The sequence below is a fragment of the Sunxiuqinia sp. A32 genome, assembly GCF_052690465.1.
Map to the genome: position 1 here is coordinate 1 of NZ_JBQYLI010000007.1, position 46,199 is coordinate 46,199.

Annotated in this window: 40 protein-coding genes; 15 read left to right on the forward strand and 25 right to left on the reverse strand. The window is 35.8% G+C overall.

Annotated features, from left to right (window positions below; all coding sequences use genetic code 11):
• Positions 1-121: 121 nt before the first annotated feature.
• A complete protein-coding gene (locus ACUNWD_RS08730; RefSeq protein ID WP_445587412.1) occupies positions 122-721 on the reverse strand; it encodes an FMN-dependent NADH-azoreductase in 600 nt (199 codons plus the stop codon).
• Between the two features lie 260 nt (positions 722-981).
• Between ACUNWD_RS08730 and ACUNWD_RS08735 the strand changes: the two genes are divergently transcribed.
• Positions 982-1,299: a winged helix-turn-helix transcriptional regulator gene (locus ACUNWD_RS08735; RefSeq protein ID WP_445587413.1), complete on the forward strand. Its 318-nt coding sequence runs from the start codon at positions 982-984 to the stop codon at positions 1,297-1,299.
• A gap of 92 nt (positions 1,300-1,391) precedes the next feature.
• Here the strand turns inward: ACUNWD_RS08735 and ACUNWD_RS08740 are convergent, their stop codons facing one another.
• On the reverse strand, positions 1,392-1,931 hold the full coding sequence (locus ACUNWD_RS08740; protein ID WP_445587414.1) for a discoidin domain-containing protein: 540 nt from the start codon (positions 1,929-1,931) through the stop codon (positions 1,392-1,394).
• A 401-nt stretch (positions 1,932-2,332) separates the two neighbouring features.
• A complete protein-coding gene (locus tag ACUNWD_RS08745; protein ID WP_445587415.1) occupies positions 2,333-3,190 on the reverse strand; it encodes an SDR family oxidoreductase in 858 nt (285 codons plus the stop codon).
• Positions 3,191-3,341: 151 nt separating this feature from the next.
• On the opposite strand from ACUNWD_RS08745, the gene ACUNWD_RS08750 reads away from it, so the two are divergent.
• Positions 3,342-3,716: a winged helix-turn-helix transcriptional regulator gene (locus ACUNWD_RS08750; RefSeq protein WP_445587416.1), complete on the forward strand. Its 375-nt coding sequence runs from the start codon at positions 3,342-3,344 to the stop codon at positions 3,714-3,716.
• Between the two features lie 79 nt (positions 3,717-3,795).
• Here ACUNWD_RS08750 and ygiD read toward each other — a convergent pair whose 3' ends face one another.
• The 21 genes from ygiD to ACUNWD_RS08855 all read right to left on the reverse strand — a co-directional run bounded on the left by ygiD (position 3,796) and on the right by ACUNWD_RS08855 (position 28,068).
• Positions 3,796-4,680, reverse strand: a complete 885-nt coding sequence (gene ygiD, locus ACUNWD_RS08755; protein WP_445587417.1) for a 4,5-DOPA-extradiol-dioxygenase — start codon at positions 4,678-4,680, stop codon at positions 3,796-3,798.
• 49 nt (positions 4,681-4,729) lie between these two features.
• Positions 4,730-5,296 (reverse strand): YceI family protein, encoded by a 567-nt coding sequence (locus tag ACUNWD_RS08760; RefSeq protein WP_445587418.1) that lies wholly within the window; start codon positions 5,294-5,296, stop codon positions 4,730-4,732.
• Between the two features lie 149 nt (positions 5,297-5,445).
• Entirely contained in the window at positions 5,446-6,048 is a 603-nt protein-coding gene (locus ACUNWD_RS08765; protein ID WP_445587419.1) for a Crp/Fnr family transcriptional regulator, read from the reverse strand.
• A 9-nt stretch (positions 6,049-6,057) separates the two neighbouring features.
• Positions 6,058-6,585 carry a flavodoxin family protein gene (locus ACUNWD_RS08770; RefSeq protein ID WP_445587420.1) on the reverse strand — a complete coding sequence of 176 codons (528 nt, stop codon included), beginning with the start codon at positions 6,583-6,585 and terminating at the stop codon, positions 6,058-6,060.
• Between the two features lie 92 nt (positions 6,586-6,677).
• Positions 6,678-9,791 (reverse strand): PAS domain S-box protein, encoded by a 3,114-nt coding sequence (locus ACUNWD_RS08775; protein ID WP_445587421.1) that lies wholly within the window; start codon positions 9,789-9,791, stop codon positions 6,678-6,680.
• A 280-nt stretch (positions 9,792-10,071) separates the two neighbouring features.
• Complete coding sequence (locus tag ACUNWD_RS08780; protein ID WP_445587422.1) at positions 10,072-10,614, reverse strand: hypothetical protein; 543 nt, start codon at positions 10,612-10,614, stop codon at positions 10,072-10,074.
• Positions 10,615-10,626: 12 nt separating this feature from the next.
• Positions 10,627-11,109, reverse strand: a complete 483-nt coding sequence (locus tag ACUNWD_RS08785) for a hypothetical protein (protein ID WP_445587423.1) — start codon at positions 11,107-11,109, stop codon at positions 10,627-10,629.
• 30 nt (positions 11,110-11,139) lie between these two features.
• Positions 11,140-11,976, reverse strand: coding sequence for an SMP-30/gluconolactonase/LRE family protein (locus tag ACUNWD_RS08790; protein ID WP_445587424.1), 837 nt, complete (start codon positions 11,974-11,976; stop codon positions 11,140-11,142).
• A 119-nt stretch (positions 11,977-12,095) separates the two neighbouring features.
• The gene (locus tag ACUNWD_RS08795; protein WP_445587425.1) at positions 12,096-12,821 is read right to left on the reverse strand and encodes an NAD(P)H-binding protein; all 726 of its coding nucleotides are present in this window, start codon (positions 12,819-12,821) and stop codon (positions 12,096-12,098) included.
• 175 nt (positions 12,822-12,996) lie between these two features.
• Complete coding sequence (locus ACUNWD_RS08800; protein WP_445587426.1) at positions 12,997-13,878, reverse strand: class I SAM-dependent methyltransferase; 882 nt, start codon at positions 13,876-13,878, stop codon at positions 12,997-12,999.
• A gap of 161 nt (positions 13,879-14,039) precedes the next feature.
• Entirely contained in the window at positions 14,040-14,837 is a 798-nt protein-coding gene (locus ACUNWD_RS08805; RefSeq protein WP_445587427.1) for a hypothetical protein, read from the reverse strand.
• 190 nt (positions 14,838-15,027) lie between these two features.
• Entirely contained in the window at positions 15,028-16,119 is a 1,092-nt protein-coding gene (locus ACUNWD_RS08810; RefSeq protein ID WP_445587428.1) for a serine hydrolase domain-containing protein, read from the reverse strand.
• A 287-nt stretch (positions 16,120-16,406) separates the two neighbouring features.
• Positions 16,407-16,982, reverse strand: a complete 576-nt coding sequence (locus ACUNWD_RS08815) for a hypothetical protein (RefSeq protein ID WP_445587429.1) — start codon at positions 16,980-16,982, stop codon at positions 16,407-16,409.
• A 271-nt stretch (positions 16,983-17,253) separates the two neighbouring features.
• Positions 17,254-17,484 (reverse strand): hypothetical protein, encoded by a 231-nt coding sequence (locus ACUNWD_RS08820; RefSeq protein ID WP_445587430.1) that lies wholly within the window; start codon positions 17,482-17,484, stop codon positions 17,254-17,256.
• The gene (locus ACUNWD_RS08825) at positions 17,477-17,767 is read right to left on the reverse strand and encodes a hypothetical protein (protein WP_445587431.1); all 291 of its coding nucleotides are present in this window, start codon (positions 17,765-17,767) and stop codon (positions 17,477-17,479) included. Before ACUNWD_RS08825 ends, ACUNWD_RS08820 begins: the two co-directional genes overlap by 8 nt.
• A complete protein-coding gene (locus ACUNWD_RS08830) occupies positions 17,754-19,895 on the reverse strand; it encodes a hypothetical protein (protein ID WP_445587432.1) in 2,142 nt (713 codons plus the stop codon). The genes ACUNWD_RS08825 and ACUNWD_RS08830 overlap by 14 nt, the downstream gene beginning before the upstream one ends.
• A 183-nt stretch (positions 19,896-20,078) precedes the next feature.
• Complete coding sequence (locus ACUNWD_RS08835) at positions 20,079-20,570, reverse strand: hypothetical protein (protein ID WP_445587433.1); 492 nt, start codon at positions 20,568-20,570, stop codon at positions 20,079-20,081.
• A 140-nt stretch (positions 20,571-20,710) separates the two neighbouring features.
• Positions 20,711-21,139, reverse strand: a complete 429-nt coding sequence (locus ACUNWD_RS08840) for a hypothetical protein (protein WP_445587434.1) — start codon at positions 21,137-21,139, stop codon at positions 20,711-20,713.
• A 162-nt stretch (positions 21,140-21,301) separates the two neighbouring features.
• On the reverse strand, positions 21,302-22,051 hold the full coding sequence (locus ACUNWD_RS08845) for an HNH endonuclease (protein WP_445587435.1): 750 nt from the start codon (positions 22,049-22,051) through the stop codon (positions 21,302-21,304).
• Between the two features lie 1,012 nt (positions 22,052-23,063).
• Positions 23,064-25,343 (reverse strand): glycoside hydrolase family 2 protein, encoded by a 2,280-nt coding sequence (locus ACUNWD_RS08850; protein ID WP_445587436.1) that lies wholly within the window; start codon positions 25,341-25,343, stop codon positions 23,064-23,066.
• 331 nt (positions 25,344-25,674) lie between these two features.
• Positions 25,675-28,068: a LysM peptidoglycan-binding domain-containing protein gene (locus ACUNWD_RS08855; protein WP_445587437.1), complete on the reverse strand. Its 2,394-nt coding sequence runs from the start codon at positions 28,066-28,068 to the stop codon at positions 25,675-25,677.
• Between the two features lie 363 nt (positions 28,069-28,431).
• Here ACUNWD_RS08855 and ACUNWD_RS08860 point away from each other — a divergent pair, with 363 nt between their 5' ends.
• From ACUNWD_RS08860 to ACUNWD_RS08905, 10 genes are all read left to right on the forward strand, one after another.
• Positions 28,432-28,968, forward strand: coding sequence for a cytochrome c3 family protein (locus ACUNWD_RS08860; protein ID WP_445587438.1), 537 nt, complete (start codon positions 28,432-28,434; stop codon positions 28,966-28,968).
• The gene (locus ACUNWD_RS08865; RefSeq protein WP_445587439.1) at positions 28,965-29,717 is read left to right on the forward strand and encodes a 4Fe-4S dicluster domain-containing protein; all 753 of its coding nucleotides are present in this window, start codon (positions 28,965-28,967) and stop codon (positions 29,715-29,717) included. Before ACUNWD_RS08860 ends, ACUNWD_RS08865 begins: the two co-directional genes overlap by 4 nt.
• A gap of 1 nt (position 29,718) precedes the next feature.
• Positions 29,719-30,909, forward strand: a complete 1,191-nt coding sequence (nrfD, locus tag ACUNWD_RS08870) for an NrfD/PsrC family molybdoenzyme membrane anchor subunit (RefSeq protein ID WP_445587440.1) — start codon at positions 29,719-29,721, stop codon at positions 30,907-30,909.
• Between the two features lie 44 nt (positions 30,910-30,953).
• Positions 30,954-32,603: a hypothetical protein gene (locus tag ACUNWD_RS08875; RefSeq protein ID WP_445587441.1), complete on the forward strand. Its 1,650-nt coding sequence runs from the start codon at positions 30,954-30,956 to the stop codon at positions 32,601-32,603.
• A 23-nt stretch (positions 32,604-32,626) separates the two neighbouring features.
• A complete protein-coding gene (locus ACUNWD_RS08880) occupies positions 32,627-33,199 on the forward strand; it encodes a hypothetical protein (RefSeq protein ID WP_445587442.1) in 573 nt (190 codons plus the stop codon).
• Between the two features lie 21 nt (positions 33,200-33,220).
• Entirely contained in the window at positions 33,221-34,111 is an 891-nt protein-coding gene (locus tag ACUNWD_RS08885) for a 4Fe-4S dicluster domain-containing protein (protein ID WP_445587443.1), read from the forward strand.
• A gap of 53 nt (positions 34,112-34,164) precedes the next feature.
• Positions 34,165-35,412, forward strand: coding sequence for a sulfate reduction electron transfer complex DsrMKJOP subunit DsrP (gene dsrP / locus ACUNWD_RS08890; RefSeq protein ID WP_445587444.1), 1,248 nt, complete (start codon positions 34,165-34,167; stop codon positions 35,410-35,412).
• Positions 35,413-35,636: 224 nt separating this feature from the next.
• Positions 35,637-38,561 carry a DEAD/DEAH box helicase gene (locus ACUNWD_RS08895; protein WP_445587445.1) on the forward strand — a complete coding sequence of 975 codons (2,925 nt, stop codon included), beginning with the start codon at positions 35,637-35,639 and terminating at the stop codon, positions 38,559-38,561.
• Positions 38,562-38,641: 80 nt separating this feature from the next.
• A complete protein-coding gene (locus ACUNWD_RS08900) occupies positions 38,642-39,730 on the forward strand; it encodes a glycoside hydrolase family 43 protein (protein ID WP_445587446.1) in 1,089 nt (362 codons plus the stop codon).
• Between the two features lie 106 nt (positions 39,731-39,836).
• Complete coding sequence (locus ACUNWD_RS08905) at positions 39,837-41,969, forward strand: S9 family peptidase (protein ID WP_445587447.1); 2,133 nt, start codon at positions 39,837-39,839, stop codon at positions 41,967-41,969.
• Between the two features lie 40 nt (positions 41,970-42,009).
• On the opposite strand, the gene ACUNWD_RS08910 is transcribed toward ACUNWD_RS08905, so the two are convergent.
• On the reverse strand, positions 42,010-43,848 hold the full coding sequence (locus tag ACUNWD_RS08910; RefSeq protein ID WP_445587448.1) for a hypothetical protein: 1,839 nt from the start codon (positions 43,846-43,848) through the stop codon (positions 42,010-42,012).
• A gap of 215 nt (positions 43,849-44,063) precedes the next feature.
• Between ACUNWD_RS08910 and ACUNWD_RS08915 the strand changes: the two genes are divergently transcribed.
• From ACUNWD_RS08915 to ACUNWD_RS08925, 3 genes are all read left to right on the forward strand, one after another.
• Positions 44,064-44,792: a hypothetical protein gene (locus ACUNWD_RS08915; RefSeq protein WP_445587449.1), complete on the forward strand. Its 729-nt coding sequence runs from the start codon at positions 44,064-44,066 to the stop codon at positions 44,790-44,792.
• A 581-nt stretch (positions 44,793-45,373) separates the two neighbouring features.
• Positions 45,374-45,958, forward strand: coding sequence for an RNA polymerase sigma factor (locus ACUNWD_RS08920; protein WP_445587635.1), 585 nt, complete (start codon positions 45,374-45,376; stop codon positions 45,956-45,958).
• On the forward strand, positions 45,948-46,199 hold a 252-nt coding region (locus ACUNWD_RS08925), incomplete at its 3' end, for a hypothetical protein (protein WP_445587450.1). The genes ACUNWD_RS08920 and ACUNWD_RS08925, both read left to right, overlap by 11 nt.

Consider the following 46,199-nt stretch of genomic DNA (forward strand, 5'->3'; position numbering starts at 1 on the left):
GATTGATAACTTTCAATCTTTTTCCCACTCTTCGCTGAAAATAAAAAGAGGCCATCTCTTTTGAGACAGCCTCTTTTCATTCTTTAAAAACAAACAATTCATCCCCTTCTTGTTGTCATTTTTAAACAGACACAACATCTAACGCTTTTTTCACAGCTTGTTCCTTTGTATCATTAATCGAGGTTCCTTCGGCAAGTACCACCTCAACATCTGTCATCCCTAGAAATCCCAAAACTGTTTTGAGGTAGGGCGAAACAAAATCATACGATTGCATCTCACCCTGCGAATAAAATCCACCTGTTGCCATGGCGATATAAACCTTCTTGTCTTTCACCATTCCTTCAGGGCCATTTTCAGTATATCGAAAAGTGACTCCTACCCTTGCTATATGATCAATCCATGCTTTTAGAGCTGAGGAAATTCCGAAATTATACATGGGTGCACCTATTACAATGATGTCCGCATCAAGCAACTGCTGAATTGCTTCTTCCGACTTATTCACCGCTTCGAACTGTTCTTTCGTTTGATTATCCGTTGGAGTAGAAAATGCAATCAGGTTCTCCTTCTGCAAATGTGGCAATTGCTCCTTAGCAAGATTTCTAACTATTACCTCGCTTCCTGGGTATGTTTCCTTAAGCTTTTCAATAAGGGCATTTCCCAGTTTCACACTAAATGAGCTATCCTCATTCAATCCTGAAATAATATGTAATATATTTTTCATACTTGCATACTTTTAAGAGTTAATAAATTACGATATGAGTATGCTGAAAGTACCATCATCACTCCAATAATGGCATTAGATACCCGTTGCATTGCTTTGATTGTTTTTATGCTTTACTTCTTTAATTGTTTTCACAACAAATTTAAACTATATTACTATACTATTGTTAGTACTTTACAAAAGGTAAGTAGTTACCTATATGTTAGTCATCTTTAATTCAAACAATTATGGAAGGGGTCGAAAAAATCAAAACCTGTAAAATGAAGCTGCAAGCCGTGGATGATGCGTTATATGCCATTGGCGGAAAATGGAAATTGAAAATAATTATTGCTTTACGCGAAGGGTATAAGCGCTTTAATGATATACAAAGAGCCATCGGAATATCTGCAAAAATGTTGTCGAGAGAATTAAAAGAATTAGAGATGACTGGCTTTGTAGAACGTAAAGTCTATACCGACTCTCCTGTTGTTGTGGAATATGTTGCCACCGAATACAGCAAATCCATTCAGGAAATTTTAAATGCCCTCAGCGATTGGGGAGAAAACCACCGCGACAAACTCAAACGGGAGTGGTCATAAATGAACGCATCCTGTCATACTATTTCAAACCGTCCCCATTTTATAAAGCCTTGCTATATTAGTTAGACTTTTATCAAGCTTAGATGCAAAATTTATTTGTACCCCCAAACTTCGACTTCAGTAAAGGAACACCATCCCAGAGGAGGTGTTTCCTCCAAATTTGATATTGTTATGGAACTGGTAGTTTGTGGAGAGAATTTAAATTCTTGTTTTTTAGCAGATTTTGTGATTTTTATAGGAATAATTTCGCCATTTGAAAAAACTAAGTTTGCTGAATTCCAATAGTCATCGTGAGGGAAGTCTGCACGAATATAGATAACAACTTTATTTACTTCATACTCGTGCCCAAAATCAACATTCCACCAAAGTTCAGCAACTTTATCTGGTCCCCAGGAAGGAAAATCAGGGCCGTGTCCATTGTTAATTGTATCACCATTAATAGCATTGAGTGCAAAAAAACATGACTGCATTTCATATTCACTACTTGAACTAGCATGAGGATAGCCAACTTCCGGTTCCCAAACCGATTCATGAACATCAGATTTATTCAGTGCAATATTTTCATATGTTTTTTTACTATTACATGACAAAGTTATGAGAACGATCAACCCAATAAATAGTGAATATTTCATACTTTAAATGTTATTTTCAAAAAAAAGGAGTGAAATTGTATGATAAAATGTGAATATATATTTTTCTACTCATTTACTCGCTATATTTTAGACCGATTAAATAGTTCAATAACGAATAGTTTAAAATCATAGTACCCCGAGGCCAAGTGGGAAAATTGAATGACCAACTGATCCCACTTTGAAATTTGTCACCCAGATATTGTGAGCGTATGTATTCTAACTATTAATGAATAACGTCATCCGGCCAAATGGATAAATACTTCACGTTTACAATTCACTGAACCACGCCTTGCAAAGCCTATTCTTATCTTATTCATACTTTCATAAGGATATAATAATACAAATCTGCTTACTTACACCCGTTTTAGGCGTATTGTAAGCAGATTTGAACCCATTCTACTTTAGACATGATGCTTATTTACAGCATCTTTCACAGATGCTGCCATGGATGTAGTTGGCCTTCCTATCAACATTGAAAGCTGTTGACCATCATCAAACAAATCTCCTTTTGAAGCGCTAACATCCCAGCTGGCTATTGCATTTGAAAATCCCTCAGGTATTCCAAAACTTGAAAGTATTTTGGCATATTCAGATTCCGGCAAATTTTTAAACGGAATATTTTTTCCAGTCTGCTTTGAGATTTCGCCAGCTAACTCTGCCAATGTGTAAAACTTGTCACCAGCCAATTCATAAACCTTCCCTTTGTGAGTTTCTTCGGTGACGACAACCGCTGCTGCTTCTGCAAAATCAATGCGTGCTGCTGAAGAAATTTTACCATCGCCAGCGCTGCCAATAAACGCACCACCTGCCAATGCTCCTTCTATAGAACCAGTGTAATTTTCTGTATACCACCCATTCCTGAGGATTGTGTATTCAATACCTGATTCTTTCAAGGCCTCTTCCGTTGCTAAATGCTCTCCAGCGAGGTTCAATGTTGTATTGTCTGCATGCAGCAAACTTGTATAAACAATCCACTTTACACCAACTTTTTTTGCAGCTTCAATCACATTTGAATGTTGGCTGGCTCGCTGTCCAATTTCGCTACTTGAAATTAATACCAGATTATCAATGCCTACAAGTGCCTCTGCTAATTGTTCCTGCTTCGAATAATCAAACGCTCGCACTTCCACTCCTAAATCTGCTGCTTTTTCGGTATTACGGGCTAAAGCTACAATGTTCTCATCTGAAATTCTTTTCTTTAGTTCTGTTACGACTAAACGGCCTAATTGGCCCGTTGCTCCTGTTACTGCTATTTTCATTTTTTATAATTTTTAATTATCACTTGATTACTTTTGGTATATTAATTACTTTTGGTAAGTCAAAGGTAAATAGTAAGTATAATTCTTACAAGAACTTACAAAAAGGTGTGACACTTACACAAAAGTTAGATTTATTAATTATCAGGCATTTATGAAAGAAAATATTATAGAAAAATTTAGTAATCTTCAAGACTGCCCAATAAGAAACGTATTGGACCGATTTGGTGATAAATGGTCAATGCTTGTTCTTTTGCTTTTAAATGAAGAACCTGTTTTGCGTTTTAATGAAATTCATAAATACATCGAATCTATCTCTCAAAAAATGCTTACGGTAACACTCAAGTCCCTCGAAGGAGATGGTCTGATTAAACGGACCGTTTACCCACAAATACCTCCAAAGGTTGAGTATAACTTAACGACACGTGGAAAAACGCTGATACCTCACCTGAATGAATTAGTAAAATGGGCAAAAACAAATATGAATGACATAGAAGTTTCTCGACGTAATTTTGCGATAAATAAATAACTATTGATTTCATCTTAACGATTCAAACGGCCACTAATAACTAGACTGAATATCCTTCAAAACTTCTAAAATTATTATTTCACCCAATTTTAACAGATGTCATTGACAACGAACCACCAACAGGCAGATTATTAAATAATTTCACCTCATCTCTTTTATCTTGTAGCGCAAGCGTATAAAGTAAAGGTAAATAGTGTTCAGGCGTTGGGATCGACAACTGAAATTCTCGTCCCTGCCTGGAATAGTTGATCAAGTTCTCGTGGTCACTATTTAATATATATGTATTCATCTTGCTAGTTGCTTCCAACGCCCAGTCATAAGCATAGTTGTCATTCAATCTTCGCCAATCTACCATTCGTAGATTATGAACCAAATTTCCACTTCCAACAATAAGAATTCCTTTTTCACGTAAACGGCTTAGTTCTTTTGCCGATTCGTAATGTTCCGCGGGACTCTTTTTATGATCCAGGCTGAGTTGAATTACCGGTACATTGGCATTCGGATACATGTGCCGAATAACCGACCACGCTCCATGATCAAGTCCCCAACTATCATCCAGATGAACATGGGTACTTTTTATCATATCTTGGGTTTCTTTGGCAAGTGCTGGATTTCCAGGTGCTGGATATTCCACCTCATAAAGTTCCTGTGGAAACCCTCCAAAATCATGAATTGTTGGAGGATTTGCCATAGCAGTTACTTTGGTACCATGAGTTTCCCAATGTGCTGACACAACAATAATAGCTTTTGGTGTTTCAATTTCCGAAGAAACTTTTCTGAAGCCCTGCACAAATTCATTTTCTTCAATGGCATTCATAGGACTACCATGTCCCAGAAAAAGTACCGGCATTTTCGGTGTACTCACCAATGAGTCTGCTAATTTATTCAATGCATTTACTTTCATCCCTGTAAAAATTACTGGCATCGCAGCCATAATTGTTTTTAAAAATGTTTTTCGCTCCATTTAATCAGAAATACACAATACCTAAAATGTTTCCACACAGCCTAAATAATTAATTTAATGATAGTGTTACATCAAGGATGAAGATATCATCAATTGCCTTATCTCCAAGGTTATCAAAGAATGACCCTGAACCATATCGTACATCAAACTTAGATCGGTCAACCTTTAACTGGGCAGTATAATCGCTGCCATTCTTGAAAATGTTGAATGATGTTTTTTCTGTCTTCCCCTTGATCGTGATAGTTCCCGATACTGTTGCTTTACCATCCTTGAATTGACTGGCCTCAGTAACCACGAAAGTTGAGGTTGGATAACTCTCTACACCAAAGAAATCGTCAGATTTAAGGTGTCCTACCAACTTCTCGTTGTAGCCTGCATCTTGAAGATCAGTGTTTGTAATTGTATTCATATCAATCACCACTTTCCCTCTAATAATTTCATCATTATTGAACTCTAAATACCCATTTTCAAGTTGAATCTCTCCTGTATGTGATCCACCAATTTTATTTCCAGTCCACTTAACAACCGACTTTTCAACTTCAACCTCTTTTTTCTGTGCAAATGTTGTTACACTAACTGCTAATAATAGCGCAAATACCAATTTAATTGTTTTCATAATTCACTTTTTTATTTCTTTATCATTTCAATTATTTGATACAAAGGTATGTTGAGCAAAGGGCGTTTACACTTGACCTATGTTAAGAAATAAAATTGATCTATGATAAGTTGGGAGAAACCAGAACCTTTTGGAAACCTGATAAAATGCTATATTTTTTTCCGTATCCGGCTCAGACTTTCCGGAGTGATCCCCAAATAAGATGCGATGTAAACCAGAGGGACACGCTGAAACATATCCGGCTGCTCTTTCAGCATATCGTTATACCGATCCACTGCAGATTCCCACATTGTTGCATTTAACCGCTTTAAAGAATTGATATAGGCTTTTTGAAACAAGATACGAAAATACCGCTCCAGCTTAGGAAGATCTAAATATAACTGCTCTATTCGTTCATGTGAAATACGAAGCATTTGAGAGTCTTCCAATGATTCAATGTAGTATTTGGAAGGACGCTGTGTAAAAAAGCTTTCCAGATCACTAATCCAATTATTGTCCATTCTAATTTGGTAGATATGTTCAACTCCCTTTAAGTCGACATAATAAGATCGCAAACAACCTTTTGTTATAAAATACAAGTATTTACACACATTGCCAGGAACCAGAAGGTCTTTTTTCTTTCGAATAGAGGTTGTTTCAAAAGCAGATAAAATGACGGCCTCATCTTCTTGAGAAATATCAACCCATTTTTTTATGTAGTAAATTATTTTATTATCACCTGGCACCATCACAAAAGTTTTATTTGCATGCAAAATTAAAAGTTAATTGCTTAAAGCTTCTCGCAATTCACTTACGATCTTCTCCGACAATTTTTTGATCTCCTCTGGGTTTAATTGATGTGCATCTATTTCCTTTGGCGTAGGCTCTGCATCTTTCGGAAAAAGATCTTTTAGGTAGAGGTTAATTAAAGCTTTGGGTGATTTACCCATTCTTTTCTGCAGGTCCGCGGAGAGTTGAGGGTTGGGACCAGTTGCTCCTCCGCTTATTGAAACATAAGCATAATTCTGGATCTTGTCTTTTACCACTTTGAAACAGGTTCGGAAAGGGAAAGCAGCCATTCCCATCCAAACCGGCCCGATAAATACAACCAGTTCAAAATCTTCAACAGGATATTCAGCTGGCTGTAGTTTTGGATACCGGTTAAAAATCAAATCCAATGAAATACGAAAATTATTCCTTGGTTTCTTTTCCTTAAGTTGAATATGCTTTACAGATAATTCGCTTGCAAGTGCAATTGCGATTTTTTCGTTGTTCCCCGTGTAGGAATAGGAAATCAGCAGTGTTTTCATAACAGACTTATTTTGCAAATAATATTTTTTTAGCTCCTACTATCCTGTCAACCCTTAGGGCTTAAAAATCCGTTGCAATTTCCACTCAACAGCTAAGAGTTTATTTTAAAAGGTATTGTAAAATAAAATGTACTTCCCTTATTTGGTTCTGACTCTAGCCATATTTCACCACCAAGTAAATTCAATAGTCCCTTTACAATAGATAACCCGAGGCCGGTTCCACCGTAGATTTTCGATCTATCAACCGTCACTTGCTTAAATCGGTCGAAGATTTCGGACTGCTTTTCTTTAGGAATGCCAATGCCTGTATCGCGTACATAAAAGGATAATTGACTATTATCTTCAACGCTGCAGCCAAGCTCGACCATACCAGAAATGGTGAATTTAAAAGCATTGATAATGAGATTCATCAGAATTTGTTTCAATTTTCCAGAGTCAACAAACACGATAACATCCCTGTTAGAGCATTGCACATTCATACTGAATCCAACATTGCTTTTATTCATCCTCGCCCGATATTCTGAAAAGAACGTTTCAATATCTGAAAAGAAATATCTCAGATTGCATTCTTTTTCGTTCAATGTCATTTGTCCCGACTCAATCTTTGCAATATCCAAGATATCGTTGATTATTTCAAGAAGATCATTCCCCCGTTGATTAATAATTGTTGTGAAGTAATTCAACGTTTTTTTATCATCAAATGAATCTGGAAGTAGCTCTGAAAATCCCATGATGGCATTTAATGGAGTTCGAATTTCGTGACTCATATTTTGAAGAAATGCTGTCTTAAGACGATCACTCTCCTCTGCCTTCATTTTCGCAATCGACAATTCGGAATTGATCTTTTGAATTCGCCCAAGGCTTTCAGTTAACTCTTCATTGATAACTGCATATTCCGTGTTTCTTTTGATAATTTCTTGTTCCGATTTCTTGCGAATTGTTATATCACGAATGATCCCAATTACATAATCGCCATCATGAAGATGAATCGTTTCACCTGAAACCAAGCCGATTTTAACATCACCCGATTTCATTTTGAATTCTGCTTCAAAGTTTGTTACACGGTTATACTTCTGTAATAGAGTGGCATATTGAATCAGTTCCTTTTCATTTTTCCAAAACTTCAGACTTAATATGGGTTGGCCAATGAGTTCCTCGCGGGAATATCCGGTTATATCGCAGGCACTTTGATTAACGTCAGCAATCAATCGGTCTGATTTTTTAGTGAGTGTAATTGCATCAGGACTAGATTGAAATAACTTTGAAAACTTTTCTTCCGATGATTCAATTTCCAGAATTGATTTCTTAATCTCTGTAATATCCCTAATAATTCCAAGGATGTAAGTTTCATTCTGTATTTGAATAATCTCTCCCGATATCATTCCAACCTTAATCTCTCCCGATTTCATTCGAAAGGAAGCTTCAAAATTGTTTATTCTTTGCTTCTTTTGTAAATGTTCAGCATAAATATCCCGCTGTTTGGGGTCTAGCCACAAATTAAGGGTAATTGATGAATGCCCGATGAGTTCTTCTTTTGTGTAGCCTGTTAGTTTCACTACACTTTCATTAATTTCAGTAATCACACCATCCGACAGACGCGTCAACATGATTGCATCAGGACTGGATTGAAATAGTTTTGAAAATTTTTCTTCCGATATTTTTAGTTCTTCAGTTGCTTTTTTCTTTTCAGTAACATTATCACCAATACTCGCAGCACCAATAACTTCATTATTAAAATCTTTAAGCAATGTATTCGTCCACGAAATACTAATTTTCTTTCCTTCTTTCGTTTGAATTTCATTCTCGTAATTTGCTGTAAGATTATCATTTTTAACAGCTTCAGCAAAAATAGCCTTGACTTCAGTATTTATTTCGGATGGAATAAATAACTCAAACCAGTTTTTGCCAATTACTTCCTCATATTTATAGCCAGTTAAATCAAGAAAATATTGATTGCAGAACGTAATATTTGCCTTCGTATCGAGTATAATCGAAACGAGGTTAACACTTTTCATGATATTGGAAAATCTACGTTCCCATTCCAACAGGCGGTCTTTTATTTTTTTGGTTTCAGTTAGATCCATTACGACAACCTGTACTGCCGGCTTTCCCTTGTAAACAATGGAAGAAGCATACACATTCACATCGATTACAGAGCCATCCTTGCAAATGTATTTATCTACAGCTGGGGACAATCCTTTTTCCCCCTTCATTATTCGATTTATCAGCTCCATTGTAGAGCTGAGCGTGGATGGATGGATTATATCAGTGATCGTTTTACCGATCAGATCTTCAGGTGCATCAGCCTTAAACATTTTCAAAGCTGCCTGATTGGTAAAAACAACTTTTCCTTCACAGTGCACAGCAATTCCAACGGGTGCAGAATCCAGCAGTATCCGGTAACGGGATTCGCTTTCCGTCAATGCTTGTTCTATTTGCTTTAGATAGGTGATATCGGTAGCAATATGAATAATGTTTTTAAGCTCTCCTTTTTCATCATACATTGGAGTGCATGAAACAAGGAAAGTACCATTAAAGGCTTTCATTTCCATTTCAAAGGTTTCAGCCTTACCCGATTTTAACAAGGTTTGCATGGGGCATCCATTCGATGGACAATCCGCTTTGTCGCCATGAAATATTTTATAACATGACGAACCAATTATTTCTTCCCTTGCTTTTCCACTACTCTTAACGATTGCATCATTTATATCAACAATTGTATGGTTTTTATCTAGAAGGGCAGTCGGATGATTAATAGCTTGAAAAATATTCTTCCAATCTTGCTTTGTTTGCTCAAGTTCCAGTTCTGTTTCCTTTCGCAAACTAATATCTTCAATGGTACCAAAAAACAGGTGAGGCTTATCATTCTTATCCCGAACAAGAGAAACAGAAAGATTGACCCAAACGTCGGAATTATCTTTGCGCTTATATCTTTTTTCAAGTTTGTAGTTATCAATTTCTCCATCAAGTAACTGCTGAACCAGCGCTAAATCGGATGCTAAATCATCAGGATGTGTAATGTCTGCGAATGACATTGTCAACAATTCAGCTCTGGTGTAACCCATTAATTTACAAAAGGGTTCGTTCACATTCAGAAACTCACCTTTCGTATTGCAAATTGTCAAACCAATAGCAATGTGCTCAAATAAATCCCGAAATCGCTGGTTCGAGTCATTATCGCTTAACTGAGTTATTGCTTTATCCATTAATTCTTTAAAAGTTATACTTCCGACAGTTATGTAAGTTAATTAAATTTTTTCACAATGTCTTTTCCAAGCTTGCTCTTAGCTATTGAAAAAATTAGTTGACTTGCTTCCAATTCGTATCAACTTTGCTTCAATTATTTTGATGCCCATCAACCAAGTGTTTATTCAAATAAAGTGAGGCAACCTGAATTACCTCACTTCAAATATAATATTGATTACACACTCCCCCACTACAAAACACTGCAAATTCAATGGGCAGTGAAATTTGAAAAGTCCAGCTTTAATTCTTATCGGTAAGTGTTAACTTCTTTTTAATGGCATTTCTAATCTGATTTTGAATACTATTCGAAATCATTTGTTGAATTTTTTGTTTTGCTTTTTTGGTTGAACACAATCCAAATATGTTTAGCTCAGCATCCAGTTCAAAATTTTCACATTCCTGCACATCTTCCAAATGACCCAATACCTTTAATGGATTCTTCCATTTATAGTTTCCCTTTGAGCTATAGCTAACGGGCTTATAAAAAGGCATGTAAACTAAATACCCGATGGAAGTTTCTTCTTCCACATAAACATCAATAATGTAATCCGTTATATTATTCGCACTATTACCCACACCCTCAAGTCCATGAAAAACAATGGCGTACGGTTTATCGAAAAGTTCAGTAGGTTGAAATTCATCCACCCCCTTGACCGAAGCGGGCGAATAGCTCACCATTTTTGAACTTGAATTGGATATTTCAACGGATACATTTGTAAAACTTAGTAACACCACGACAACAATGGCTAGTAGTAATAAATTCTTCTTGGTAGTCTTTTTCATAAGTGTTTGTTTTCAATTCTGGGTTGTTTGTTTTCTGAGGTTATAAAGGTAATCATTGGGGTCAATCTCCATTTGATTTTCATTGATTTTAAAATCTAACCATTCAAAATAGGTGCAGCAATCGTTTGTTCTTTCCTCGATATCCAGTTGCAAAGTATCCGTGTCGCTATTTCCTAAATACAGGTAAAAATCTTTAATACCATTGGGACTCATCCAACTTATTTCCCAGCAGACTATTATTGCTCGCGAATTGGTTGAATCCAGATGGGTTTCATGTTCCAAAGTTACCTTGCTATTATTTTGGTAATAGTAAAACTCTATGGAATCTGGAGAAATCGAATGATTAAAAATCAAATCTGCACCGGTTGAATAATCGGTTATTTTCAAGTTTAGTTCCTGAGGAGGAGTAAAACACAAGGCACAATCTTTCGTTTTACCACATGAAAATAAGTATAAGCTGACCAAGCTTAAAAAAATCAATCGTATTACATTCATTGTTCGCAATTCAGTTTAAATAACTCTTTTTCATTCTACCAATCTATATCCAATTACTGTACTATTTAAAGTTGGTACGATCAACAACTTTTCATTAGCAATATATTCAATATCTGCTGTAATGATTTTTTCTTCACCTACATCAATGACTAGCTTTTTGTTACCAGCTGAATCGACATGAAATATCTGCCCCTGCCAAGCTCCGGATACGAAAAATCCGTTTCTGCCATCACTAACAATACCATCCAAATTATCAATTCCACTAAAAATTTGACGATACTGCTTAGTCAATTTATTTATAGCATAGGCGGTTTTATCTTTCATATTAAGCAATAAGACATTATCTCTTGTACACAACAATCCATTTGGTTCTGAAAGAAAATCAGCATCAAGCCATACGTGTATTTTTCCATCGGATATTTTGTAAATCTTATTCCCAAAACAATCCGAAATGTAAATATCACCGTTTGAATCAGTTGCGATATCATTAAAAAATTTTGCACTATCAACTACAAATTCATTTTCAATTTTGGCCGTAACCGTATTAATTTGAACCACCCGGTTAATATCTGCCACATACAATTTTTTGCCAACTAAACCCAAGCCTTGTGGATTATCCAGTCCGTCTACCCATTTTAAGGAAGCTATTTCTCCATTTGTTTTGATTCTGGAAATAAATCCATTTCCGTCCTTTGCGAGATATTCACCGTTAATGTTTGAGATATAAACAATTTGTTGTGAAGGGTCAAAAAGTGCGGATTCCGGTTTGCGAAATAGAGAATCTGTTACCCATTCTCTTGAAAAGCTTTGACAAAAACAAATTGTCGAACTTAACACAAGCAAAATTAATAAGCCTATTTTTTTCATTTCTTTCACATTATATGATTAGTCAACTATTATTCGAATATCCAAACTGTCTTTTGCTCTGATGCTAACGTTTAGGTATATGTTTAACGGCAATCTTGTAGACCATTGATTTCGTGCAACTATGTTTCTTTATTATATATTACTGGCATCTGCCCTTTCCATTTATTCCACAAGTCAGTTTCTACGATTAGCCTGGACATAAAATTTCCAACATTAATTCGGCTGGTTTTACCAGGATCAGAAAGTGCACTCCTTATTGGTGAAGCGTATAACTCGTATTCGGTTACATTACCTTCATCAATTAATGTATCTGGCCGAACAGCTACCCATTCAATCAATTTATTATTTTGCCCAATGTTAACTCTTAAAAAGTCTGCTGCCTTTTCATTATCTGACTGTGGTGGTACAAAAAAGCGAATCAGCCCCATTACCAGTTTTTCTCCAATTGAAATGGGCTCATTTAAATCTCTGTTTCTGTTCGCAGTTGTGTTCATCAATGCAAACCTGACTGGTTTATCGGGTGAATTCTTCTGAATTGCAATACAAAGCAATTTAACGGCATCAGTTACTAATTTTCTCGGCTTTCCAAATATACCCTTCAACGTAATATTATGACCAAGACAAGAAGCGACTGACTGGCAATCAATCAAATAATTCATCATTTCATTTACACTTATCTCTGATATATTGGCTTTGATTATTGATATCTTGTCGTTATTCTTCCACGTGTCAGGTATTTTTCCAGAAGGACGTACTATCACCTTGACTTTTTGTCCCATACTCAATAATTGTTCAACCAATTGTTTTCCGGTAGCACCAGTTGCACCTACTATTAATGTTGCCATATTTCAATTTTTTTAGTCAGGTATAGAATTTTTCAGTTTCCTACGGCGAGAATATCCTAAGTAGACGATTGCGGGCTTCAAATTTATCAAACCGTGAAAATTTAAAGCGGACTACACCCCCTGAAATTACTGCTATCACGCCTATTTTGTATATATAGTGTTGTAACGTCGTGCTTTATTTCAATCTTGTTATTATTGTCGTTCTAAATTCTATCTCTTCTAATTCATGTTTCTCAATTGAAAACTGACTATCATTAAGGTATTTCTCAATAAATGGTAAGTCAGGAGCATAATGAAATTTTCCTCCGATTTTCAAGGAATGAAGAATATTCATAAAAGTCTTTGCATACTCAATATATTTCCCATCTTCTCTCAAATTATGATGATTAAAGTGGTTTGTAAATCCTAAATTACTGATTATCGTCCCCCACTTTTTTGTTTCGTACTTGTATTCCAACCAATCTGCTGTTACAAAATTTGGATTAGAAAATGAAAATCTATCAATCCCACGAACATCAATTCCTTGATTTGCTAAATACTTAACCAAGTATCCATTTTTTCCACAACCTATATCTAAAACAGGCTGCGTTAAATTCGTAGTGTCAATTTTCAACAAATCAATTTGTAAACCTTGACTATATTCTGAACAGGCTACAGGATTTATCTTTTTACCAGCGGTTGCATAAACTTTTTCAGCAAATGGATTATTATTTAGCAGCCATTTCTTCAGCTTATTGTAATGTTTTTTTGAAACAGTCTCAACAGAAACTGTCAAATTGCTACAACTATCAAGTAATTCTAAATAGATTTTCTTCAAATCACTCTTAGCTTTTGAGTTGAAAGAATAATATTGATTTACTCTGCAAAATTCCTCAATAGCTTTATCAGTTGCATAATCAATCAGGAGTGTTTTCGAATCAGGACTTAATTTATTAATGCCAGATATAGAATCAATAGTTTCCTCCGAGAATTGAAACAAATCAATATTGTTCAGAACAATATTTTTATCCTGATTAAATAATATTTGCTTATCAATATTTTTTATCAATCTATCCATTAGTTAGGTCTTTATAGCGCGGCATAACGGTTTGATGTCTGGAGCGTACCAGTCTTCGTGTTGCGTCATTGTGGGTACGACAAGCACGGTAGAAGCGAGCTGCAATGATGCCGGTTCGCACCAGCCCTGCCATGTTTTATTCACATTGTTATGTGCCGAATTTATGGTGTTTTTTCAATTATTTTAAATCCATTCAGTATTTCATCTGAGGTATTAAATTGTTTTTTGTCATCAATCTTAAAATTAAACTTTAAATCAAAATATAGTTGGTCAATAAAGAATCTCTCTTTGGGATTGTCTATTTTATAGTCTTCCATTCTCACTCTAATTGGATAATAATCTGATTTATCAATATTTAGTAAAATGACAGATCCATTATTTTCTACGTCTATGAGCTTATACTTGAAGCCAGGAAGATAAGATCCTTTATTCTCAGAATTGATGATAATTTGATAGCAGTCTGTATTATTGAGAATAGTATCATTTAATCTCTGAATCTTATATGAGTCCATATTTTGCAATATCTGTTTATATACATATTGCATCGCATAGGGCGTATTGTGCCCCCAAAAATGTGTTTGTTTAAACTCAGGGTATTTAATTAAATCATATCTAACTGCTGTACTATCTTGATTATTTTTACGTATCAGCTTGTCACTATCATAAACATCCTCAAAAGTTATTTTGGTTTTATCGTCATTGTAAAAGTACCAGTGTCCTTTTACTCCTACTACAGAGTCAGAACTTAATCGTTGAAAATACATTTCCCGGTATGTATAAATAGTATCATTTAATTTCCGAGGATTAGTTCTTACCACATTTTGTTTATAAAAAACAGTTTCAATCGTATCGATTGAATTTATTGATTTTTGCAAAATGGATAGAGCGGTGTTTTTCTCTTTGCAAGAATTAAATACAATTGAAGTTGCTATAATACAAATAATACCAATTACTTTCATCCATTCTATTAATTAAGGTTTATCTGTCTGGTTGCTCCTTTTATTTGGCACATAACGGTTGGCAATAATAAACGTAGGGCATTTCGAAGCACCTACCTGTCAAGTTACCAAGCTGTTTGTTAACTGTTATATCCTTCTAATATATCCCCTTATGCCCTATGTTTTTTATTGCGTGCTACCAGTAGTTGTTTTAGTCTTCTAATAAAAATTTATTCATTGCAATATCAAAGGCATTTTTGTTTCCACTATTCGTTAAGAAAACATATCCTATTTTTTTCTCTTTGTTAAATCTAAATCCGGATGTATAACCCAAATTATTACCTCCATGGGAGTATGTTGTCCCATTGTTTGTATTCGATATGGCAAACCCAAGCCCCCAACCAGACTCACTGATCTTATTTCTCATTTCATCAGGAATTTTAACTTGTTCCTTAAGCATGTCATCATAGCTTTCCTTTTTTAAACCCACATTATTCATAACGGCTATAATGAATTTGGAATAGTTAATTGCTTCCGTATGTAATCCGCCAGCTGCAGAAAATTGGGTTCTGTCATAGTAATCTGCATAAACAATACTATCTCCTACGTGAGCTTTTGCCAAATGCTTTTCAATATAATCGTTCATCACAAAGTCCGCATGTTCCATTTCTAAAGGAATTGCCACTTCCTGTTGGAACAAACTATCAAGATTTGAAAGGTTTAAGCCGTTCAGATTAGCTATAACTTTTGATAAGTATAAGTAGCCTTCACCTGAATAGGAAAATCGTTCACCTGGTTGAAATTTGATGTCAAGTTTTTGATCAGGATTAAACCACCGCCAGTTTGGAAATCCTGATGTATGACTTAACACCATTCTCGCTGTAATTAGTTTATATCTGTCATCGTAATCAATGTCTTCGTAAGGCATATATTCAAATAATGGCGTGTCAAGATCAATTAATCCTTTCTCAACTTGTTTCATTACGAACCATGCAAATACTGGCTTTGAAATAGAAGCTGCTTCAAAAAGAGTTTGATCATTAACCTTTTCCATTGTCTTGCTATTAGCTATACCGATGGCGGTATTATAAACAACGTACCCATCATTTATTATTGCTATTGAAATTCCTTTAATATCCAGTGAATCCTGTTGTTTCTTAATGAAAGTGTCTACTTCAGACTTAGTAATGATCTTGCCTGATATTGTTCTAATTTTTTCCTTGGCAGGTACCTGGCAAGAAATAATAAAAAAGGTTATAAATAAATTTAGGATGGTTAGATTAATTATTGTTGTTTTTTTCATTGTTAATGTATATAAATTACTGGTAACGGCAGTCTGTCTAATAACTATTTTTAACGGTATGACGTTTCAATATCTGTTTCAAATTACAAATTACAGTCTGAATAAATTCCTCTTGCAAAAAGGTTTTTAGACAGTCTGACGGTCACTTGCAAGTTGTCGTTGCGGATTTCGAAGAGCGTCAGCGTCCGGTAGGACGAAGACGGTCAAGAAAGGAGCAGAGACAACGCACACCACTGCACCCGCAATGCAATTTGCAATTTGTTACCACTAGTTGTTTTTTTTATCTGTCATGAAACCCAGGACGATAAATATTTTGTTATTTCCCAAACTCCACTCTTTTTCTTAATTTTTATCAAGTCTCCCCAACCACAATCTTCTCCACAATAAACACTGTAATAAAAATATCCTACTGTCATTTCTTTATTAAAGCTAACCCTTGAAATGTTAAGAGTTCCAATTACTTTGTCCGATAAATATTTACTTTTATTAAAATCTGGTTCGCTCTCAAAAAGGATTTTAATTCCTTGTAAACTTTTAATTTGAACTGTGTCTATTACTCTTTTCGCTAGTCTGTTGTCTTCTAATTTTTTGATTAATTCATTTGTTTTATAATCTCTGTCAAATAGTGGATTTTTCTCAAGACGACTTTGTAGTGTTGGGTTGAAATAAATAATTAAAGTATCATTGGCATTTTTATTCAGTTTTCGAAATCTCTCTCCGTCAATCAATCGGTCCAAAAACTGATAAACTACTGAAATTTCTTCCTTATCATATTTGTCATTTGTCTGTGCAAATATTGATAAGGGAAAGATTATCAGAGATAGTATTAATCCAATTGTATAAGTCCTCATTTTTCTTTTCACAATTAGTGGTAACGGCAGTCTGTCTAATAACTATTTTTAACGGTCTGACGTTTCAATATCTGTTTCAAATTACAAATTACAGTCTGAATAAATTCCTCTTGCAAAAAGGTTTTTAGACAGTCTGACGGTCACTTGTAAGTTGTCGTTGCGGATTTCGAAGAGCGTTCCTGTCCGAAGGACACGGAACTGCGAAACGAGAATCCAGCGTACGACACACCACAAACCCCGCAATGCAATTTACAATTTGTTATGCCCAGTGTTTTATTCATTTTTAGTCAAATTTTCCAAGAAGTAATAAAATCCCAAAAACAAGTTCTGCTGTTCCCCATAATAAATTCCAAAAAATATTACTCCCTTTTTTACCAAGTAATTTTCGACTTAAATAAGTATCTCCTGGAGCCATTACTCCTTTTAATGATTTTCCTCTAATCCCACTAAAGATGGAGTATAGACCATATGCAAGTAATAAAATCCCTATGATTATTTTAAGTGTACTACTCATTTAGTAACTCATAGTCCTTTAATTCATTATAAACGTTCGATAACTCAGAATTTAACTGGGTTATATATTCCTTGCTAATATGAAAATATAAGTCCTCAGTTGAGTCTTCCAATTCGAAATTAAAAACTCCATTTTTCAACTGTTGCAACAATCTGTTGAAAACAGTTTTTACACCATTGGGATTATCCTCTGTAAGAATAATATCATATCTATTATCTCCTACATTTAGTGCCAATATTGTATTTTGGTCACCTCTAATTATTGAAGCTTTAAATGTTTCCATATATTTTTCCTCTTTCTCCGAAGGCATCTCTTCCGCCCTCTAATGTTTTCATACTTATGTTTTTCCAATCTAAATCTGCTTTATCTTTTGTATTACAAATAAGATTATTTGTAAAAGGATTGCCAGTGAAAGTGTAGTAATTGTTCAAATCGTGTTGCCTATAGATTGAGCTATAAGGTAAAGTTCGCACTGCAATATTTGCATCATGAGTCGCAATCACCACTTTCTTGCCCTGTTGTGCTCTTTCTTTCAATAAAGGAACTATGACATCATTTATGTAGTCGTTTCCAAGGCTTTTCTCAGGTTCGTCTATTAGATAAATATCCTTATTCTTTTTAAGCTCATTATGCAAAAGAATCATTGACGATTCTCCGTTTGATGGTTGATATATTTGTCCATTCACAACAAAATGACGATTAAATAGGAGTAAATCCTTTATGCTCTCAATGGTTTCAGAGCTTTCAATGGCATTTAAATCAGCTATTTTAACAAATAACTCATTTGAATAAATATGTTTAGAAATTAAATCAAAATGTCTTGCGACCTCCTTTTGTGGTGTTTTATTTACTCTTTCAATAGGTGAAAAATTTCGATTTATAATACTTCCATCTTGGATAAGAATATTTGTTTGACAATATAACTCTCCTTTGTCTCCTAGGTTGCCTACATAATCCAATTGAGGTGTTAATACTTTTCTAATATTGCTTAGAATTTTATTAACTGTCCTTTCTATTTTAATCCTGTTACTTGCATATTTGAAGAATCCAGTTTCTACTGGCTTTTCTGGTTGACCTGTTTTCTTGGATATTTCGGAAACAAAAATTCTTATCAGCGAATTAAACATCATTATAATTTTAGAGTCAAGCAACCTTTTCTCCGATTCAGTTCTGAGCTTGCCCAGTATTCTCTCTAAGACATCGAGTAATTCACTTAATAAATCCGAGCCAATTATTTCTTCAATATTCTCATTTTCCCCAACATCATCATTGAATCTTCTAAAATCAATCAATATTTCTTTTATTTCTTCAAATTTTCGAGTCGATTGAGAGTCATCAAGACTAGTGAAATCTTTAACTTTTATCTTTCTTGATATTTTGTTTGTTTCTTGATTTGAATAATGAAGTAAATATTTTTTAATACTTGTTATTTCTTGCTCTGTTGCTCCTTTTATTAACTTAAACTCAGTTGTACAGTCTTCAATATCAAAATCAGTCAGGTTAATTGTAAATTCTGAACCTTTGAGATTATAGACATCATTCAGATGTTTTGAGTTTGACTCATAAACACTGGTTTTGTAACCTTTGTCATTATAATGTTTTGATAATGCTTTAAGAATTTCAGTTTTACCTGTTCCTTTTGACCCAAAAATAATGTTGATATCGTTGTAAATGTCAAGTTTTATCTGTTCAGCCAACGTGAATGGCGTAAGTTCTATATTCTCTTTAGTTTTTTTGTCTAGTAATGTTTGAATTGTGGCATCATCCTTTTCTAAAAGAAGACAGAATTGTTCAAAGCTTTCTACTGGTAACCTAAGGTCTGGTAAATCCTGAGAAATATTAATATAGTCATTCCAATTGTGAACGTCAGAACCATAAATAGAGTCATGCCCATGGCTTATATAAATTCCCGCAGAGATTGAGTTGGTGGCTTCTTTTAAAACTCTTTTTTTATTCGAAACTAAACTCAACAATATCTCGACTTCGTCGTTACCTAAGCTAGGTTTTTTGACAAAATAATGAGGAATGTATATTGCGTCTAATGAGTCAAAATTATCAACTGTTTCACTCAGAGAAATCGTAAAATTATCGGCTGTTTTTCCTTCAAGTAATTTTTGCACACGATTATTAAATTCATTTGAATTAGACGGATTAACAATTACTATAAGATGGGCTCTTTTCCCATTCTCAATTATGTCCAATTCAATCCCTGCCCATATCTGACAAGCTCCATCAACTTCTTCCTTAAATTGTTCGTATTGATTTAAGTCAAAATGATTGTGGTTAGTTATTGCTAATATTTTCACTTCGGTAGACCGAATAATATCTCCAAATCTCTCGACATCAATATTTCTTAATTCTGAGTCACCTGATTTGGTTTTTTTTGTATGTACATGAATATCAATTTTCATTTAATATCGTGTTTATTGGTATGCAGTTTAACATTGGGCATAACGGCAGTCTGTCTAATAACTATTTTTAACGGTCTGACGTTTCAATATCTGTTTCAAATTACAAATTACAGTCTGAATAAATTCCTCTTGCAAAAAGGTTTTTAGACAGTCTGACGGTTGGTACATGTTGTAGGCAGTTTTTCATTTTATATTTTCTGCACTGTTTATACTATAGTTTTCATGTAAATGTCTCTGAACTTCGTTTAACCAACCCTCAGGCATTTCCTGCATCTTAAATTCATTAAAATAAAAGTTGCCAAACGCATTTCTCGTTGCTGCCCTCAAATCTGAGTGGTCTAATTTCTTTTTAATCTCTTGAATGTCAGAATATCTTGAAAATACGAATCGTAAATACTCATCAATCCTTTCGGGATTAATACTATAACTATATTTTATTTTTCTGCTTAGCTGCTTTCCATCCTTAGTCAAAAAATTCAAATCAACAGTATCAATTTTTGATTTGTCCATTGTTTTTAAAATAGCATCCCTTGGGACAAGTACTGATTTTGGACCATTAATGGTTCTTTTTACTTCTGTTGTTTTAGAGTCAAGAATTACTCCCACTTCATTTTCTCTTACTGTAGAGCATGAGATAAGCAAGGTTAGTATAAATATTCCTATAGTATGTCTCATTTTTTTTAATTGCCTATAACGGTTGGTACATCTTGTCGGGGCAGGATTTCGAAGAGAAATCCTGTCAGACCCGCAGGAAAGTGGGCAAAAGGTCTGACTTGTCAGACCGCTGAAACCCCCGCCTGCCATATTACAAATTGTTAGCGGTTGCTATTTTTCATTAATTCCTCATAATTAATAATTTTCAAACGACTATTTGTTACGTTTAGAAATGAATCAATTTGAACATTCCATGCTATTCCTAATTTTTGTGAACCCAGATAAACCCCACCTAGTGCGACACTAGCACTGTCAAATTCATAATGACACTGAAGTTGAAGAGGATTGTTAGTATCATAGTTTATTTTACTCAAATCGTTCAGTGTCTCGAGAAGCAGTTTTGCTGAAGTATTTATCTCGTTCGTATCCTTACTCGTCAAATAGGTAGTATAATGTTGAAAAATTTGTTGTGTTAACATTAATGTCTGCTCAAGCTGATTCTCTGACACAGTACTTTTCTTTTCCGTTGTCATACACGATACTAAAAACAGAATAGTGCCAAATAATGATATGTAAATAATTTTTTTCATCGTCAGATTTTCATAATTACCGCTAACGGTTTGAATATGGTGCGTTTGGTATTTCATCGCACCAAACTATCAATTTGCTTCTATGTTTATTTATAACTAGCATCCTCATTGTAACCACCATCTACCAAATGCACTATATTTTTTGTTAGGTGCTTTTTTTATTTACCACCAAGTATAGTATTTGTCAGATGTATCTGGCTCTTTATTACTTTTTGATTTATTGCATTTTTCACAACTTAATTGAATATTACAAGGGTCATTTGCACCATACAAATCTAGTGGAACAATATGATCGAAATTTTTAACAGTTAAAGTGTTTACTAAATTTGTCAAGTCTGTATTGCAAAATACACATCTCCCTTTGTCTCTATGAAAAACAGCATTTTTAACCCAAGTAGGAATATTTTTCCTTTTTATTGTGCCTTTCTGAGTAACATCCTTTTTGGGATATTTTGAGCTTAAATCAGACACAGACTCCGCAACAATTTTATTAAATTTCAAGAGGAAATTTCGATTATTGAAAAGTATGTAAAAAGCATCATTTGCTAAATTTTCATATAGTTGTTCAAATTTCTTTTCATGCCTTAGAAACCATTTGTATGCATCATATCCTTTTTTGAATTTATATTTTGGTATACTAATGTTGTTTTCTTGAAATTTTTCATACCAAAAATCTAAAGCACCTTCTTCTTCATACCAATCTGTACTTTTTCTAAAATCTCTTCTATAATTATTTAAGGCAGTTATAACAATATATTGATGAAGTAAAGTCTCTTTCTGGAATTTGACTGAATGTTCTATGAAGTAATCATAACTGAAATTCCAAAATGCGGTTTCAGCATTAACATTACCTTCAATTAGGTCTATTAATCCATAAATTCTATCAAAGTTATATTTTTGTAGTTCGCTCATTTAATACTATCTATTATTAGTCAGCTCATTTCTCGGCAAGCCAAAATTGCACCTAATTAGTATATATGTCAACCATAGGTATTTAATATTTCCATTTTGGGTTTAGTATGTATACCTTTTGTAACCAATATTCTAATTGCATTGATTAGGGGGCATGTGTTTATTTTGAAATTAAGTTCACAAGTTAATAAAATAAAACTTAATCATTAATTATGTAGCCTAGATTTAAGTTAATGTAAAATCCGCTAAGCCGATCAACGGCTAAGCGGGTAAGAAATGACTTGTGGTTGCTTAAAATGTTATGTTCCAGCAGAAAATCCAAAACTTCTTCAATTGGATTCTGTGATAAAGAAATTCAATTTTGTAATCAATAATAAGATTGCAAAAAAACCACGAGTTACAAATCCGCGCTAGCGTGAGAAACGATAATAACAGGAGACAGTGCTCCCTAAAACTTTAAGAACTAAAAAAACAGCGGACACAGTTAATGAACACTCCCTCTAAAGTATGGAATGGCTACTGAAAGTGTTGGAATGAGTCGCTTTTTTGTTGAAAATGTCACCAAAATTGCTGGAAAAACTCAAAAAAAAGCTGAAAATGCCCGTATTTATGCTGGAAAAACTTGATTTTTTGTTGGAATGACCAGTATTTATTTGATGGTTGACCTTTCACTTCAATTGACAAAAAAGATAGTGTCGCTGATTATTCCGCTCCTATTCCAAGCTCAAAAAAGTCTATAATGAACGCACTGAAGAAGTTGACAAATTAATAAAAACGAGTGGTAACAAAGTAAACGGCTGAGAGGCTAAGAAACAATCCAGTGATCATTCAATGGGTAGGTTTCTTATTTTACAATTCAACTTTTGAACTTACCCAGATAGCAAACAATATTGTTTTTTAGTGCTGGTCTACAAATTTTACTACTTATGTTTTCAGGCAAAATCAAAATATCCAATAAAAAAAGTCCTGCCAATAATTATTGACAGGACTTGAAATATTATTTACTACGAAACTACTTCAGCATAATTCCTTTTAAGACTTTTTCTGAAAGTGGTTTATCCTTGGCAATGATTGACAATCCGGCATCAATAAACTGCCCTCCGGTTGTTTGGTTACAATGAATAGCAATGGTATTTTTCCCGTTCATAACCAACGCTTCCTTCGCTTCTGCTGAAATTTCAACATTTACATAGTCGGAAGACCATCTTGGAATTGCGGCAGCTTTCACACCATTAATATATACATCGCAATCTTCATCGTGATGCACACGCAACACCAGCTTGCTCATATCAATTTTAGAAAGGTCACCTAATTCAAACTCCTGACGAATCCAAATTTGATTGGTCGTCCACTCTGTTCCAAGATAAGCGCCAGGTGTATTCGCTGATCCGAAGCCAGCTTTACCAGTTTTCCATGAAGATGCATCGAAATCCTTTTTCATCCAGCCATCAGCAGGAGCAGACAATGTATATTGCCACTCCTTTTTAACGGTTTCTGCAGTTGGCAATACGTCGTAAATGTATTCATACATTTCTTCGTTAATCACTTTCTGATTTGACTTATAGATTAATTGAGGATCAACCTTCAGAACCCGGTCATAGGTCATAATACCATTCATCTCAATTTCCACATCAGTGATCTCCGTATAAACCGCTGCACTTAGTCCTTTATTAGTTTTGAACTTGGTTAACATGGTTGTAAAATCGTCATACAACTTAATGTATTCCTCTTCATTCTCCATGGTAATATATTGCATCAGGTCATCCGGATTCCAAATGTGTCCTTCAATTGAATAACCGATACCGCCGTATTCACCACAAGCTGTAGCCTGATAAGCACTTTGAGGACTGGTTGGTGGTGGGTAAGCGTGATAGTCAAGTACGTCCCCTGCTCCAACATGGGTGCCGCCACTGGCTTGATTCACCAATCTTGATGGGTCCATCCCTTTTACCATCGCCACATACTTTTTAGTATCATGCTGTGCTTGTGATTCATTAAAGATGACCCACATCACAATACTAGGATAATTCCAGTGAGTTTCCACCATGCGCATTAGTTCGTTGCCAAATGCTTCCTTGTTTGGAGGAGGAGTTCCCCATGTATATGAGTTAGGTGAAGGCATATCCTGCCATACCATTAAGCCTAATTTATCGGCCCAATAATACCAGCGGGCAGGTTCAACTTTAATGTGTTTTCTGGTCATGTTAAAGCCAAGCTCTTTGGTCTTCTCCAGGTCGTAACGCAAGGCTTCGTCAGTTGGTGCAGTGTATAAACCATCAGGCCAAAATCCCTGATCCAATGGTCCCATTTGGAAAACAAACTCGTTGTTCAAATACATACGGTGAAATTTGCCATCAAACCCAAGAGCAATTTTCCGCATCCCAAAATAGGTATCAACTTTATCAACCACCTCATCACCATTTTTCAAGGTAATGGTCATGTCATAAAGGAATGGACTGTTTGGTGACCAAAGTTTTGGATTCTTAATTTTAATCTCCGTTGGAGCTAAAGGCTTGCTGGTTACGGTTGCAACAACTGTATTACCATCTTTAACTTCAGCAGTATACGTTAAGTATTGTCCGCCTGTACAATTTACAGAAAGGTTCAATACTGACTTGTCAATATCGGGGATCATTCTAAAATCAACAATGCGTTCTTCCGGCACAGGCTCCAACCATACAGTTTGCCAAATACCAGTTGTAGAGGTGTACATGATTCCCTCATTATTCAAGGTTTGTTTTCCACGTGGGTAGCCTTCCTTAACAGTTGGATCATAAACCTTTACCGTAATTATTTGCTCGCCACTAATCAACTGATCAGTAATATCGAAGGTGAATGGATCATATCCTCCCTGGTGTGTTCCTACGCTCTTTCCATTGATAAAAACTTCGCTCATGTAGTCAACCGCACCAAAGTGAATCAATACACGCTGGCCTTTCCAGTCAGCGGGGATGGTGAATTTGCGGCGGTACCACAGTCTCTCGTGCTTTTCCATCACACCTGAAAGTGCTGACTCTACAGCAAAAGGAACCAAAATTGTTCCGGAAAGATCTTTTCTGGGAAATCGTTCGTTTTCCCATGTTCCGGGTTGAAACTGCCATAAACCATTCAGGTTCATCCAGCTTTCACGAACCATTTGAGGTCGCGGATACTCTGGCAGCACATTTTCAGGATCAACATCCTTGGCAAATTTTGTCATTAACGGTGCTTCTTTAGCTGTCCATTTTTGAGCGGACAATCCAAGAGAAACAAGAAGTAAAAGAAGGGTTGTAATTAATCTAATTTTTCTCATCGTTTATTATTTATTCTAAAAATACTTCTGGCTGAATCTATTAGAATGAAAAGCCAGAAACTTTTATTATTAAAGGTTCATATCGTGGAATAGATTTCTGGTACTAATACAATAAATGCATCAATACTACTCATGCAAAAGTAACATTCAGGCAAATAATAAACATAATGACACCCACGAAAAAGATGTAACTGATTGAAATACTCCATTTCCCATCTTGCCTAAATTCTTTTTTTTTATGCTTTATAAAGAATCAACACATATAAAAAGGGAAACCCCTACTTCGAAAAGCAAAAAAATAAATTCAGAGGAAAGCTTCGTCATGCAAGACCTATTGCTCCACTAGTTGAAATGCAGGTTTTGCGATTGTTCCTTCATCCACAACAGAATAATCAGGATCATATGAAACAACGAATAATCCCTCATTCATAAACCCACCAAAACGGCTTTGTGGTTCAAAAAAGAAATCACCCTGTGTCAGCTCAACCCGGTGGCCTGGCAGGCAATCAACAAAATCTTTTCCGTAACGATACAAAGCCGACATAAAATAGAAGGCTACGTCATATCCCTGGAAGCTAAACTGGTTTGGTTCGGCATAATAATTCTCGCGAAAACGACCGATAAACCGATTGGTTGCCAATGATTCATAGTCCACAAAATACGGACTTAGTAAATGTAGTTTTGTGTGATGGTAATATTCGGGTTGAATACTTTGATAACGCTGAAAGTTAGACATCCCAACAAGGGTTACCGGGTATTCTTCCGATAATGCATTCAGGTTTGTAATTCCAACACTCACCTGCCCTTCATTTTCTGACGGAATGATAAATACGTTCTCCCGATCCTTGGAAGCAATGCGAGTCAGTCCCCAATAGCCCTCTTCCTGGAAATCATATTCATGGAAAAGCACATCGCCCGATTGTGAGTTAAATCCGGTTGAGAAAAACTTTTCACGACAAAGATCAACGAGTGTTGCTTCCGGCAAATGCTTGTATTCACCCATTTGCATAACGATGATGTTCTTATCAAAATATTCTTCAGTCAGGTAGCTGGCCGTTTTGCGCACCAGGTATTCCTTATTTGGATTCACCTTGAAATAGTATGGATTATTCAATTCAAAATTGCCACCCGATGAAAGCGGTGAAACCATTGGAATTCGATTTTTACTGGAATAATCGGCAACTATTCCCTGAAGATTTGGGAACACAGGACCAATAATCAAATCCAGCTCACGGAATATGTCCAAATGCAGCAGCGAGTCAATCACCTGCTGATCCTGGTTGGTGTCAAAAACATGTAAATTCACCCGCATACCAGCCTCTTGCAAACTGTCAACCGCCAATAAAACCCCTTCGTAGAACTGCATAAAGTTCTCGGAACGGGGATAAATAATTTTTTCATCCCGAACTTTAAAAGTATCTCTTCCTGTCTCCAGAATTGCCTCGAACTGACTTCTTAATAAGGTATCTTTCTCCAGATCTTTCGGAGTTATTTTAATATGGTTGACGGTATCGTTTGCTTCCAGGTACAACGGTAAAAGTAAGCCGACATCATAGGTATCAAAAGCAGCTGTAAAATCGGGAGTGCAGCCTGCTACGGGAAACTGCTCTGCTGATTCCTCTTTCTCCCCGACAATTTGTTCTGCAGTTTTTTCAATGATCGTCAGATCTTCAGTAGGTTCAGCATTGATGATTGATTCTTTACGAGGTACATTAATCGTTTCTCCGGCAATTAATCCACGATATTCCAACACCGGGTTTGCTTTCTTCAATTCACTAATTCGGGTATCATATGCAATGGCCAAACCATAAAGAGTCTCTCCCTTTGACACCAAATGCTGATCATAACGACTTTCATCAGTTGTCACTTTTACATCTGGAATATGTCGCGCAGGAATCTTTATGCGCAAACCAGCCATTAAGCCTTGCTCCAATACAGGGTTATATTCAATCAACTCCGCACGGCTGGTTCCAAATTCACGTTGCAATCGCCAAAAAGTTTCTCCACTTTCTACCAAATGAATAAAGAAACCATCCTGATTGGTTACCTGACTAACCGGACCTGCTGCTTCTTTGGTAGCTGGAATTTGAATTTTCATGCCTATTTTCAGACCTTCTTCCAGTTTTGGATTTAGTTTTAATATGGAGGAAATTGATCGGTCATATTTTTTGGAAATAGAATAGAGCGTTTCGTCTCCAACAACTTGGTGGGTGACCATTTGGCCTTCTTTCTGTTCAGCAACCTTTGCTTGTTGTTCTTTCCATTGCTGCAATTCGCGTGCATCAGGAATACTCAAAACCATCCCTTTTTTCAGCCCGTCCTTTACTTCCGGATTGTATTTCTCAATATCTTCAATTGTCACATCATAACGTTTTGCTATAAAATGCAGTGTATTATTTTTTCGAACCCGGTATGAATGAAAGGTCTTAATTGGTTCCCGCTCAACTGGCTGCTCTTCTTCAATAGTTTTCGACTCAACAACACCAGCATCAACTGGAATTTTCAGTTCCTGCCCTACTTTCAGTCCAAAAATTAAATTGGGGTTTGCATTCAACAACTCTTTCTGATCGACCTCGTACTTTTTGGTGAGCGAAAAAATGGTTTCCCCTTTTTCAACCTGATGAATCAGGAAAGTCTGACCATTTTCACGAATTGTTTTCTCTTGTGAGTAAACCACAAAATTCAATAAAAACAAACAACAAATAAGAAGGATGAAATTCTTCATGATATACCAACTGAACAAATTTCCGTAAAAGTATAAATCTTGAACATGTTTTGGTAATCAAACGTGTTAAAAAGCGTTTCATTGTTTATTTGGAAGTGAAAAGATAGCTTAAAATCAAGTTAAATTGGCGATTCAATTTTTCACAAAGAAGATTGTTAGTCAGTAATTCGAATATCCAATCTCTGGCAGCCCATCAAAACCTGACTTTTTACTGTTTATTTAAAATTAGGTTACAGCAAAGACCCAAAAATTTTCTCAATTTTCATTGATTTATATCATATCGCGCCCGTCCCAACTTACAAATTAATTAACTAACTTTTAAGTCGTTATAAACGCCTCTCTCTTTCATCGACGGATTAAACGATGAAAACTCCCGACATTTGTGGGAGAATGTTGAGCAACTTCTTTGAAATACACTGGGAAAATATAATTAAGCTTATTGCAATGCCTCCACAATTAAAAACATTGATCCCCTTATTTGCTGTGTTCATCATTTTATTTCTTGTGGCACGTCATTTTCTTATACCTGAGTCATTTGGTGATATCGACCATTACCGGGCCAACTCAATCAACGAAATTGCTGCCGCTCCGGTCCACTATGTTGGGAACTCTGTTTGTATAGATTGCCATGACACGGAAGGTGCATTGCTTGAGTCAGATGCTCATGCAGGCTTGTCTTGTGAAACTTGTCATGGTCCCGGCTACCTGCACATTGAAGATGCTGAGGCCAATGTTCTTGCAAAACCGGGAACACGCAAATTCTGTGGCCAATGTCATGCCATTAATCCAGCCCGTAAACTTGAAGTTATTAACCAAATCGATATAGACACCCACAATATGGAAAGGGAAAATTGTATTGATTGTCATAATCCACATGCCGTATGGGAACTAAAAGAATGAATAAAGCAAGACGGCGTTTCATTAAAAACACCGCCCTTCTATTCGGAACCATCCTTGCAAGCTCGGTGACCAAACCTTTTTCTGCATATGTTTTTGCAGCAAATGAACCGGATAAATCCAAAACTTGGTATGGCGTTGGAATTGACATTGAAAAATGTATTGGCTGCGGTATGTGTGCAAAGGCTTGCAAGGAAGAAAACAACGTACCCAAAGAACCTTTCTATTTTCGAACATGGGTGGAGCAATATACCATAAAAAATGACGGATCATTAAAAGTAGAATCTCCCAACGGCGGCATTGACGGCTTTAAACAGACGATTCCGGAAGACGAAATATTTAAGACTTTTTTCGTTCCCAAAATGTGTAACCATTGTGCCAAATCTCCCTGTACGCAGGTTTGCCCGGTTGGTGCAACCTTTGAAAGTCCCGAGGGGATTGCATTGGTAGATGAAGAATATTGTATCGGCTGCCGCTATTGCATTCAGGCTTGTCCGTATGGTTGTCGCTATTTGCACCCCGAGAAAAAAACTGTTGACAAATGCACTCTTTGTTATCACCGAATAACAAAAGGCTTATCGCCTGCATGTGTGGAAGTATGCCCAACCGGAGCAAGAATTTACGGTGATCTTCATGATCCTGAAAGTGAACTTGTCAGCTTTTTGAAAGAACATAATTGCCATGTATTGAAACCCAATCTGAATACGGGTTCAAAATTATTTTATAACGGAATAAGCGCGGAGGTAAGATAATATGGAACATTTATATGAAATGCTCAACCAGGTTGATGGATACATTTATCCAAATGAAATCGAATTACACTGGGGAATTCTGATCGTTTTGTATCCATACATCACCGGATTAGTGGCCGGGGCTTTTATACTTGCCTCACTTGAACGTGTTTTTAATGTTAAAGTTCTGAAACCGACTTATCAGTTGGCCCTGTTAACAGCGCTTGCCTTTTTAATTGTTGCCATTCTTCCTTTAATTACACACCTGGGAAAACCTTTCCGATTCTATGAAATTATGACCACCCCGCATTGGGGATCTGCCATGGCCATCTTTGGATTTGTCTATCTCTGGTATCTAACAGTTGTCCTACTGTTGGAGATATGGTTCGACTATCGGCAGGATCTGGTTCTATGGTCCAATCGTAAAAAAGGTTTTCTAGGTAAACTATATAATATATTGACGTTGGGAGTGAAAGACATTTCACCAATTACTGTTTCGTGGGATAACAAGCTGGGGTACTTTGTCACAGTTGTTGGTATTCCATCTGCATTCTTACTGCATGGCTATGTTGGTTTTATATTCGGCTCCATCAAAGCTAACCCTTGGTGGTCAACGGTTTTAATGCCAGTGATCTTCTTGTTTTCTGCAATGGTTTCCGGTATCGCGTTGGTCATGTTTCTATACATGGCTGTATCGTGGATTCGGAAAGTAAAAATTGATATGCCTTGCCTGGATGAAGTTGGCAAGTACCTATTTTATGTGCTGGTGCTAGACTTTTCACTGGAAGCACTGGACCAGGTTCATCGTATCTATGAAGCAGAAGAATCATTTGAAATTTTAGACATTTTAGTGAATGGTAAACTAAATATCACCTTGTTTGTCATCCAGGGATTTTTGGGCACGATTGTGCCTATTTTAGCGATGGGCCTATTTAGAATTTATAAACCAAAACCCGAAATCAGAAGGCCTGTCTATTTACTGACAAGCCTGTTAGTATTGATGGGTATTTTCGCGATGCGTTGGAACGTGGTTATTGGCGGACAACTTTTCTCAAAAAGCTTTCTTGGATTTACCAGTTTCAAACTGGGATTGATCGGACCTGAAGGATTCTTTATGGCTATTGTTTGGCTGATCTTGCCGTTTATTATCCTTGCTTTTTTACTTTGGTTATTGCCACCCTGGAACAGACCATCCGAAGAACACACCAGCTGATTGGATGATCTTTCATACACTAAGATTTCATTAACTGAAAAGAAATGGAGAAATCAGATGCACAGGAGATAAAAATCATAAGAGAAGAATTACAGTTGATTAAATCACGCTTAAGCAAAATTGAGTCTGTATTAAAAAAACAAAGTTCCAAAGATGAGATTATACGAGAAGCAACTGATGTATTAAAAGACAGACCTACAATTTCAGCCGAAGTAACTCAGGAAAAGAAATCGCTGGAAGTAAGAGCAGGCGAATATGGAATGGCTTGGTTGGGTAACATTATTTTACTGTTTGGTTTTATTTTCCTTGTAGGATACCTTGAAAATACGAGCAATCCACTCATTTCATTGATTGCCGGAGTCGGAGCTGTTGCAGGAATCTACATAAGTGCTTTTTTTACTAGAAATTCCTATAATTACCTATCCAAACTATTTATTTACAGCGGTCATCTGTTATTGTATTTTGTCATTATTCGCCTGCATTTCTTTCAAAAAGAACCACTGATTGAAAATAGTTTTACAGCAATGACAATTATTCTATTTGTACTTGCATCTCTTTTCTACCTGGCGTACCACGCGAAGTTGCAAATCATGTCTGCAATGGTTTTACTCATGATGCTTGCAACAGGTATAATCAGTAACTCCATTCCCTTCTTAGCCGGAATTAGTACAATCGTCTCTGTTTTAGTTCTCTATTTATACTTTAAATATGACTGGATAAAACTGTTCTTCGCTTTTATTTTCCTGGTGTATTTTGGGCATCTATGCTGGTTATTAAACAATCCATTGCTGAATCTGCAAATTGAGCTTCTTGAATCTCCCGGTCTCAATTATCTAAATCTCTTTGCCACTGGATTTATCTTTTCACTGATTGCCTTAATTCCGCCGAGAGAAACAATATCCAAAGAAATTATTATCGCTGCTATTATATGGAATGGTCTGGGATTCACTTTCAGCCTGGTGCTCGCAACCATCTTCTATTCGCAAAGTAATTTTATCCCATTGTATAGTTCAATTGCTGTTTTTTGCCTAATCTTTTCATTTCTTCTACAAATAAAATCAGAGATAAAAATAACAGCATCCATGTATGCCATATATGGCTTTCTGGCAATGAGTGTAGCTCTTTATGGAATATTTTTATTTCCCAGAACCTACATGTTCCTTGCATTACAAAGTTTATTGGTTGTATCCATGGCACTTTGGTTTCGTTCAAGGTTTATCGTGGTTATGAATACTATTTTGTATCTGATCTTATTAATCGTATACTTGAGTACTTCGAGTAAAATAGTTGCCACTGACTTTGCTTTCATGCTCACCGCCTTTCTTACAGCCAGAATTATCAATTGGAAAAAAGAACGCTTAAATATCCGTACGGAACTTATGCGCAATTTCTATTTGCTCGCAGGATTTATCATGACACTCATTGCATTTAGTCATGTATTCCCCGAAGCATACATTACAGCATCCTGGATCCTGGCAGCAATCCTTTTCTTTTTGATGAGTTTGTTACTGAAAAATTTCAAATATCGCTGGCTGGCAATTGCCACTATGGTTACCACAAGCGTAAAGCTTATTTTCTACGACATGTCCAATATTGATATTGGTTACCGGGTTCTGCTGTTTTTGCTGTTAGCATTCATATTAATTACGGTTTCTATTATTTACACGAAATACCTGACCAAAAAGAAGGAATAAGTAAAACTGAAATACGATTTCTTATGAAAGAACATCACCACATTACTCCCCTCAGTCTAACTATTCTGATTGCTCTATTTGCTTTTTCAGGATGCAATTCCAATAAATCAAATTCACAAGAAACAGAAAAAGCCATTGTACACAATGAGAAATCAACCTCAGACTCTAATACAGAAATTGCAGTTGAACAGCCACCATTTAGTGAAGGAATTTTTCCCTGCTCAGACTGTCATTTTGAAATTGAACCAAATCCGGAAAGAAGAAATTTGATCGATATGCATGATGATATTTCTGCCATTTTCGATCACGATAGCGAGAACCGCTGGTGCCTTGATTGTCATGATCTAAATAACAGGGACTCTCTTCGACTGGCAAGCGGGCGCTTACTCGATTTTAAAGAATCATACAAACTGTGTGGACAGTGTCATGGAGAAAAACTGAGGGATTGGAAAGTAGGTGTGCATGGTAAAAGAACTGGTTATTGGAATGGCAGAAAAGAATATTTGCTATGTGTTCATTGCCATAATCCACACTCACCAAGATTTAAGGAATTAACTCCTGAACCTCCGCCTGTGAGACAAGAAGATATTAAATGATTGAACCTAAAAGGTATTGAAGTGAAAAAAGAAAAATCAAGACGGTCATTTTTAAGGGAAATTTCATTGGCTTCTTTCTCAGCGCTAGCATTGGCTGGATGTAACTTGAAAGAAATAGATGAATTTCTTCAACGTAATTTCAGAGTTTTATCAAAGAAAGAAAAGGCTAAAATCATCGAACGTCTGGAAGTTGACTACAAAGAAAAATTTGGAAAAGAATTTCAAGTTTCATCAAAAAAAGCACTAGAAGGTGTATCGTTTGGCTATGCTCTTGATCTTTCCAGGTGCATTGGATGCAGAAGGTGTGTGTATGCCTGTGTAAAAGAAAATAATCAATCGCGCAGCCCTCAAATTCATTGGATACAGGTGCTTCAAATGGAGAAGGAGAAAGGGATTGATTTTGCAGATTCAAATGTCTTTTACAATCCGGAGAAAGTTCCGGAGAAAGGTTTCTTTTATGTTCCCATCGCCTGCCAGCAATGCAAAAACCCACCATGTGTCAAAGTGTGCCCGGTGAAAGCTACATGGCAAGAACCTGATGGCATTACAGTAATTGATTATAACTGGTGTATTGGTTGTCGCTATTGTATGGCTGCATGTCCTTATGGAGCGAGACACTTCAATTGGGGAAAACCAACAATTTCTGCAGAAGAAATAAATGCTGAAATGCATTACCTGGGCAATCGACCACGAATGAAGGGCGTGGTTGAAAAATGTACTTTTTGTATTCAACGTACCCGCGAAGGCAAATACCCTTCTTGTGTTGAAGCGTGTCCCGTAGGTGCACGCAAATTTGGCAATCTACTTGATCCAGAGAGTGAAATCAGGTATATACTGGAGAATAAACGCGTTCTTGTGCTTAAACAAGAGCTAAATACACAGCCCAGATTCTATTATTTCTTCGGAATTTAAAATATTGAATGCGGGGCTTTTTTTGAAAAATAAATTTTGAAAAGTAGGATCAAATGAATTTTATTCGATTTACGCTAGGCAGTTTTAAAATCATCTTTCGCGGAAGCAAAACATATTATATCTGGTTGATTATTCTGTTTCTGCTTTTTATTTGGGGTGCTTTAGGATATTCCACTCAGTTGAGTGAAGGATTAATAAAAACACACATGCGCGACTCCGTTTCATGGGCATTTTATATTGGCAATTTTACCTTTCTTGTTGGAATTGCCGCTGCAGCAGTCATGCTAGTCATTCCCGCCTACGTTTATAACTGGAAACCTATAAAAGAAATCGTCATTTTTGGTGAATTACTAGCTGTTTGCGCAGTAGTTATGTCTATTTCGTTTATTGTTGTTGACATTGGAAATCCCTTACGATTTTGGCACATGCTCCCGATAGTTGGCACAATGAATTTCCCATCATCCATGTTATCCTGGGACTTTTTCTTTCTGTTTTTCTACCTAATCCTTAACCTTATGGTTGTTAGCTATTTGTTGTATTCCATTTTTTACAAGAAAGAATATCGAAAATCCATGGTACTTCCATTGGTTTTTATCAGTATACCAATGGCGGTCGGTATTCACACCGTGACAGCCTTTCTGTATAACGCTTTGCCTGCCCGTCCGTTTTGGAACAGTGCGTTGCTTGCCCCACGTTTTTTAGCTTCAGCTTTTTGTTCAGGACCAGCAATTCTTCTCATTCTGTTCCAAATTCTCCGGAAGATGACCAGGTTTGAAATAAAAGATGAAGCAATATGGAAAATTGCAGAGCTAATGGTTTATGCAATGTTCATATACCTATTCTTTACGATAGCTGAGCTTTTTAAAGAGTTTTATTCCGGTACCGAACATATTTTGTATTGGAAGTATCTTCTTTTCGGAATTGGAGATAACAAAGAAATTATCGTTTACAGCTGGGCTTCTATTACCATGGGGTGCATGGCTTTTGTTATTTTTTTAATTCCCAAAACGAGAAAAAACTTCACAACGTTGAATATTGGTGCAATTTTGATTTATGCCAGTGTTTATGTAGAGAAAGGTATTGCGCTTATCATCCCGGGATTTACTCCTGATGTGTTAGGGCAAATTTATGTCTACACTCCGTCATTCATAGAAATAAGAACTGCAGTAATGATCTTCTCGTTGGGTTCCTTGATCTTTACTTTTTTGGTAAAAATCGCAATTGCTATTGTTTTTGAAGATTATAACATCGATCATCTGACTAAAAGCAGCCAAACCACAAAAGGTGAAGTTACAGGGTGATAATATTCCTGATCTTTGCAATTATTGCAATCACTGTTTCCATCCTGTATACCAAGCATTTCAGTAACAAGAAAAAGCAATAGTAGTAAAATCACAAAGCAGGTTTTTAATATTTTCTTGATCCAATTAGAAGCGTCACTTCTCGAAATTCGTGTATATTTGAAGTTTTGACTTTTTGAAGAGTAAAAAAATTTTCTTCGCTTTTTTGAAGTACAGTTTTTAATATGGAGCAGGAATTTATCATTGGCTTAACGGAGCATCGAACCTTTGGGTACATTTTTCAAGCATTTCTGATTGAAAAGAAAGTCTCTTTTTACAGCATTGTCCGCTTGGTAAAAATGCATGATCTGCCAGAGCTTTCGTTAAATGAAGAAGAAACTGAGCTTGTAAAATTAATTGACCAGTACAGTGATGAGAAGCTGGTGAAGAAATTCTCCAGGAAGAAGGAAGCAAGCAGCTTCTTTCAAAATCTTGATCACGATTTATTTCTAAATCACATTAGTCCTTACATCGACCGATACATGACGCGTATCGCTCACCTATTGATGACTCAGCGTACACGGGTATTTTTCAAACAGGCAAAATATTCGAATTTATACGAAGAAGATTTAATCATTATTCCTGAGATTTTCTCTAATTGTACGTTTCATTTTCAAAGACGCCCTGAAGGAACACGTTACAGCCTGAAAATTGAACACAACAAAGAACCACTAAAAATCTTAAATCGAACCATGGCCGTTATTTCCAATGAGCCATGCATGCTTTATTGGCAAAATAAGTTGTTTGTTTTTCAGGATATTTCAGCTAAAAAACTACTACCATTTTTTGAAAAGGAGTCGATTTTCATTCCTCATCAGGTTGAAGACAAATATTATAAAAGCTTTGTTTTAAGCACTATTCGAGAGCATCAAGTTCAGGCTGATGGATTTGTCATTAAAGAATCTAGAGGAAGCCAAACAGCTGTTCTTTCACTCGAACCTAATTTAAAGATGGAGGCGGTGCTCCTTCCTAAATTCCGATATGGGAACAATGAATTTCTGCCAAATAGCTCGACAAAAGTTTCGGTTAGCCTCGAAAAAGTAAACGATAGCTATCAGTTTTCTAAATTGAACAGAGACCAGGACTGGGAAAAGGAAAAAATCAATTTTTTGAAGAATCTCGAATTAACGGAAAAGGATAGTTCTTTTTTTCCGAAGAATGTTGAATTATTGGATAACAATGATCGACTCTATGAAATTATCCGATGGCTGAATTCTCATAAAAAAGAATTGCTTGAAGCTGGTTTCGTCATTCAACAAAACCGATATGAAAAGAAATATTCAACGGCCAGCCAGGACCTGGACATTGAGATAAAGAGTAATGATGATTGGTTTGATATTTATGCGAAAGTTCGTTTTGGTGATTATGAAATTCCGTTTATAAAATTAAAACGGCATATATTAAATGGTATTCGCGAGTTTGAACTACCAAATGGTGAAATCGCTATTTTGCCAATAGAATGGTTTACTGCCTACGAAGATATTTTCCCTTTTACAAAGACAGATGGTAATCTGCTAAAACTGAAAAAGCATCATTACCAATTACTCAAGAAACGGCTAAAAGGGATTGATAAGAGTTTTTACCAACGTTTATCAAAAATCGGAGAAAATGCGGAGGTAAAAATAACCTTACCTTCCAATGTTCAGGCGCACTTACGTTCGTACCAGGAAGAAGGTTTTTCGTGGATGTACCACTTATATGAGCATCAATTTGGAGGCTGTTTAGCGGATGATATGGGTTTAGGAAAAACCTTGCAAACCCTCACCCTGCTATTGAAACTGAAGCGGCTAAAATCTGTTATTAATATCCCACAAATTAGTAAAGAAAATCAGCTGCCCCTTTTTAGTGAGGAAGATAATCAGAAAGGACAAGCTGCTTCGTTAATTGTTATGCCGACTTCATTAATTCACAACTGGGAAAATGAGATCAAAAAATTTACTCCTTCCCTGAAAGTATATAAGCATGTGGGAATACAACGCAAGAAATCGTTAAACCTAAAAGGCATCATTCAATATTACGACGTAATTCTAACAACCTACGGAACGGTTAGAAATGATTTTGAACTTCTCAAGGAACATGAGTTTTTCTATTTAATACTCGATGAAAGCCAAAACATAAAAAACCCAACTTCAAAAACATATAAAACAATCACTCAATTAAGAGCTCAATTTCGTTTAGTATTGACTGGCACACCCATTGAAAATTCACTGTCGGATTTATGGTCGCAAATTAATTTTCTAAATAAAGGTCTACTTGGAAACCTAGCCTATTTTAAGAGAGAATTTATTACTCCCATTGAGAAAAAGAGCGATGCAGAAAAACAGGAAAAACTTCAAACCTTAATTCGGCCATTTGTTTTAAGACGAACAAAAGAACAAGTGGCAAAAGACTTGCCTCCGCTCACCGAGCAAATTCGTTATTGCGATATGGGAAAATCCCAGCAACAATTGTACGAACGAGAAAAGTCAATAATAAGAAATAGCATTCTGGAAAACATCGAAAAAGAAGGAGTTGAAAAATCAGCCTTTATTGTTTTGCAAGGATTAACAAAATTACGTCAATTGGCGAACCACCCTTCTATGTTGAATAAAGATGACGATTCTGAATCAGGAAAGTTTGATGAAATATTTCGAAGCCTACGAAGCCTAATGGCAGAAAAGCATAAGGTTTTGATTTTTTCATCATTTGTGAAACATCTGGAACTTCTCAAACAGAAAATTGAAGATGAAAACTGGAAGTATTCTATTTTGACAGGACAAACGACCAACCGGGCACAGGTAATTAAGAATTTTCAGGAAGACGAAGAAAATCGCATTTTTCTTATTTCGTTAAAAGCAGGAGGAGTTGGATTGAACCTGACTTCAGCCGATTATGTATTTATTATTGATCCATGGTGGAATCCGGCAGCTGAAAATCAGGCAATCAACCGGGCACACCGTATTGGACAAGATAAAAAGGTGTTCGTTTATCGTTTTATCACCGAAGGTTCGATTGAAGAAAAAATACAGCAACTTCAAAGTCGAAAATCTTCTCTGGCAGAAAAATTCATCAATTCAAATAATCCGTTCAAAGCGATTTCTCAAGAAGAAATTATTGGATTACTGAGCTAAATGCATCTTTTGAATTTGATTGCTTTCAATTATTCCAGCAAATAATTAGTTTTACTTTCTAATCTAATACAACAAACCTCATGAAATATTTTCGCATTTTACTCTTAATCATGATTGCCTCTTTACAAGGAATCCAATCAAATGCTGAAGGCACCATTCCTAAGAATGAAAATCAAGCAAGCATTACTCAGGAAATTGAGAATAGTGATAACGTTTGGATGCTAACCTACTTTCGTCAGCGTTACCCCACCCGCATTGAAATTGATGCTGATGGCAATACGATAGAAGTTCCGCTTCCCGATCCCATGCAAGTTGAACAATTGCATGTTGCCTTATCAACAGATGGAAGAAATTGGACACCAATAAATAATAATGAACCAATTTGGGAACAGCGCATGCGTGATCCGTTTGTACGCCGGGGAGCTGATGGCACCTGGAGATTATTGGCAACAGGCGGTAAAAGAAATAAAGACGGTGAAAACCTTGGACCGCATTGTCTTTTCGCAACTTCAACAGATTTAGTCAACTGGGAAGTTGAAAAGTATTTGCCTTTAATGAAAGATGTTAGGAATGAATCAGGAATGATGGCGAGAAATATATGGGCCCCCGAATGGTTTTATGATGACACTACTGGTGAGTACGTTCTAATTTGGTCTTCCTCTTTTGAAGATGCGGGATGGAAAAAAAGTCGACTTTGGTACTGTAAAACGAAAGACTGGGAGCATTTTACACCAGCGAAAGAATTTTTTGCACCACCCTATTCGGTAATTGATGGAACCTTGATAAAACAAGACGGAATTTATTACCTGTTTCATAAAGAAGAAGAGTTTGGTGCAAAAACAGGTGAACGTCGCGCAATTCGGGTAGCAACTTCAAAGAATCTGGACGGTCCGTATGAAATTGTTGAAGGCCCGCTAAATGATGGTCAAATTGTTCCGATAATTACAGAAGGTCCAAGCGTAATGAAAGATCCGGTTCATGATGGCTGGTTATTGTTTTACGATTATTGCATGACAAATAGATATGGAATTTCATTTTCTCCAGATTTAATTCACTGGTCAATAGTTGACGATGTTACCTTACCTGCAGACGCTCGTCACGGATGTGTCTCGAAGTTGACAAAGGAAGAAGTTAAAAATCTAACAACTAAGTTTCCTTCCGGCGAATAACAATTTGAAATTGCCAACTGAAAACTGTAATTATTATGTGCTGATGAAAACTCATTGGTCAGTTTAAATATTTTTCTAGTTTCGCAGTTTCTAAAGAATTTTATCCATGAGATTAAGCATATTGATTTTTGTACTGGTTATATTCATTCAACCAGTTATTTCGCAAACAAAGCAACTAACAATCGATGATGCCATAATTGGCCGATATACAAAGTACAATCCAGACTATATTTCGGGGCTGCATTGGCGAAATGAGAACAGCTATGTGCTTATTGAAAATGACACTCTTTACCAGTGTTCTGTAAAAAAAGATCAAAAAACAAAATTGCTATCATTAAAAGAAATTCAGAATGCAGCTGAGAAAATATCTGTTGAAATTAAAAGTTTCCCTGCGTTCAGATTTCAGGATGAAAATACCATCCTTATCAAATATGGATTAGATATACTTGTATTTAATCTGACAGAAAATGAATTCACTTTGAATTTAAAAATTCCTGATGATTCAAAATTTCTGGATTTCTGTGATGCTAACAATACACTTACGTATACAAAAGGTCAAAACTTATTTATCCTGGATCAGTCAGGTGAAAAACAAATCACTTTTGACACCGATGCCGGAATTGTAAATGGCCAGTATGTACACCGCCGTGAGTTTGGAATTACCAAAGGGACTTTTTGGTCACCGGATGGGTATTACCTTGCTTTTTACAGAAAAGATGAAAGTATGGTGAAGGATTATCCATTGGTAGATTTCATGGCTCGCGAAGCTGAGCATACTCCAGTAAAATACCCAATGGCAGGAATGAAAAGCCATCACGTTACATTGGGGATCTACAATTTAAAATCAGGTGAGACGGTATTTATGCAGACCGGGGAGCCCAAAGAACATTACCTGACCAACATCAGCTGGGGACCGAATGAAGCATACATATATATTGCTGAACTTAATCGCGACCAAAATCACATGCATCTTAATCAATACAAGGTTGCTGATGGTTCATTTTCAAAAACTTTAATTGAAGAAAAAAGCAATACTTATGTTGAACCTGAACATCCGATTATCTTTTCAAAGAAAAATCCGGAACAATTTTATTATCAAACCAGAAATGATGGTTGGTCTCACCTATATATATATAATGTATATGGTAAGAAAATAAAACAACTCACAAAAGGAGATTGGGAGGTAACCAATTTCTATGGTTATGATGAAGCTGAAAAGAATATCTTTATTCAATCAACCAAAGAAAATCCAACCGAGCGACATATATACAAAGTAGAAATTAAAAGTGGGGAACTTACGAAGCTAAGTAAAACAGAAGGAACGCATACTGCAAGTTTCTCAAACGACTTTTCTTATTTAATTGATAACTGGACTGCTTTTGATGTTCCTCATAAAACTGATTTAATCAGCTCAAATGGAAAACTTATAAAAAACGTACTTACTTCAGAAAATAAAGCGTCAGATATCCAATTTGGAGAGAATAAGATTTTCACCATCAAATCAGAAGACAACAAAACTGATTTGTATTGCAGAATGATCCTTCCTCCAAATTTCGATTCAACAAGGAAATACCCTGTTATTGTATATGTTTATGGAGGGCCACATGCACAATTAGTAAATAATACCTGGCACAATGATGCTGGTTGGTGGCAATACTATATGGCATCAAAAGGCTACATTGCCTTCACACTGGATAACCGCGGTTCAGCTAATCGAGGCAAAGCCTTTGAAGATATCATTCATAGGAACCTGGGGATTAATGAAACCGCAGACCAAATGAAAGGTATTGAATATCTAAAAAGCTTACCATATGTTGACACAAATCGAATTGGAGTTCATGGATGGAGCTATGGTGGTTTTATGACCTTAAACCTAATGCTTCGTCAACCGGAAACATTTAAAGTTGGTGTAGCCGGCGGTCCGGTCGTTGACTGGGAAATGTACGAAGTAATGTACGGAGAGCGATATATGGATCATCCAGATGATAATCCCGACGGATACAAAAGTTCGAATATGATTAATCATGTGGGAAATCTAAATGGGAAATTAATGCTTATTCACGGAGTTCAAGACGAAACAGTAGTGACGCAGCATAGCATGAAATTTCTTCGGGAATGTGTCAAACAAAATAAACAGGTTGACTTTTTTGCATATCCAATCCATCCTCATAATGTACGTGGAAAAGATCGTATTCACTTAATGGATAAAGTCAGCCAATACTTTATTGATTATTTATAACAAGTAATTGGGAAATACCTGACGTAAATCACTGGTAAAATTACTCAAACCTTATTGGCTCAGGTTTTCGTGGCTGGAAACTATAAAAGTCGCCTTTTCTTCTTTCAGTAAAGATTATCCCGAACCCACCGACATCTGGAGGATGATTGGGGTAATAAGCTAAACGGAGTTGCAGTGTTCTAAAAACCAAACTCTCATTTCGAAGGCGTATACCAGCCCCTATTCCACCATAGTAATCCTGCTTGAAAATTAATTCCTTGTTTGAACCGATAATTCCCAGATCAGCAAAACCAAAAAGAGCAATGTTGAATTTTAAGATTTCACGATTTTGAAACAAAACAGTTTCCAAATTCAAACTTAGCCGTTGTTTTCCAATTGCTTCATCACTTTCAAATCCACGAATACCTATTTTGTATCTCAAATAAAGATCTTCCAAATCAAAACGTCGAATTCCCAACATATAGTTTAGCCGAATAAATTGGCGAGCACGTTGACTTCCGACCTGAAACAATCTGGAAATGTAATTCCCATTCAATTCAAACAAGCCCTGCTCAAAGTGTCTACCATATATATAACCACCAATTCCCACTGAACCATACAAATAACAAGGCTTGTACTTTATAAAATTACCTGATGAGAAAAACAAATGGCTATACCACCGCTTATTGAATTCATTATCATCATACCCAATCGTCCATTCATGAAGGAAACCACGCGGTATGTCTTCAGTAATTCCATAACTATATACAAGGTAGTCTCGAATGTAAGTTCGTTTCGACAAGCTAACGCTGGCAAGGTAAAAATCGGAATTTGCAAAATATTGATTATTCTGGGGATCAGGTTCCGGACGATCAAAGAAACTATACTGCCGCATTCTGGATGAAAAAGCAAGTTGCATGTTTTTATCCGGGTCTCCCTGATTTAACTGAAATGCATATCCGCCCCATAAATCCAAATACCGATAGTCCAATGGAAATTCTGTTTCTACCGGATCATCCTCAATTAATCGATCTGCCCTTTGCAATCGAAATAAAGAAACGCCACCCGCAAGGCGAGTCGTCGAACGAATAAAAGGTTTTTCACAAATGAAACCAGCCCCTTCCCTTTTATAGGTATTCACATAACCCACAGAAAAATCAACAAAATTTCCTCCTATATTATTAATTGTATAAAAACCTTCAAAACCGACATATGGTTCCTTGTCTACATGCCCCACCATTTTTGCAGATATTTGATGCCCCATTCCCCAAATGTTTTGATTGTACATCTCGAGGCTTGCAGATTCAATTCCATCGAAATTCCCCGCAATACCAAATGAGAATACATCCTTAGACAGAACCAACACATTTACCTGATCTGGATTAAGGTAATCTTGTGTTACCACAAAACGGACATCTCGAATATAAGGCAATGAACGGATTATCCGTTCATTATCTAAAACCTTATCCGCATCAAAAACATCCCCTTCATTTAATAGAATGTTCTTCCTTATAATATTCAAGTTTGTTTTTGTATGTAAACTATTTGCCCATTGTCCTAGTTTAGATTCTATCACCTGACTTGTGTCAGCAAAGGTAGGACCAAAAACATCCAGTGCTTGCACTTCTATTTTTGCAATGGTTTTCCCGTTTAAACTGGAAAGATATTCGTATGCTTTATTTAAGTCTGTTTGATCATCCTTACTTTCAACAACCAAATTTTTATAAATAAACCATGTTAACCGATGGCGATACGCTTTCGTTTTTAAGCTGTCGTAAAAAAGCTCCGACTCAGGTTTATTATATTCGTTTTCACCTGCGCCATATTCCTGAGCATCTGCCCAAATAGGAAAACAGGAAAATAATACGATTATATTTATCAACGAAGCAATCCTCTTCACAAAATCTATTTATTAAATACTGAGACAATTTATAAAATAAAATTCGTTTTTAAAGTTGAAATAATCCTAAGAAAACTTAAATCAACACAAACAGCACTTTAAATCATCTTATGAATCAAAATAAAAAAGAGAGAAATTAATGAAAGTTTGATAAGCTGAAAATCTGATAAAAAATCAATCGGTAAAAGATAGTTTTTTCCTTACTTTGTCTCAAGATGGTCAATCTGGTGGAATTATATAAAAAGAATGTATATGGAATAATGGGGACATTAATATTCCACATATTACTATTTGGAAGTTTTCTAATGGCAGAAGTCAACCAAAAAGGTGAGGTTAAAGAAGAACCAATTATTATCGATTTCTCACAAATTGAAGAAACTCCAGAACCAGAAGAACAGCCTGAGGAAAATAAAGAGGAAGAAAACAGTCCTTCAGATTTAAGTAGAAGTGATTTTCAGCCAAGAAGCAACCGGGCAGTAAACGAAGCAAACAAAGATCCTTTTTTCGATGAAGAATATCAGCGGGAAATTGAAAATGCCCAAAAATTAGTTTCCGATGTAAACAAACAACTATCAAAAGAAATTCCAGACATGGAAGAATTTAGCATGCCTGAAGAAACAACCGACGGCATGGATCCAGATTCCATTAAAAATACGTTCTACTCCGGAGAAAGTAATATTCACTATTTTTTAGAGAACCGATATCATACCAGATTACCAATTCCTGTGTATTTGGCGCAAGGTGGGGGTACAATTACGGTAGATATTTGGGTTGATCAGAGTGGTCGTGTTAAAAAAGCAGCAGTCAGAGAAAATCCAAATATTAAAGATCAGATGCTTCCAGTATACGCAGAACAAGCGGCAAAACGTACATATTTTAATGCCGATAATAACTCCCCAACCTTACAGAAAGGCACAATTACCTACACTTTCGTCCCACAATGATGTAGCATATAATAAAAAAACAATAATTTAACAAGAATTAACAAATTTTTAACGATTTTTACTGTTCTAGAACATATCTTTGTAGTACGTTTTTTTTCATAAGTTTAGGTTTAGTTAGGTTAGTTAGTTTAGTGAGAAAAGGTAGGCCAGAGGGTCTACCTTTTATTTTTTCATATAATTACTTCCGATCTGCAAAATTTGAACTTTCAATAGCGTTTCCTCAGATTTCAACTTTTTTGAAAATTTCTTCAATTATTTCCATTATCATTTTAGATTCTTTTGACTTTTTCAAAATCGTCAAATCAACAATTATTTGAAATTAGGCAAAAGATGTGCATAACTTAATAATCATCCTTTCATCTTTTTTAGATATTTTTGTATTGCGATATATTCAGGACACCATAATAATTAATAAAAAGGGAACTCATTAAATAAAAATACAACCATTTGCATTTTCAACATTTTATAAACATATTTAACGTGAAAATGTCTGTATCAACAGCAAGGAAAAAGGATTACGATGGTAATTTTATTTAAAAGCAGGGTTACCTTTTCAAACTCTTAAGAATTAACAGGTGAAAATGATAAGTTACACGAACGAAGAACTCCTTAGCGGAATTCTGAGGAACGACAATTTAATTCTCCAATATATCTACAAGAACTTCTTTTACAAGATTAATTTCTTTATTAAAAAGAACAGTGGTGATGATGAGGATTCAAACGATGTATTTCAAGAAGCAATCATCATAATCTACCGGAAACTTAAAGCAAATGATCTTGTTCTCGACTGCTCCTTTGAGACTTATTTATATTCTGTCTGCCGTTTTTTGTGGTTAAAGCAATTAGAAAAACGCAAAAACGAACGTGAAAAAATTCACGACAACCACGAATTCAACGAAGATATTTACGATACCAGTCTTGAAGAAACAACCGAAATGAATGAAAAGTACAAATTGTACCAAAAGCATTTCAAAAACCTTGGCAAGGATTGTCAGAAGATTTTACAACTGTTTTTTGATAAAGTGCCACTAAAACAAATTGCTCAGATAATGGGCTACCAAAGCGAGAAGTACGCTAAAAAGAGAAAATATAAATGTAAAGAGTACCTCGTAAAAAGTATTAAACAAGACATTGAATACAAAAAGATATTGGAAGATGATACGTAAATCAAATTATACTGAATACATTGACAAGTACCTGAGCGGCGAACTGACCGGCGACGACTTAAGGGAATTCAATGTGGAATTGGCAATCAACGCCGACCTGGACGAAGAAATCAAACTTCATCAGGAATTGGAAGAAGCCATTCAGGAGCAAGATGTTACAGCCTTAAGAGCTAACTTACAGAACATCATAGAGAAAGAACAAGAACAGGAAGAATCCGCAGAATTTGAATACGTAGAAAAT

Bases quoted from the DNA above. Each gene is read 5' to 3' on its own strand.
- nrfD (WP_445587440.1), top strand. From the start codon at position 29,719: ATGGAACATTTATATGAAATGCTCAACCAGGTTGATGGATACATTTAT.
- dsrP (WP_445587444.1), top strand. From the start codon at position 34,165: ATGAATTTTATTCGATTTACGCTAGGCAGTTTTAAAATCATCTTTCGC.
- ACUNWD_RS08895 (WP_445587445.1), top strand. From the start codon at position 35,637: ATGGAGCAGGAATTTATCATTGGCTTAACGGAGCATCGAACCTTTGGG.
- ACUNWD_RS08785 (WP_445587423.1), bottom strand. From the start codon at position 11,109: ATGAATGTAATACGATTGATTTTTTTAAGCTTGGTCAGCTTATACTTA.
- ACUNWD_RS08795 (WP_445587425.1), bottom strand. From the start codon at position 12,821: ATGGCAACATTAATAGTAGGTGCAACTGGTGCTACCGGAAAACAATTG.
- ACUNWD_RS08850 (WP_445587436.1), bottom strand. From the start codon at position 25,343: ATGAGAAAAATTAGATTAATTACAACCCTTCTTTTACTTCTTGTTTCT.
- ACUNWD_RS08770 (WP_445587420.1), bottom strand. From the start codon at position 6,585: ATGAAAACACTGCTGATTTCCTATTCCTACACGGGGAACAACGAAAAA.
- ACUNWD_RS08805 (WP_445587427.1), bottom strand. From the start codon at position 14,837: ATGAAAGTAATTGGTATTATTTGTATTATAGCAACTTCAATTGTATTT.
- ACUNWD_RS08740 (WP_445587414.1), bottom strand. From the start codon at position 1,931: ATGAAATATTCACTATTTATTGGGTTGATCGTTCTCATAACTTTGTCA.
- ACUNWD_RS08905 (WP_445587447.1), top strand. From the start codon at position 39,837: ATGAGATTAAGCATATTGATTTTTGTACTGGTTATATTCATTCAACCA.
- ACUNWD_RS08775 (WP_445587421.1), bottom strand. From the start codon at position 9,791: ATGGATAAAGCAATAACTCAGTTAAGCGATAATGACTCGAACCAGCGA.
- ACUNWD_RS08855 (WP_445587437.1), bottom strand. From the start codon at position 28,068: ATGAAGAATTTCATCCTTCTTATTTGTTGTTTGTTTTTATTGAATTTT.
- ACUNWD_RS08745 (WP_445587415.1), bottom strand. From the start codon at position 3,190: ATGAAAATAGCAGTAACAGGAGCAACGGGCCAATTAGGCCGTTTAGTC.
- ACUNWD_RS08920 (WP_445587635.1), top strand. From the start codon at position 45,374: ATGATAAGTTACACGAACGAAGAACTCCTTAGCGGAATTCTGAGGAAC.
- ACUNWD_RS08790 (WP_445587424.1), bottom strand. From the start codon at position 11,976: ATGAAAAAAATAGGCTTATTAATTTTGCTTGTGTTAAGTTCGACAATT.
- ACUNWD_RS08835 (WP_445587433.1), bottom strand. From the start codon at position 20,570: ATGAGACATACTATAGGAATATTTATACTAACCTTGCTTATCTCATGC.
- ACUNWD_RS08780 (WP_445587422.1), bottom strand. From the start codon at position 10,614: ATGAAAAAGACTACCAAGAAGAATTTATTACTACTAGCCATTGTTGTC.
- ACUNWD_RS08810 (WP_445587428.1), bottom strand. From the start codon at position 16,119: ATGAAAAAAACAACAATAATTAATCTAACCATCCTAAATTTATTTATA.
- ACUNWD_RS08865 (WP_445587439.1), top strand. From the start codon at position 28,965: ATGAATAAAGCAAGACGGCGTTTCATTAAAAACACCGCCCTTCTATTC.
- ACUNWD_RS08840 (WP_445587434.1), bottom strand. From the start codon at position 21,139: ATGAAAAAAATTATTTACATATCATTATTTGGCACTATTCTGTTTTTA.
- ACUNWD_RS08880 (WP_445587442.1), top strand. From the start codon at position 32,627: ATGAAAGAACATCACCACATTACTCCCCTCAGTCTAACTATTCTGATT.
- ACUNWD_RS08860 (WP_445587438.1), top strand. From the start codon at position 28,432: ATGAAAACTCCCGACATTTGTGGGAGAATGTTGAGCAACTTCTTTGAA.
- ygiD (WP_445587417.1), bottom strand. From the start codon at position 4,680: ATGGAGCGAAAAACATTTTTAAAAACAATTATGGCTGCGATGCCAGTA.
- ACUNWD_RS08825 (WP_445587431.1), bottom strand. From the start codon at position 17,767: ATGGAAACATTTAAAGCTTCAATAATTAGAGGTGACCAAAATACAATA.
- ACUNWD_RS08735 (WP_445587413.1), top strand. From the start codon at position 982: ATGAAGCTGCAAGCCGTGGATGATGCGTTATATGCCATTGGCGGAAAA.
- ACUNWD_RS08800 (WP_445587426.1), bottom strand. From the start codon at position 13,878: ATGGATAGATTGATAAAAAATATTGATAAGCAAATATTATTTAATCAG.
- ACUNWD_RS08875 (WP_445587441.1), top strand. From the start codon at position 30,954: ATGGAGAAATCAGATGCACAGGAGATAAAAATCATAAGAGAAGAATTA.
- ACUNWD_RS08760 (WP_445587418.1), bottom strand. From the start codon at position 5,296: ATGAAAACAATTAAATTGGTATTTGCGCTATTATTAGCAGTTAGTGTA.
- ACUNWD_RS08915 (WP_445587449.1), top strand. From the start codon at position 44,064: ATGGTCAATCTGGTGGAATTATATAAAAAGAATGTATATGGAATAATG.
- ACUNWD_RS08830 (WP_445587432.1), bottom strand. From the start codon at position 19,895: ATGAAAATTGATATTCATGTACATACAAAAAAAACCAAATCAGGTGAC.
- ACUNWD_RS08900 (WP_445587446.1), top strand. From the start codon at position 38,642: ATGAAATATTTTCGCATTTTACTCTTAATCATGATTGCCTCTTTACAA.
- ACUNWD_RS08845 (WP_445587435.1), bottom strand. From the start codon at position 22,051: ATGAGCGAACTACAAAAATATAACTTTGATAGAATTTATGGATTAATA.
- ACUNWD_RS08820 (WP_445587430.1), bottom strand. From the start codon at position 17,484: ATGAGTAGTACACTTAAAATAATCATAGGGATTTTATTACTTGCATAT.
- ACUNWD_RS08730 (WP_445587412.1), bottom strand. From the start codon at position 721: ATGAAAAATATATTACATATTATTTCAGGATTGAATGAGGATAGCTCA.
- ACUNWD_RS08750 (WP_445587416.1), top strand. From the start codon at position 3,342: ATGAAAGAAAATATTATAGAAAAATTTAGTAATCTTCAAGACTGCCCA.